Origin of the sequence: Neorhizobium vignae (genome assembly GCF_000732195.1) — a bacterium.
GTDB classification, from domain to species: domain Bacteria; phylum Pseudomonadota; class Alphaproteobacteria; order Rhizobiales; family Rhizobiaceae; genus Neorhizobium; species Neorhizobium vignae.
Genome location: NZ_JNNU01000012.1, coordinates 1 through 54,784 on the forward strand (window position 1 = coordinate 1; position 54,784 = coordinate 54,784).

The window sequence follows — 54,784 nt, forward strand, 5'->3', positions numbered from 1 at the left end:
CCGGAAATGGTCAAGGAAGTGCTGGATACGATGGTGAGCCTTGCGGAAGAAGGCATGACCATGCTGTGCGTCACCCACGAAATGGGCTTTGCCCGCCAGGTCGCCCACCGGGTGATCTTCATGGACCAGGGCCAGATCGTCGAACAGAACTCGCCGGCGGAGTTCTTCGACAACCCGCAGCACGAGCGCACAAGGCTCTTCCTGAGCCAGATCCTGCACTGACAACTTTACGGGCACGCAATAACGGGGCGCTTCGGCGCCCCGTTTTCGTTTCACCAGCGGAAGGAATAACGAGCATTGACGCTCGTGACCGGTTCGGGCGCATCCGAGCTGCGGTCAAGCGCACCGCTGACCGTCATGTACCGGCCGAGTCTCTTTTCCACGGCGACGCCTGCCCCAACTGTGCGAAACCCGTTGCTGCCGCTTGCCCGCCCGACCAGCGCCGTGCGGCTTGGGCTATGCGACAGGCGAACCGACTGGCTCGTATCGAGGCCGCGCCATTCTCCCGAGGTCCCGTCATACCGCAGGCCGTAGCTGCTGCGCCTCTCGATGTCGATCGTCGGCGTGGCGATTTCCTTTTCGTAATAATTCATGGTGATCCCGGCGCTGCCGGTATTGCCGTCGAGATCGACACCGACGCCGCGGTTCAGTTGATAGGCAGGCGTCTGAATCTTTTCCGCCGTGAAATTGCTCCAGAACGTGATGGGCGTATCCACGGGAGTTCCGCTCGTCGACGTATCGACACCCATCGACACGCCGGCCTCGGTTTCGAGCCGGGTCGGCAGCTTGAGGCCGAGCTTGACGGAGTAGCTGGTGTCGGAATTGCGGATCGGCTTCCAGATCAGTGGGACGTCTTCCGCAAACCCCAGGCTCGCCGTCAAAAAATACCCAAGCGCCAAAACCGCGCCAGCGGATGATATCCTTTTCATATAAATCCCCACTCGAAGCTCAAAACAAGCAAAGGATCCGGGCAGTTCGAACTGCCCGAATGAAAACCATTTCAATGGGTTGAAGGCGTTTCCGAGGGCCATGGCCGCTCAAACGCCGATCTGTCTTCCGCTCGCATGACGCTACGGAACCGACGACATCCATCATACGAAACAATGCGACAATTCCGAATCCTCAATACGGCAAGAATGGGGTTTCGGGGCCTCGCCACTTCGGGCGGCAACGGCAGCCATGTTCAGCCGTTACTCAAAACGCTCGTCTGTGTGTTGCACCGACGCCGATATGACATTGTCGATAACGACGTGGGACAGAAGTATCGGCCCCACGGCCCAAAGCGCTCGCATATGATCGGTATCCTCATGTCGGCGATGCGCTTCCTCGCTGGTGAAGGCCTCCGCGAGCAGGATCTTGTCGGGATGATCCGGCATCGGGACCAGTTCGATATAAAGACAATCGGGATCGAGCCTGCTCTTCTCCAGATGCTCACGCGCCGCCTCGAGATATTGCTCGCGTTTGCCGGGCTTGGTCGTGAAAAATCCGATGATGCATTTCATCTTCCCCTCCCACGGTCCCCCCGACCGGCGATGGATCGGAGATACGACGGCTTGGAGTATAGGCCCATACGCAGCTGAGGAACAAATCGCCTGACATCGCGTTCAACGCGGCATCCTATCAAGCGGAGAGCGGACATATGAACCTCAAGCTCGCATTGGGCGTGGCACTTGGCCTGGCCTGCACATCGATCGCAGCTGAAGCCCGGTCAGATTTGCGGCTCTACGGAGCGGTGCCCGTGGAAAGCAGCCCTCACCTCATGCAGGCGTACAACAGGGCGCTGACGCGATGCCTTCCCGAAGCTGGTCTGGCAGAGGCCTAAGCGATCGCCGAGGCCAGCCTGCCGGCGGTGCGGCTGCGGGGTTGCTTGTATCGAAATGGGTTCTTCTACCGGGGCGTCTATGCATATCCGGTCGCCATGTCTGTCTACCGCATCAGGTAGTCTCGCGGATCAGTCGGAACGGGGCGATCTGATCAAGCGTGGCGACCCCTGCGAGCCTGCGCCGAAATCAATCACCTAAGGCGCGGTGGGACCAAATACCGGCCCAATGATATCATTATCGAAATAGAAACGGCTGGTCGTACCGGTTGATGGGCCCACACGGGCAGCTGTCATCCCTTCCAGCGATCCCTGCTAATGCGGGTGCCAAAGCTATCGCCCCGCCTCATCGGTATCTCCCCGCAGATGCTTAGACGCGATGATCGCGTTTCGCATCAGCGCGACCAGCCACACGACGAACAGGATTGCTCCAGTTAAAATCGTCGCCGGCAAGTAGAGTGAAAACTGGTGGAGGCTCGCAAGGAGAGCGGCCTCAAAAGGGTATACGAGCGACACTTCGGGCGGGCAGATCGCTCCAGAGCGAAATTCTGGCCTGCATCCGCTCGCATAAGCAATCCCCTCCGCAAAGAAGGCAATCAGCAAGGGCGACAGCGAATACAACGCAATGAGCAACAGTGAGATGACGAACTTTCTCATAGATGGATTCCAATAACCTACCCAGGGCGCGTAGGCGGCTGGAGGTCACTATAGTCCAGCTCCGGCCGCACCTCCCAGCAGATTTAGTCGTTCCTGGCGGAAGCTCTTCCGCTTGCCCAGGTTGCTTAGGCTTCTATCTCCCCTCGATGACCAACGTTCCTGCCCCTACTGTCGCCGCCGGCGACGAGAGCCGTCACCTGTTCTGCCAGATGGCGATCGAGATCCCCTTGCAGGATCTGATACAGGCTGCCGTGAAAGCTGGGTGGGAAGAGACCGAGGGGCTGACGGCGATCATCGAGGTGGCTGATACCTTGTGCTGGCTCACGGGTCGAACGCGGAGCTCGACGCGCTGCTGAAAGCGCTGAAGCGGAACCTGGACTGATCCGTCGTTTTGTCACGCCGCGCAGAGGGACCAAAGCAGAGCCCCTCCCGGGAATGGTTCAATATCCCATCTTACTGCGGCCCAGGAACCGAAGCGCGAGCGCGCGGCCGGATCTCAGCAAGGGATAAGCCGCCCGGGACACGGTCGGGTGGCGGAAGATAAAGCTGTTGAAGCGGTTGAACCTATCGCTCCCTGTGGAGAGAAGAGCGAGTCGCGTTAGACACTCAGCTCCGAAGTAGATCTTTCCGCCCTGTATCATCGCCATGGTGTGGTCAAGGACAACACCTGCCGAGCGGACGCTCTCGACGGAAGGGTGATTGTCTCGGGCGTTGACAAGCTCGACCTTCCCCACCGCGTCCCGCAACTTCAGCAGCTTGACATATTCCGAGCAGAACGGGCATTCGCCGTCATAGATGATTGTCAGGGCCGGGCGGTCGGACATCGATATTTTCTTCACTTCCCGAAACGGATTCGACGAGGTTCTAGCCCTTTACATGGGGAGGATCGAGACCGTTGATCTCCTCGAACATGAAGGGGTCGCTCGGCAGATGGTGAGGTCGTAAGCAAACCGCAAGATTGCCGAGCGTTTTTCGCGATCCGGAAGCAAGGCTGGTCCGGAATCCGGTAGATCTCCGAGGTGTCCTCTGCATCCCCCAATCCCTTGAGGGAGTCCATCAAGGCGACTCCGACCGGCGATCTGGCGTTCCTCACAACGGAGCGCGGGAAGCCCTTCAGTTCTGGAGCATCCTTCGGGAATTGGTTCGCCAAACAGTGTAGTGCCGCCAAGCTGCCGGATGAGTGACGGGCACATGGACTGCGAAAAGCCGGCGCTGCGATCGCCGCCGTTGAGGGGCGACAGCTCACGAACTGATGGCAATGTTCAGCTGGTCACGCATGTTTATGGCAGAGGTCTACACGCGGGGCGCATCGGAACGCCTGTCGAATAGGATATAGGTCGCACCTCAATCCCGGACCGGTCGCACCCTTAGCAATTTCAGTGACTTAAGCAGAGATTTGGCGACCCCTGCAGGACTCGAACCTGCGACCTGCTGCTTAGAAGGCAGCTGCTCTATCCAGTTGAGCTAAGGGGCCGATCTCGTTTGCAGCGCCGGGTAAGAGCCCGAGCGGCTGAAAAATCAATGCGTCCAGGGCTGGGTGCGGCTGAAGCGGAAATTGTCGGTGTAGGAAACGATCTGGCGATTCGGATCCTTCGGCTGGATGACGCGGTATTCGATGCCTTCGCGCTTGGCATAGGCTTCCGCCTGTTCCTGGCTTTCGAATGTCAGCCGAACCTGCTGCTTCATGTCGCCTGAGGATGTGTAGCCAAGGATCGGATCGATGCGGCGAGGCTGTTCCTGGTCGAATTCCAGCACCCAGAGATGGGTCTTGGCCTTGCCGGACTGCATGGCGGTCTTTGCGGGACGATAAATCTTGGCGGCCATTCCTGTAACGCTCCATGGACTGGAACGGATGAGGAGCCTCACCTGAAAGCGTTGGTCGGAGTGGAGAGATTCGAACTCCCGACCCTCTGGTCCCAAACCAGATGCGCTACCAGACTGCGCTACACTCCGTTCCTACGTTGGTTGCGAGATACACGGTTCCCCCTTGTGCCGCAACAGCAAAATGGAACCGCAGTGACGCTAAAGCAAACAAGCCGAGGATAACCACAGGGGATCACCACTGATTGCCGATGCGTTTGCTGATCACCTTGTCGCCCACCTTGAGCCCAAGCGACTTCGAGCGGCCGGCATTGAGCTCCAGCACAAATTTCACAGGCCCTCGCGAATCGATGATGTCGCGCGAATAGGGCACCGCGTTCTCTCGGATATGCGAGATCGTGCCGTCGCCCTGGATGAACAGCATGTCGAGGGAAAGGATGGTGTTCTCCATCCACATCGAGACCGGCCGCGGCGTGCCGAAATCGAAGAGCATGCCGGCATCCGGAGCCATCACCTTGCGGTACATCAGCCCCCGCTCGCGCTGGGCATCGGTGAATGCGAGTTCGACGGAAAACTTGTAGGTCTGCCCGGCAGCAGTCCTGATCGAAAGCTCCTCGCGCGGAAAGGTCACGTCCTGCGCGACCGCGCTGTCCGCCAAGATGAAAAAAAGCGCCGCAAGGGCGCTTTTCAGAAACGATGAGAACGAGACATGCATCAGTGCGACCGGCTCACGGGATTGGGATTATCTGGGTGGATTTCCGCCGCCATCAGGCCCTTGTCACCCGGTCCGAAGCGCACCAGCACGACCTGGCCCGGACGCAGCTCGGTGAGGCCGAAGCGGCGCAATGTTTCCATGTGCACAAAGATATCTTCCGTCCCCTCGCCGCGCGTCAGGAAGCCGAAGCCCTTGGTGCGGTTGAACCACTTCACCAAGGCCCGTTCCAGGCCGCTGGTCGCAGTCACCTGCACGTGGGTGCGCACTGGAGGAAGATCCGAGGGATGGACGGCAGTGGACTGATCCATGGACAGGATGCGGAACGCCTGGTAGCCGCGATCACGCTTCTGGATCATCGCGACGATGCGCGTGCCTTCCAGAATGGTCTGGTAACCGTCTCGACGAAGGCAGGTCACGTGCAGAAGCACATCCTGCATGCCGTTGTCTGGAACGATGAAGCCGAACCCCTTCGCCACATCGAACCACTTGACGACGCCAGTGATTTCGATCAGCTCGACCGGCTCGCCCGGGAGCTCTTCGAAACTGCCAACGTCCTTCGATGACATTCTGTCTGCCATATCCTGTCGGCCCCTCGATTACGCGTTACGACGTGACGATCAACTGATTCTTAGAGGATAGATTAACATCCTGCTAACCATCTAGCGCAAGTCCCTGCCTTGGCTTTATCCACCTTCATCTCTATATAGAGTGGCTTGCTCCAGGCTGGCGTCTGCGCCATATCCAGCAAGGACCCGAACGCGGTCTATTGGCGACTGGATTTATCGGAGGAAGACACCATAATGCGTTATCTTCATACCATGGTCCGGGTGAAAGACCTGGACGCCTCACTTCATTTCTACACCACCGTTTTCGGCCTGAAAGAGGTCCGGCGCATCGAGAACGAGAAAGGCCGCTTCACGCTGGTCTTCCTCGCTGCCCCCGACGATTTCAGCGAAGCCAAGGACGTTCTCGCCCCCTGCGTCGAGCTGACCTACAATTGGGACACCGAGGATTATACCGGCGGTCGCAACTTCGGTCACCTCGCTTATGAGGTCGATAACATCTACGATTTCTGTCAGCACCTTTCGGACAACGGCATCACCATCAACCGTCCGCCGCGCGAAGGCCGGATGGCCTTCGTCCGCTCGCCGGACGGCATTTCGATCGAACTCCTCCAGAAGGGCGACAACCTGCCGGTCGCCGAACCCTGGGCTTCAGCTCCGAATATCGGCAGCTGGTAAAACTTTTCAACGCGGCGGCTTCCTTTTTACTCAACCGCCGCGTTCTTTCCCCAACCTTGCCCCAGGCTAACGTCGCCTGCCCCGGCCGGCTTGTCCATGGCGCTCTTCCGCGAGATGCTCGGGCACGATGATTCGCGGCATGAAGCCCGCGACAGGAGCCGACGGGGCATGCCTTTGCCAAAAACACCTTTCCTCTGTTCGAACGCCCGCATGACGCTGGCAATCGTCTGCCTTTCCGCGCTGACGATCAGCGGCTGCACCACCACGAAAAAGACCGCTGACGCCACGACGCCGGCGCCGCGCACCACGGTGGCGGCGAGCGCCAAGGGCATCCCTGCCAAGGGCGGCACCACGGCTTCGAACCGCCGTGCCGATTCGGCCATCCCCAAGGCAGAGGCGCAGGCAGCCCAGGCACCGGTCGCAACCGCGCAGGCCGCCGTTCCCACCGCGGAAAATACGTTCCCGCCGGCACCGGCACAGCCACATCAGGCCTCGATCGCGGGCCTTGCGACGCAATCGACCGGCGTGCGCGCCGACAGCGGTACGATCTTTTCGGCAAACCCGCCGATGGCTGCAGCCGCCCCATCCGGCAACGGACCGGTTCCGGCCAATCTGCCGCGGCGGAATTTCAACGCCACCACCGCCAGCGTCTACAGCATGCCGCAGGCCACGCCCGCCGCAACCTGCGGGACCGACGCTCAAGGCACTCCTTTAAGCTGCTGATTTGACGCCATTTTCATTCAAACAGCCGGCGCCGGAGAAGCCGTCATTTTTTTGTAAAAAAGATGGCTTTGGCGCTTGCAGGAAAGAAATCCCCTCTCTATAAGAGCGCCACGAAGCGCAGGCGCCCTTCGTCTATCGGTTAGGACACCAGATTTTCATTCTGGGAAGAGGGGTTCGACTCCCCTAGGGCGTGCCACTTCCACCTCCCCCAAGCTTTTGTTTTCGTTTCCGTATCCAGCTTCCGCGCGCCGTTTTTCAGCCGCGTGATTTTTTGCGTATGCAAGCGCTGGAAAATGCAATTTTGCGCTTGCGGGATAGAAACACCCTGACTATAAGGGCGCCACCACGAAGCGCACGCGCCCTTCGTCTATCGGTTAGGACACCAGATTTTCATTCTGGGAAGAGGGGTTCGACTCCCCTAGGGCGTGCCACTTCCTCTCCCTTTAAGAGCAGATTTTCCCTTAAAAACCTGAACGTTCCCTACGGCGCCTTCACCGCGTCGAGCAGGCGAAGCTGCATCCGGCGCGTGCCCTGCCACTGGTCGGCGCTGAGGCAGCCGGCGGCGTGGATCTGCGCGCCCCTGGAGTTCAGCAGCATATTGCCGAGCGGTGTTTCGGCGGCCCGGAAGGCGATCCCTTCAAGACGCGAGCCGTCGGCCGCCTCCAGCGTCACCTTGATATGAGCGGTCCCAACCAGGCGGGCATCCTTCAGCCTGTGAGCGGGGATCGCGAAAACGGGTTGCGAATGACCGGAACCATAGGGACCGGCCTGTTCGAGCTGGTCGAAAAGTTCGAGCGTCGCGCCGGAAGCGGAAAGCGCGCCGTCGATCTTCAGCACGTGGTTGGCGACCAGCGCCGGAACGCCCTCGCCCGCCATCTCCTCGAAGAAGGCGCGCAGGCGGCCGAGATTGCTGCGCTCGACCGTCAACCCCGCCGCCATGGCGTGGCCGCCGCCCTTGACGAGCAGGCCGGCATCGACGGCCGCGCGGACCATCCGACCCATGTCGAAGCCGTTGATCGAGCGGCCGGAGCCCGTGCCCTTGCCGGAGGGATCGAAGGCGATCGCGAAAGCTGGCCGCTTGAATTTTTCCTTCAGCCGCGCCGCGATCAGCCCGACGATGCCGGGATGCCACTTGTCGCGCGCCGTGACGATGACGTTTGCCCCCTCGCCGTTGCCGTATTCGGCCAGCACTTCGGCTTCCGCCTCAGCGAGCATGGCGGCCTCCATGGCCTGCCGTTCGCGGTTGAGGTCGTCCAGCCGGCCGGCGATCTCCTCCGCCTCGATCGGATCTTCGAGCGTCAACAGGCGGCTGCCGAGCGCCGCGTCGCCGATCCGGCCGCCGGCATTGATGCGCGGGCCGATCAGGAAGCCGAAATGATAGGGCGTCACCGGACCCCCGAGCCCCGCCTTGCGGAACAGCGCCGAAAGCCCGGCATTGCCCATATGGCGGGCCGCAAGCAGGCCCTTGACCACGTAGGCGCGATTGAGGCCCTTCAGCGGCACCACGTCGCAGACGGTCGCCAACGCGACGATATCGAGCCAGGCGAGCAGGTCGAGCGATCCGACGCGCGGATCGCCAATCTGGCGCATGTGGCGCGCGGCGGCGACCAGAACCAGGAAGACGACGCCGGCGGCGCAGAGATGGCCCTGGCCCGAGAGATCGTCCTCGCGATTCGGATTGACGAGCGCCAGGCACGGCGGCAGCTCATGGCCGAGCTGGTGGTGGTCGATGACCACGACGTCACAGCCCTCGTCACGCGCCGCGGCAAGCGCATCATGGCTGGTGGAGCCGCAGTCGACCGTGACGATGAGGCCCGCGCCATTAGCGATCAGCTGGCGGATTGCCGCCGGATTGGGGCCGTAACCCTCGAAGATGCGGTCGGGAATATAGATTTCCGCTTCGACGCCGAAATGGCGGAGGAACCGGTAGAGCAATGCAGAAGAGGACGCGCCGTCGACGTCGTAATCGCCGAAGATCGCGACCTTCTCCCGCCTCGCGATCGCGTCGGCAAGCCGCAGCACCGCCTTTTCGCAATCGGTCAGGGTGTAGGGATCAGGCATCAGCGAGCGGATGGTCGGATCGAGGAAAGCGGGGGCATCGTCGAGCGTAACGCCGCGACCGGCAAGTACGCGGGCGACGAGATCGGGGATGCCGTGGATCTGGGCGATCGCCAGCGCCCGGTTCTGGGCTGCCTGATCGAGACGCGACACCCAGCGCTGGTCGCCCGCGGAGCGTTCGACGCCGAGGAATGCGCGCGGGACGGGATCAACCGTTTCAGCCGTGGACGAAAGCGCAGAGAAAATTCTGGTCATGGAGCGCTTTTAGCGTATCGCGGGTGCGAGAGGAATCGATTTGACGAGATCGTCGGTTGGATCTCGCGATCTCTCGATAACCGGCCGATCACAGCATCGACCAGACGAACGCCGAGCCGCTGATGCCGGCAGCGACGGCGAAGAAGACGATCAGGAAAACAAAACTCCGCCGACCTTCAAGACCGTCGCCATGCGCCTGATCATTGGCATGGACTAAGCGCATGGGCCGAGAGCCATGCGGCTCGGGGAGGATGCCGCCGAGTTGCAGACGGTATCCCTTGTTCCGCGTGGTCATTTTCCGCGTATTCATGGCCCGCATCTTCATGGCGATCGCGCAAGCCTCCTCGGAAGTGATTGCCAGCGACAATCTACGTCCGGAGCCCTTTAGCGGCCAGTCAGTGAGCCTTTGCGGCCTTGCTTTTCACAGACGTTCTGGAAAGGTTCCGGCGTTACCCACAGGAAACGGCAGCGCCGGCTTCTCGAAGCGACCTGTTTCTAAAAAGCCTTCGGGCGTTCGATGCGAATCACCTGGGGTTCGCCAACGAGATAGTTCTCGGCCTTGATCGCATCGACAGCCTTGCGGATCGAATCCTCCATCGTCGCATGGGTGACGAGAATGATCGTCTTCGGCGTGTCCGCCGCGGCGTCCGGTTTGGCCCGCTGCATGATCGATTCCAGCGAGATGCCGTTCTCGGCCATACGGGCAGCGATACTGGCAAAGACCCCGGTGCGGTCGGCGACCGTCAGGCGGATGAAATAACCGCCCTCATGGCTCTGCATGCGGGCGCGCCTATAGGGCGCCAGCGACGCCGCCGGTGTGCCGAGGACCGGAACGCGCTGTGCGCCCGGGCTGCTCTTAGCGATATCGGCGATATCGCCGAGAACGGCGGACGCGGTTGCATTGCCGCCGGCGCCGGGGCCGACCATCAGCAGTTCACCAAGGATATCGGATTCGATCGCCACCGCATTGGTGACGCCATCGACCTGGGCGATGACGGAGTCATGCGGCACCATGGTCGGATGGACGCGCTGCTCGATGCCGCTGTCAGTCAGCTGGGCGACGCCGAGCAGCTTGATGCGGTAGCCGAGATCGGCCGCGGCATGAATGTCCTCGATCGAGATATTGCTGATGCCTTCGAGATAGATCTCGTCGGCGGCGATCTGCGTGCCGAAGGCAAGCGTCGTCAGGATGGCGAGCTTGTGGGCCGTGTCGTTGCCCTCGATATCGAAGGCCGGATCAGCCTCGGCATAACCGAGGCGCTGCGCTTCCTTGAGGCAATCGGCAAAAGACAGGCCTTCCTTCTCCATCCGGGTCAGGATGTAATTGCAGGTGCCGTTCATGATGCCATAGACGCGCGACACGGTATTGCCGGTCAAGGACTCGCGAAGCGCCTTGATGACCGGGATGCCGCCGGCGACGGCCGCTTCGAAATTGAGAAGAACGCTTTTCTCTTCGGCGATCTTGGCAAGCTCGACACCGGACGCTGCAAGCAGCGCCTTGTTGGCCGTCACCACGTGGAGACCACGGGTGAGCGCCGCCCGGACGGAATCGGCGGCCGCGCCCGAAGCACCGCCCATCAATTCCACGAAGACGTCGATATCGGCCTCGTTGGCCATCTTTTCCGGCGTGTCGAACCATGTGATGCCGGAAATATCGATGCCGCGGTCGCGCGACCTGTCGCGTGCGGTTACCGCCGTAATCTCGATCGCCCGGCCGCATGTCGTTGCCAATTCATTCGCGCGGGTCTGGATGATCCGGACGAGCGAGGCACCCACAGTGCCGAGACCCGCAATGCCGACTTTGAGGGCGTCTGCCATGCTATTCTTCCTGATTGCCTGGGAGGCGGCCCGTCGGGGCCGCCGGAAATGCTGGTCCGATCAGCGGCGCGTGTTGAGCGAGATGACGTTGTGCATCGTCTCGTCGGCCGTCGACAGGAACTTCTTGATGTTGCGGGCCGCCTGGCGGATGCGGTGTTCGTTCTCGACGAGTGCCAGACGAACATAGTCATCGCCCATCTCGCCGAAACCGATGCCCGGCGCAACCGCGACGTCCGCCTTCTCGACGAGGAGTTTCGAGAATTCGAGGCTGCCGAGGTGGCGGAACTTTTCCGGGATCTTGGCCCAAGCGAACATGGTGGCTGCCGGCGGCGGCACTTCGAAACCGGCCTTGCCGAAAGAGTCGACCATCACGTCGCGGCGGCGCTTGTAGACGTTGCGGACTTCCGCGATATCGGAACCGTCGCCGTTGAGGGCATGGGTCGCGGCAACCTGGATCGGCGTGAAGGCACCGTAGTCGAGATAGGACTTGACGCGGGTCAGCGCCGAGATCAGCCGCTCGTTGCCGACCGCAAAGCCGATGCGCCAGCCGGGCATGGAGAAGGTCTTCGACATCGAGGTAAACTCGACGGCGATATCCATCGCGCCGGGTACCTGCAATACGGACGGTGGCGGTTCGCCTTCGAAGTAGATTTCCGAATAGGCTAGGTCCGACAGTACGATGATGTCGTGCTTCTTGGCGAAGCTCACGACTTCCTTGTAAAAATCCAGCGAGGCGACATGCGCCGTCGGGTTGGATGGATAGTTGAGGATCAGCGCCAAGGGTTTTGGGATCGAATGCTTCACTGCGCGCTCGAGCGGGGGAAAGAAGCTGTCGTCCGGCTCGACCGACATGGAGCGGATCACGCCGCCGGCCATCAGGAAGCCGAAGGCATGGATCGGATAGGTCGGGTTGGGGCAGAGGATAACGTCGCCGGGCGCGGTGATCGCCTGCGCCATGTTGGCGAAGCCTTCCTTGGAGCCGAGCGTCGCAACGACCTGGGTGTCCGGGTTGAGCTTCACGCCGAAACGGCGGGCGTAATAGGCGGCCTGGGCGCGGCGCAGGCCGGGAATGCCCTTGGACGACGAATAACGATGGGTGCGCGGGTCCTGGACCACTTCGCACAGCTTGTCGACGATCGCCTTCGGCGTCGGAAGGTCGGGATTGCCCATGCCGAGATCGATAATGTCCGCGCCACCCGCTCGCGCGCTGGCCTTCAAACGGTTGACCTGTTCGAAGACGTATGGCGGCAGGCGTCGGACTTTATGAAACTCTTCCATCTTTCTCCCCGTGGAGGGCGCGCAGCGTCAGACGCGACGCGCCGGTGTCGCATGATTGGCGATTTTTTGCTTTGCGACCAAAAGCGCCGAAAGGCAAGTGCTATTTGCCGATATGAGGTTGGGCCGGACTACTTGGCGATGTTGGCCAACGCGTCCTTGCCGTGCTCGGCGGCGAGCTTGCGGTATTCGGCAACCCGGCGCTGATATTCGGCTTCCGAGATCGAGCCGGACCGGCGCAGGCGGGCGAGCGACGCAAGGCGCGGCTCGGACTTGTTGTAATCCTCGTCCTCGATCTGCTCGGCCGCAGCGCGCAGCGTCGGATCGAAGCTCGGATAGACGCCGGTGTTCTGCCTGGTGACAGGGCCCGGCGGCGGCGCGGTCTTGGTCTGGACGACCACGGCCGGCGGTGCGGTGTTCGGAATACCGTCATCCAGAGCAAAGATGTTGCTGTTGCAGCCAGCCAGCAGAGAGAGCGCGCCAAGACCGATGAAAAGCGGTAAGCTGCCGATCCGATGCCTCAGTTTTTCCATTTCCGTAACCCAGTTTCCGTCATCGGCCAAATGCACCTGAAGGCGCCGATCGCTGGCACTTGTATTCGCTTTCAGGCACAATGTACAAACGAAAACAACTAACAAACTGTGGGGAGGCCGCACGTGGCGGAAAAGACCGACGACAAAGGGCAGACCGGACAGGAATTTCCGGGATTCGACCCCAAATCGGTCGAGGCCTACGTGGTCAAGGACCCGCAGGCACTCGCCATGAACTTCGCCCGGGCGCTCGAAAATCTCGGCAAGGCGGCATCGGAATGGCTCGGCCCGCGCGAACGCGGCGAGATCGGCGATTCGGTCGACCCGATGACCGACCTCGTGAAAACCCTTTCCAAGGTCACCGAATACTGGATTTCGGATCCGAAGCGGACGCTCGAAGCCCAGACCCTGCTGTTTTCCAGCTATATCGGCATCTGGACCCGCACGCTCAATCAGTTTTCGGGGCAATACTCCGGCCAGCCGGTCGCCTCCGAGGCCGACAACCTGCCGAAGGACAAGCGGTTCGCTGATCAGGACTGGGCAAAGAACCCGTTCTTCGCCCTCCTCCGGCAGCTCTATCTCGTCACCGCCTCCTGGGCCGACAAGCTGGTCAACGAAGCTGAAGGGCTCGACGAGCATACGCGGCACAAGGCCGCCTTCTACGTGAAACAGGTGACGGCGGCCCTTTCGCCGGCCAATTTCGCGCTCACCAATCCGGAAGTGTATCGCGAGACGGTGGCCAGCAACGGCGCCAACCTGGTGGCCGGCATGAAGATGTTCGCCGAGGATATCGCCGCCGGGCGTGGTGACCTGAGGCTGCGCCACACGGACGCGACCAAGTTCGCAGTCGGCCGCAACATGGCGCTGACGCCGGGCAAGGTGATCGCACAGAGCGAGGTCTGCGAGGTCATCCAGTACGAGCCCTCGACGGAAACGGTGCTGAAGCGCCCTCTCCTCATCTGCCCGCCGTGGATCAACAAGTTCTACATCCTCGACCTCAACCCGCAGAAGAGCTTCATCAAGTGGTGCGTCGACCAGGGCCACACTGTGTTCGTGATCTCCTGGGTCAATCCGGACGAACGGCATGCAAGCAAGGACTGGGAAGCCTACATGCGCGAAGGGATCGACTTCGCGCTGACCACGGTCGAGAAGGCTACTGGCGAAAAACAGGTCAACGCGATCGGTTATTGCGTCGGCGGAACGCTGCTTGCCGCGACGCTTGCCTATCACGCCCAGAAGAAGAACAGCCGCATCGCATCGGCGACCTTCCTCACCACCCAGGTGGATTTCACCCATGCGGGCGATCTCAAGGTCTTTGTCGACGAAGAACAGATTTCGGCGATGGAAAAACAGATGAATGCGATCGGCTATCTCGACGGTTCGAAGATGGCGACCGCCTTCAACATGTTGCGCGCTTCGGAACTGATCTGGCCCTATGTGGTCAGCAACTACCTGAAGGGCCAGGAGCCGATGCCCTTCGACCTGCTCTACTGGAATTCCGACAGCACGCGCATGGCGGCTGCCAACCACGCCTATTACCTGCGCAACTGCTATCTCGACAACAACCTGAGCAAGGGCCAAATGAAGCTCGCGGGAAAGACGATCTCGCTGAAGGACATCAAGATCCCGATCTACAATCTCGCCACCCGGGAGGACCATATCGCCCCGCCGAAATCGGTCTTCCTCGGCTCCTCGCTGTTCGGCGGTCCTGTGGATTTCGTGCTGACCGGTTCGGGCCACATCGCCGGCGTCGTCAACCCGCCCGACAAGCAGAAGTACCAGTACTGGACCGGCGGGAAGGCCGAAGGCCAGTACGAGGACTGGCTGACGGATGCAGAGGAAAACAAGGGATCCTGGTGGCCGCACTGGCAAGCCTGGGTCGAGGCCAAGGACGACGAGCGCGTGCCGGCCCGCAAGCCCGGCGGCAAGGCGCTGAATGCGATTGCCGATGCGCCTGGCACCTATGTGCTGGAACGCATCTGACCCTATTCGCAGATGCGCTTCGATCCCCCACTGGTGCCTGCCACCCTCCTGCAGCGCTATAAGCGTTTCCTGTTCGACGCCGTGCTGGCGGATGGCACGCCGTTTACCGGCTCGTGCCCGAATACCGGTTCGATGCGCGGGCTGACGACGCCAGGCTCGAAGATCTGGGTGTCGCTGCATGACAGCCCCACCCGCAAATACCGGCACATGTTCGAGATGGTCGAGTTGGACGGCGAGCGCGTCGGCATCAATACCGGCCTGCCGAACCGGCTCGCGGAAGAGGCGATCCGCGCCGGGCTGATCCCGAGCCTTCGCGGCTATGAGACGATCCTGCGCGAACAGCGCTACGGCAGAAATTCCCGCATCGACTTCCTGCTTCTGGGCGGCGACATGCCGAATGCCTATGTGGAGGTGAAAAACGTCCACTTCTGCCGCGAGCCGGGGTTGGCGGAATTTCCCGACACCGTGACCAAGCGCGGCGCCAAACATCTGGAAGAACTGGGCGACATGGCGCAGGCCGGTCACCGGGCGGTGATGATCTACCTCATCCAGCGGCACGACTGCTCGCGTTTCCGCATCTGCGCCGACCTCGACCCGTTCTACGCACTCGCCTTCGAGCGTGCCAAATCCCGCGGGGTGGAGGCCTATGCCGTGCATTGCCACGTTTCACCGGAGGAAATCGTGCCCGCGGGGCTGATCACCATGGACGAACGGGGCTCGGCTGTTTTATGAACGGAGAGATTGCGAGAGAAGAACCATGGTCAACTATATCGAGGCGGTCTCCGCCCCCCTGAAGAATACGGGTGCGATCCGGCTCTACACTGCGGAAGACTTTGCCGGGATGCGCAAGGCCTGCCTGCTGACGGCGCGCTGCCTCGACGAGCTGGCGGCGATCGTGCAGCCCGGCGTCACCACCAATGCCATCGACCGCTTCGTCTTCGAGTTCGGCATGGATCACGGCGCGCTGCCGGCGACGCTGAACTATCGCGGTTACACGAAATCATCCTGCACCTCGATCAATCACGTCGTCTGCCACGGCATTCCGGACGACAAGCCTTTGCGGGAAGGCGATATCGTCAACATCGACGTCACCTATATCCTCGACGGCTGGCACGGGGATTCGAGCCGCATGTATCCGGTCGGGCAGATCAAGCGCGCTTCCGAGCGCCTGCTCGAAGTCACCTATGAATGCCTGATGCGCGGCATCGAGGCGGTCCGTCCCGGCGCGCGCACGGGTGCTATCGGCGAGGCGATCCAGACCTATGCGGAAGCGGAGCGCTGCTCGGTAGTGCGCGATTTCTGCGGCCACGGCGTCGGCCGGCTGTTCCACGACTCGCCCAACATCCTCCATTACGGCCGTGCCGACGAAGGCCCGGAAATGAAGGAAGGGATGATCTTCACCATCGAGCCGATGATCAATCTCGGCAAACCGCATGTGAAGGTGCTTTCCGACGGCTGGACGGCGGTCACCCGCGACCGGTCGCTGTCGGCGCAATACGAACATGCGATCGGCGTCACCGCCACCGGCTGCGAGATCTTCACCTTGTCGCCCGGAGGCTTCGACCGGCCCGGCCTGCCGCCGCTTTCGAGGTAACGGATGGCCAACCGGTCCGCTCCTCCCCCGGACGAACAGACGTCCTTCATCGAGGACGAGCGCGGTTTTTTCTCCGAACAGCTGACCAAGCCGAAAGCCATCAAGAAACCGGCCTCGATGGACGACGAAGAGTCGGGCGCGCATTACCACGGCCATCGCGAACGACTCAAAACCAAGTATCGCGAACATGGCGATACCGGACTGGCCGACTACGAGATTCTTGAACTCCTGCTGTTCCGGTCGATCCCGCGCCGCGATACGAAACCGCTTGCCAAGGCGCTGATCGCCCGGTTCGGAACGCTTGCCGGCGTTCTGGGGGCACCGCTCGGATTGCTGCAGGAGGTCAAGGGCGTCGGCGAGGCGGTGGCGCTCGACCTGAAGCTCGTCGCGACCGTCGGTCATCGGATGCTGAAAAGCGAGCTGCGCGGCAAGCAGGTCCTGTCTTCCTGGTCCTCGGTCATCGATTACTGCCATGCGATCATGGCCTATGAACCACGCGAACAGTTCCGCATCCTCTTCCTCGACAAGCGGAATGCGCTGATCGCCGACGAGGTGCAGGGCCATGGTACCGTCGACCATACGCCGGTCTATCCGCGCGAAGTGGTTCGTCGGGCCCTGGAGCTCTCGGCGACCGCTCTTATTCTGGTCCACAATCACCCCAGTGGTGACCCGACCCCTTCCCGCGCCGATATCGACATGACGAAGACGATCGTCGACACCGCAAAACCTCTCGGCATCACGGTGCACGACCACATCATCATCGGCAAGGACGGGCATGTCAGCCTGAAGGGTCTCAGGCTGATCTGAATTCTCGCCTCAAGCCACCTGCACCATGTGGCCTGCAGACACTTCACGGTACTCGCGCACCGGCGGCTGGAAACCCATCGGACGGACCGGGCTCTTCAGCTCGTCGTTGGAGATGCCCCGACGGATGCCGCGACGGGCCGGATCCGGCACCGGGACGGCGGCCATCAGCTTTTTTGTATAGGGATGCTGCGGATTGTCGAAGACCGCGGCGCGCGGGCCGATCTCGACGATCTCGCCGAGATACATCACCGCCACCCGATGGCTGACCCGTTCGACCACCGCCATGTCATGGCTGATGAACAGGAAGGCGAGGTTGAGGTTCTGCTGCAGGTCGAGGAGCAGGTTGCAGACCTGTGCCTTGATCGACACGTCGAGCGCCGAGACGCTTTCGTCCGCGACGATCACCTTCGGATCGAGCGACAAGGCACGGGCAATAGCGATGCGCTGGCGCTGGCCTCCTGAAAATTCGTGCGGATAACGGCCTGCCATGTCGGGCGACAGGCCGACCTTGCGGAGCAGGTCGGCGGTCTTTTCCTTGGCGTCCTTCGCGTTCCCGAGCTTGTGTTTGACGAAGGGTTCGGAGATCGCCGCGCCGACCGTCATGCGCGGATTGAGCGACGAGAACGGATCCTGGAAGATCATCTGGATGGTCTTGCGCATATCGCGCAGGCCCGTCTGGTCGAGGCGCAGGACATCGTAACCGTCGAGCGCCACGTCGCCGCTGGTCGGCTCGATCAGCCGCATGATCGAACGGCCGGTCGTCGACTTGCCGCAGCCGGATTCACCGACCAGTGACAAGGTCTCACCCTGGAAGAGGTCGAAGGAAATGTTCTCGACCGCATGGACGGAACCCGTCTGCGTTGCGAAAAGTCCGGAACGGACGGCGAAGCGGGTGACGAGGTTCTTCACCGCCAGAACCGGGGTCTTGCGGGTATCAACGGTGCCTGCGACTTCCTTGGGTTCGGCGGTCTCGCCGGTATTGATGTCGACGACCGGGAAACGGGTCGGCCATTTGCGGTCCTGCATCGAGCCTAGCCGCGGCACGGCTGAGAGAAGCGCACGCGTATAGGGATGTTTGCCGCGATGGAATATTTCTTCGGTGGGACCGCTCTCGACCGCCTCGCCGCGATACATGACGATGGTGCGGTCGGCGATCTCGGCGACGACGCCCATATCATGGGTGATGAAGAGCACCGACATGCCCTCCTCTTCCTGGAGGATCTTGATGAGGTCGAGGATCTGCCCCTGAATGGTGACATCGAGCGCGGTGGTCGGTTCATCGGCGATCAGCAGCCTGGGTTTCGAGGCCAGGGCCATGGCGATCATCACACGCTGGCGCATGCCGCCGGAGAACTGGTGCGGATAGTCGTCGAAGCGCGCGCCGGCATTCGGGATGCGGACCTTTTCGAGCAGCCGCACGGTTTCGGCGCGTGCCTCGGATTTCGACATGCCCTTGTGGCGGGTCAGCACTTCCGAGATCTGCCGTCCGATCGTGAAGATCGGGTTGAGCGATGTCATCGGCTCCTGGAAGATCATCGAGGCATCGTTGCCGCGCACGCCGCGCATCTCCTTTTCGGAGATCGACAGGAGATCCCGGCCGGAGAGCAGGAGGCTGCCCTCGATCCTGCTGGTGTTTGCGGCCAGCAGACGCATGATCGACAGCGAGGTAACGCTCTTACCGGAGCCGCTCTCGCCGACGATCGCCACCGTCTCGCCCGGGTGCACGTCGAAGGAGACGTCGCGGACGACGCTTTTCCATTCACCGTCGACCAGGAAGGATGTCGTCAGGTTCCTGACGGAAAGAACAGGTGTCTCGGTCATCGGTGCTTCCGTCATTGGGGCTTCCAGGGGGTGGCGAAGGAGGCCGATGCGCGGCCCTCCGCCTCGCGGGCGGCTTCCAGCTCGGCGATCTTCTGGTCGATGATCCGGCGGTCGGTCATGCCGTGCGGGTTTTCGCGGGTGGGCATGGTTTCGGCGACATGCAGGAAACGCTCCTGCGCCACTGCATAGAGACGGCGCAGTTCGCCGAGCGGATCGGTGTGGTCGTCGGCATTGATGCGCAGCCAGGGGTAATCCTGATCGCGATAGAGAACCATCGCGGCGGACTGCTTGCCACGCTTGTCGCCGCCGGCTGCCTCGCCGGCATCCATGGCGGCGAGCAGGCGCTCGGCGAGCGGCGCGCCCTCGGCCGCCTTTTCCTTGTAGACCCGCAGCGTCTCGGCGATCACCTGCGGTCCGGCCAGCATGTTGCCGGCAACGGAGACGTTGTCGTCGACCAGATGGCCGGCCCAGTCGACGCAGATCTCGCCGGTATAGGCGGCATTGCGGCCGTGGGCGTCGATCAGATGAAACTGGCGCTGGCGCCGGCCGTCATCACGCGCCGTCAGTGTCTCGATGATCTCCTGCGGGCTCCTGCCCTCTTCCAGCAGTTTCAGTCCGTCGGTGCCGTAGAGCGGGCTGACAAAGGCCTGGGTGGCGACAGCCCCCACCCTGCCCTTGATATGCGGGACTGCGGCGCCGACCGCGAAGAAGCGGCTGGCGACGGAAATCCCGAAATGACCCGTTTGCGGATCGCGTGCGACGATCGACCATGTCATGGCTTATCTCCCGACCGCATAGGCCTGCATCAGGCGCGGTGTTGCCGCCGCCCGCAGCAATCCGTCCGCGTCGCGGCGCGCCGCGGTCAGCCGGCCGACGCTCCAGGGATCGGCAACGGTGATCTGATGGCCGCGGCGACGCAGCTCGTCGAGCACGTCGGCGCCGATATTGCTTTCCACCATGATGTTTCCCGGCTGGCTGGTGCGGGGATAGAAGGAGCCGGGGAAATGGGTGGTGTGGAATAGGGGCATGTCGATCGCCGCCTGCAGGTTCGGCTTGTGGTGGACGTAACGCAGGAAAAACGGCAGCTGCCACTGGTCCTGCTGGTCGCCGCCGGGCGTGCCGAACACCAGCGTCGGGCGACCCTGATGCAGCGCCAGCGACGGGGTGAGCGTCGTGCGCGGGCGTTTTCCCGGTTCCAGCGAAGTCGGCAGGCCGGGCTTCAGCCAGAACATCTGGGCGCGGGAATTCAGCGCGAAACCGAGGCCGGGCACGATCGGCGAGGACTGCAGCCAGCCGCCGGACGGCGTGGTGGAGACCATGTTGCCCCAGCGGTCGATGACGTCGATATGCACGGTGTCGCCGCGCTTTTCGGTCAGGTGCGACATGGTCGGCTCGTAGACGGCGCCCTTACCGCTGACTTCGGCGAGCATGCCCATGGTGAGGTCGAACTGGTGGTCGTAACCGGGGACGCGGCCCGGCCGCAGCTCCAGCGAGGCCTGGCTGCCGATCAGCTTGCGGCGCTCGGCATTGTAGCCTTCCGACAGCAGGTATTCGGTCGGGATCTGCGCGAAATCCGGATCGCCGTAATAGACTTCGCGGTCGGCGAAGGCGAGTTTCATGGCCTCGACGACGACATGCACGAAATCCGGTCCGGCCGGATCCATCGCCGAGAGGTCAAAGCCCTTCAGCAGCGCCAGCGATTGCAAAAGCACCGGCCCCTGCCCCCAGGCCGGCGTCTTGGCGACGGTCCAGTCGTGATAGTCATAGGTCTGCGGCGCCTCGACCGTCGCCCTCCAGTTGGCCATGTCGTCGGCGGTCAGCACGCCCTTGTGGCGGGCACCGCTCGCATCCATCACCTCAGCCATCGAGACATAACGGTCGATCGCCTCCGCCACAAAGCCGCGGTAGAAGGCATCGCGGGCTGCTTCGATCTGGTTTTCGCGGCCGGTCTTGGCCTCGGCCTCGGCGATGACGCGCTTCCAGGTCTCGGCGAGCACCGGGTTTTTGAAATTGCTCTGCGCTTCGGGCGCCACGCCGCCCGGAAGCCAGGTCGCGTAGGAGGTCGGCCACTCGGTCTCGAAGAAGTTCGCCAACCCCTTGATGGTGGCGGAAACGCGGGCGAGCATCGGGTGGCCGTGCTCGGCGTAATAGATCGCCGGCTCCAGCACGTCGCGGACGCTCATCGTGCCGTAGTCGCGCAACATCAGCATCCAGCCGTCGAAGGCGCCGGGAATGACGGTCGCGAGCAGGCCGTCGCCGGGGATCAGCTTCAGGCCTTCCGACGTGTAGTGCTCGATGGTGGCGCCGGCCGGCGCAGGTCCCTGGGCGCAGATGACTTCGACCTTGTCCTTCTTCTTCGAGTAGAAGACGGCCGGCATGTCGCCGCCCGGGCCGCAGAGATGCGGCTCGACGATCTGCAGCACGAAGCCGGTCGCAACCGCCGCATCGAAGGCGTTGCCGCCCTTTTCGAGGATCGCCATGCCGACGGCCGAAGCGATCCAGTGGGTCGAGGTGACGACGCCGAACGTGCCGAGGATTTCCGGCCGTGTGGTGAATTCAGTCATGGATATTGGTCCTTTCAAATCATGCTTGGCGCGGCCGTCATGCCTCGCGAGGATCCAGCGCATCGCGCAGGCCGTCGCCGAGAAGATTGAAGCCGATGACGACGAGGAAGATCGCCGCGCCCGGCCACATCGCCATCCAGGGCGCCTGGCTCAGGAAGTTCTTGGCGACGTTCAGCATCGAGCCCCAGGAGGGGGCTGGCGGCTGCTGACCGAGGCCGAGGAAGGAAAGGCTCGCTTCGGCGATGATCGCCGTTGCGATCGTCAGCGTCGCCTGGACGATGATGGGTGCGAAAACGTTGGGCAGGATGTAGCGGGTCATGATTTCGAAGTGGTTGAGGCCAACGGCGCGTGCGCCTTCGACATAGTCCTCCGTCTTGACCGCCAGGACCTGACCGCGGGTCAGCCGCACGAAGATCGGCATCGCGGACAGGCCGATGGCGATCATCGCGTTCATCAGGCTCGGGCCGAGGAATGCGGCGAGCGCGATCGCCATGATCAGGAAAGGCATGGCGAGCAGAGCCTCGGTAATGCGCGAGATCACCATATCCACCCAGCCGCCGAAATAACCCGAGATGAGGCCGAACGGCACGCCGATGCCGACCGCGATGGCGACGGAGAACACACCGGCCATCAGCGAGGCCCGGGCGCCCCAGATCATGCGGGACAGGATGTCGCGACCGAGGTCGTCGGTGCCGAGCCAGTACATGGCCGAGGGCGCCTTGCGGATCGCCGTCCAGCTCGTGGCGACGGGATCGATGATCGGCAGGATCGGCGCGCCGGCTGCCAGGATCGTGAAGAACAGCACGATGACGGCGCCGACGAGCGCGCTCCGGTTCTTCTTCATCTTGCGCCAGGCGCGGCTCTTGTCGCGCTTGGCGGCCGCCACGGGCGGTGCTTGGTCGATCGTGGTCATAGGGTGGCCCTCAGACGCGGATTGAGCAGGACATAAAGGACGTCGGCAATCAGGTTCATCACGATGAAGCCGACTGCCGTGCACAGCACGACGCCCTGCACGACCGCATAGTCGCGGTTGAAGACGGCATCGACGATCAGCTTGCCGAAGCCCGGGATGGTGAAGATCTGCTCGGTCAGGACGGCGCCGGCCAGTAGTTCGCCGAACAGCAGCGCCGACAGGGTCACCACCGGCAGCAGCGCATTGCGGAAACTGTGGCTGAGAATGACTTCCCGCGGAGATAGGCCCTTGGCGCGGGCGGTGCGGATATAGTCGGCGCTGAGCACGCCGATCATCGCCGAGCGGGTATGGCGCATCAGGGTCGCGGCAAGCGCATTGCCGAGCACGAAGGCCGGCATGACCATGGTCTGCAGCGACCGGACGGGATCGACGAAGATCGACTCGAAGCCCGAGGCCGGAAGCCAGCCGAGCTGCACCGAGATCAGCAGGATCAGCATGATGCCGAGCCAGAAATTCGGGATCGACAGGCCGGTCAGCGCCAGCACGTTGGCGATGTAGTCGATGAACGTGTTCTTCTTGACCGCCGCCAGGATGCCGATCGGGATACCGATCAGCATGGCGAAGAACATCGCCATGACGGCGAGCTGGATCGTTACCGGCAGCTTCTGGAGGATCAGTTCGAGGACCGGCTGGTTGGTGCGCAGCGAGATGCCGAAGTCACCAGTCAACACGCCGCCGAGCCAGTAGAAATATTGCACCACGACCGGATCGTTCAGCCGGTATTTGTCGCGCAGGAATTCGATGACCGCAGGGTCACGCTCCTCGCCGGCCATCGCCAGAATGGGATCGCCGGGCAGCAGCTTCTGCAGTGAAAAGACAAAAATGGAGATGATCAGCAAGGTCGGGATGGCGACCAGCAGACGCTTTCCGATGTAGACAGGCATGACGCCGTCCCCCGTTGAGCAACGTTGTTACAAAGTGATGCAGGAAAAGTGCCGCATGGGTCCACTCCCATGCGGCACCCGAGACTTAGCCCTTCTTGACGCCTTGCAGGCGGATCATGCCGTCCGGACTGGCCACGAAACCGGTAATGCTCTTCTTGTAAGCCCAGATCCAAGACTGATGGCCGAGATAGATGACCGGCATGTCTTCGTTGAGGATCACCGAAGCTGCATCGTATTTCTGCTTGCGGACCGCGTCGTCGGTCGAGGCGCGTGCTTCGTTGAGCAGCTTGTCGACGTCCGGGTTGCAGTATTTCACGTCGTTGATGCCACCCTTGCAGGTGATGAACTGATGGATATTGCCATCCGGATCGACGCGGCCGGACCAGTCGGAACGGCTGAGCTGGAAGTTGCCGCGGGTCTGCTCTTCGAGCAGGGTGGCGAACTCGGTCGACTTCAGGCTGACATCGAAGCCGGCTTCGGCGACCATCGACTGCAGGATCTGCATCATCTGCTGGGCGACCGGGTTGTTCGGGATCTGCAGCTCGACCGGGACACGGTCGAAACCGGCAGCCTTGATCAGGGCCTTCGCCTTGGCGACGTCGCGGGCCGGAACCGGGATCGCCTTGTTGAACCACGGGCTGTTCGGCGGGAACGGCTGGTTGCCGCCGACGGCCGTGCCTTCATAAACGATCTGGTTCATGGCGTCGCGGTCGATCGCCAGCGAGAAGGCCTGGCGCAGGCGCTTGTCCTTGCCGAACGGATTGTCGGCGCGCGCACCGTTGGCGACATTGGCGTAAAGCGCCATATAGCCGATATTGACGGTCGCATCGTATTTCAGGCCCGAGTTGCCCTTGACGGCGGCAACGTCGGTCGGAGCCAGGCGTTCGATGAAGTCGAGGTCGCCCGACTGCAGGTTGGCGAGGCGGACGGTCGTATCCGGGATCGGCAGGTAGGTGACCTTGTCGACGAAGATCTTGTCCTTGGCCCAGTAATCCTTGAACTTTTCGAGCACGATGCGGTCCTGCTGGACACGCTCGACGAACTTGAACGGGCCGGCGCAGACCGGCTTGGAGCCGAAATTGGCGCCGAGCGCCTTGGCGGCGGTCGGCGAAACGATCATGCCGGCGCGGTCGGAGAGCTGGGCGAGCAGCGTCACGTCCGGGGACTTCAGGGTGAACTTGACTTCCAGCGGGCCTGTCGCTTCGACCTTGGCGACGGAGGTCAGCTCGCTCTTGCGGCGGGATTCGGGCAGAGTCATGTTGCGTTCGATGGTAGCAACGACCGCTGCGGCATCGAGCGGGGTGTCGTCGTGGAACTTGACGCCCTCGCGGATCTTCATCGTCAGTTCCTTGCCGTCGGCGGACCATTTCCACTCGGTGGCGAGCTGCGGAACGATCTTCAGGTCGGGCGAAACGTCGACCAGCTTGTCGCACAGGGCGGTATAGACGATACGGCCGACGAAGGTGCGGGACTGGGCCGGATCGAGAACGTCGGCATCGTCCTGCAGGCCGATGCGCAGATCGACCGCAAGCGCCGGAAAGGCGAAAAGCGCCCCGGCCAGCAGCGCGGTCGTAAGCTTGGTAAGTCGCATCATGATGAACATTCCTCTCTTGTTTTTAGGTTCCTGTTTTTAGTCTTGGCCGGTTTCCGGCTTCTGGTGGTGGGCCGCGTGGCGGCCATTCAGCTTGCTTCGCTGAGCGATCCCTGCTCCACGGAGCCAAGGGAGGTCGCGCGGATGAGCCGCTCCTGAAGCATCAGCAGGTGTTCGCGCATCGCCTCTCCCGCCTGCACCGGATCACGCGCGGCGATCGCCTCGATGATGGTCTTGTGCTGGGCAAACGAGATGTTGACCGCATTGCCGCTCGAGCGGGCACGCTCGCGGATCGCCCGCCATGCCTCGTCCTGGCGGACACGGTTGATGACGTCGAAGATCGACAGGAAAAGCTGGTTGCCGGCGCTCTGGGCAATCAGCCGGTGCAGCGTCCCGTCCCAGAGTTCGCGGGCATCGGCATCGCTGCTCTCGATGATCTTCGAGGCGATCTCGTGCATCTTGACGATATCCGCCGGCTTGGCGCGCATGGCTGCAAGCTGGGCGAGCTGTGGTTCGATCCTCAGACGGACTTCCATGATCTCCATGAAGTCCGTGCCGGCGACGATCGCGCCCACATGGTTGCTCCACTCGCTCGGCCTTTCGCCGATAAAGGTGCCCGAGCCCTGGCGGCGCCAGATGAGGCCTTCGGATTCAAGCACTTCGAGTGCGCGTCGCACCGCGCGGCGGCTGATGCCGAGCAGGTCGGTCAAAGCGCGTTCGGTCGGCAGGCGGCCTTCAGAACCGAATTCTCCCGCCCTTAAAAGCTCCCTCAGGCGATCCAGCGCATAGCTCGAGTTGTCATGAGCCTCGCCGGCTCTATCCTGTACCATTTAGCGCACCAATTTTTAATTGGTTCGAATGGACGAGATTTCCAGACGTCCGTCAAGTTAATTTTTCGGCAATTTTCGCAGTGCACAAAATTGATGCAGACTGGTTCAAATCAAGGCTTGGACGAGCCGCAATCAAAACTTTAGAATAGGCGGCTACAAAGGGATTCGTGAGCGCTGCCGCATTGCGGCAGCCGTCAGATTCGGAGCGGAGCATCCCATGAACCAATACGACCTCATCGTCGTCGGCAGCGGACCGGCCGGTCGCCGCGCAGCCATCCAGGCAGCAAAACTCGACAAGAAGGTTCTGGTCGTCGAACAGGGCAAGAGGGTCGGGGGCGTTTCGGTCCACACGGGCACGATCCCGTCGAAGACGCTGCGCGAAACCGCGCTCAACCTGTCGGGCTGGCGCGAACGCGGCTTCTACGGCAAGGCCTACCGCGTCAAGCAGGAAATCAGCGCCGAAGATCTGCGCCGCCGCCTGCTGATCACCCTCGACCACGAAGTCGAAGTGCTGGAACATCAGTTCGCCCGCAACCGCGTCCAGAGCATCCGCGGCAAGGCGACTTTCGTCACGCCCGACACGATGGCAATCGCCAAGGACGACGGCGACGTCATGCACGTCATGGGCAAGTCGATCCTGCTCGCGGTCGGCACCAAGCCCTTCCGCCCAGACTATATGCCCTTCGATGGCAAGACGGTTCTCGACAGCGACGAATTGCTCGAAATCGAGCAGCTCCCCCGTTCCATGGTCGTGATCGGCGCCGGCGTCATCGGCATCGAATACGCGACGATCTTCAGCGCGCTGGATGCGGCCGTGACCGTCATCGACCCGAAGCCGACCATGCTCGATTTCATCGACAAGGAGATCGTCGAGGACTTCACCTATCAGCTGCGCGACCGCAACATGAAGCTGCTGCTCGGGCAGAAGGCGGACAAGGTGGAACGACTGCCGGACGGCAAGGTCATGGTGCACGTGGACAGCGGCCGCCAGATCGTTACCGACATGGTGCTGTTCGCCGCCGGCCGCATGGGCGCCACCGATACGCTGAACCTCGCCGCAGCCGGCCTCGAGGCCGACAGCCGCGGCCGCCTCAAGGTCAATCCGGAAACCTTCGAAACCTCCGTTCCCAACATCTATGCCGCTGGCGATGTCGTCGGGTTTCCGAGCCTTGCCTCAACCTCGATGGAGCAGGGTCGCGTCGCGGCGCGCGTCGCCGTCGGCGCGATTGCCAAGGAACCGCAGAAATATTTCCCCTATGGCATCTATGCCGTGCCGGAAATTTCCACCTGCGGCCTCACCGAGGAGGAAATGAAGGAGCGCGGCATTCCCTATGAATGCGGCATCGCCCGCTTCCGCGAGACCTCGCGCGGCCACATCATGGGCCTCGATACCGGCCTTCTGAAGCTGATCTTCTCGCTGAAGACCCGCCGCCTGCTCGGCGTCCACATCGTCGGCGAAGGTGCGACAGAACTTGTCCACATCGGCCAGGCGGTGCTGAACCTCAAGGGCACGGTCGAATATTTCGTCGAGAACACCTTCAACTACCCGACGCTCGCCGAAGCCTACAAGATCGCCGGCCTCGACGCCTGGAACCGCATGGGCGAAGCCCCGAAGGAAGCGGTGACTCCACAATTGGAGACCGTGGCGACGGTCAAGGCCGAGACCGCGACAGCAGAGAAGAAAAAAGCCGCCTCCAAGTGAGGCGGCTCCTCTCGTGACCAGATGCCTCAGATAGGCGACCAGCCGAAAACAAAAAAGCCGCCTCGAAAGGCGGCTTTTCTTTTGTGTCGCAGAACCGCCCCGAAGGGCAATTCATCAACGCGAGTAGAATTCGACGACCAGCTGCGGTTCCATGATGACGGCGTAAGGAACGTCGCTCAGGCCCGGAACGCGGGCGAAGGTGGCAACCATCTTGTTATGGTCAACTTCGATATAGTCCGGAACGTCGCGTTCAGCGAGCGAAACGGCTTCGAGAACCGTGACGAGCTGCTTCGACTTCTGACGGACTTCGATGACGTCGCCGGCCTTGCAACGGTAGGAACCGATGTTGACGCGAACGCCGTTGACGGTGACGTGGCCATGGTTGACGAACTGGCGGGCAGCAAAGACCGTCGGAACGAACTTGGCGCGGTAGACGATCGCGTCGAGGCGCGATTCGAGCAGGCCGATCAGGTTCTCCGAAGTGTCGCCCTTGCGGCGGTTGGCTTCGTCATAGATGGAGCGGAACTGCTTTTCGCGCAGGTCGCCGTAATAGCCCTTGAGCTTCTGCTTGGCGCGCAGCTGCACGCCGAAGTCGGAAAGCTTGCCCTTGCGGCGCTGGCCGTGCTGGCCGGGGCCGTATTCGCGGCGGTTCACCGGGGACTTCGGACGACCCCAGATGTTTTCGCCCATGCGGCGGTCGATCTTGTATTTGGACGATTCGCGCTTGCTCATCGTATTTCCTTTCAACAGGTTACACCGGCCTGTTGCCAAGCCGGATCAAGGAAACACGCCCTCCTCTGAGCCCTGATTTAAGGGCTCTGACAGGTCTCTCACGAAAGCGTCCGGAGAAAACCACGGGACATGTCAGTGAAACACCGGGTCTTTCGGCCCGGCGTTGGCGCGGTGTTTAGGCGGATGTCACAGGAATGTCAACTGCACCGGTCTCTTAACCTTTCGGCAAGGCTGTCCGCAGGCTTTTTTGACGCGGCAAGGCGTTGGCACCATCTTAAGGAAAGGAGGTGTTGTGTCATGAACTCGAAACTCTGGAGCAGCCCGATCAGGATCGAAAATCCGGAAACCGGCATGGTCCGCACCGTCAAGACGGTACGCGACGCGAAAACCGTCCTCGACCGCTTCTGGCCGGCTTATCACGGCAGCCAGCATCATCTCGCGGAACAGGTCTGCGACGAGGCGTTGAAGGGGAAATCGAAGCCTTCGGAGGCGCGGCGCGCCTTTATCGCCGCAGCGGTGGAAGCGCACTTTCACATCCACTGACGGCTATTCGGCAGCGAGCCTCTCCTCGCCCACATCCGGTGCGTCGGCACTACCCGGCGCGGTTTCTGCCTGCAGGTCAGGGAAGGCAACGATGCGCTTGCCCGAAAAGTCCGCATGCACGACGATCAGGCCCTGTTCCTCGAAATAACCGAGCAGGCGGCGGGCGCGGCGCGCCGAGTGGGTGCCGTAGGCCCGGGCGATCCGGGCGTCCGAGGGACATGGTTCCCCTGATATCGCCGCCTTCGCCATCAGCAGGAAAACGCCCTGCAGGTCATCCGAAACGCCAGATGACAGCGACAGCGCCGTCGCCCAGGCCTCGCTTGAAGCGGTTTCCATATCGACGCCCGAGCGGGCGATCGCCGTGCGGCGGCGGAATTCACCGAGCGACAGCGGCGGTCCGGGCAGGCGCCGCATCCGGGCGCGCACCAGAAAATCCTGATACAGGACAGAATCCGTCCGATAGGCGGATTGCACGTCATCGAGAATCTCCGACAGCACCGCGGACAGCCGTTCTTCGCGCTCTTCGGCGGACAATTCCGGCTGGGCGACACGCGGCTCCTGCGGCGCCGGCACGGCGGCGGGTGTCGAGCGCGACAGTTCGGCCAGAATATCGGTCGTCGGCCGCGGCGCCGGCGGGGCGCGGCGGACCATCGGCCGGGTGAATTCTTCCGGATCAGGGGTGAAGATCAGGTCCTCGACATCCTGCGGCGCATCCGGCAGCGGCATCAGCTTCGGGCTCGAAGAGCGCGCCGACGTCTCGACCGTTCCGATGACGATCGGCAGCGGGCGGCGGGACAGAGCCGGACCGAGGGCGACGAAATTGCCGCGCTTCAGGTCACGGAACATTTCCGCCTGGCGGCGATCCATGCCGAGCAGGTCGGCGGCACGTGCCATGTCGATATCGAGGAAGGTGCGGCCCATCAGGAAGTTCGAGGCTTCCGCGGCGACGTTCTTGGCGAGCTTTGCCAGCCGCTGGGTGGCGATGACGCCGGCGAGCCCGCGCTTTCGACCGCGACACATCAGGTTGGTCATCGCGCCGAGCGAGAGCTTCCTGGCATCTTCCGATACATCGCCGCCGACCGACGGCGCGAACATCTGCGCCTCGTCGACGACAACAAGGACCGGATACCAGTATTCGCGGTCGGCATCGAACATGCCGTTCAGGAAGGCCGCCGCCGCCCGCATCTGTTCTTCGAGATCGAGGCCTTCCAGCGTCAGGACGCAGGAGACGCGATTCTTTCGGATACGGTTGGCGATGCCGGCAAGCTCGGCCTCGCTGCGCTCACCATCGACCACCACATGGCCGAACTTTTCAGACAAAGTGACGAAATCGCCTTCCGGATCAATCACCACCTGCTGCACCCAGGGCGCGGACTGTTCCAGCAGGCGGCGCAGGAGATGCGACTTGCCGGAGCCGGAATTTCCCTGGACGAGCAGACGGGTCGCCAGAAGCTCCTCGATATCGAGCTTGGCCGGAGCGCCCCCGGACACAATTCCCATATCGATGCCGACCTGCAATGCACTTACCTCGTATGCTGTCTCTTCGCGGTGACCGTTGAGGCCGCGACTCCAGAACTCTAACAGAGATCGGGATTCGTTTCGCCGGGCAAGATCGAAAATGCACAGGCCTTTGCGAAACCGCTCAGGACGCCGCGCGACGATAGAATGCCAGCGAGCCGGCCAGCGCCAGAAGCGCCCCGCCGCAGAGCCTGTCGAGCCAGAGCGCACCCTTCTTCTTGAGCAGATGCACGGCCCGCGAGCCGAGCAGCGCATAGGCGAACATGACGACGAAATCGATCAGCGCGAAGACGAGCGTCAGGACCGCATATTGCGGAAACTGCGGCGCGTCCGGCGCGATGAACTGCGGCAGGAAAGCCGAGAAGAACAGGTATCCCTTGGGATTGGTCACCGCGACGAGGAAGCTCTTCAGGAAGATTGACGTAGCGGAACCCGAACCGGCCGCAGCATCGCCTGCCGTTACGTCAAGCGAGCCTTTCGAACGCAGAAGCATGAACCCGAGACACGCGAGATAACCGGCACCCAGCCATTTGACGACCGAGAACCAGAATTCGGAGGCCGCCAGCAGCGCGCCGAGGCCGAGCGCCACCGCGCCGATCAGCACGAAGTCGGAGATCATCGCGCCGGCCATGCCCGGCAGCGCGCGACGCAGGCCGTAACGCGAGCCGTTGGTAAGCGCCAGGAGAACGGTCGGCCCGGGTGTGGCGATGCCGATCAACGCGACGATCGCAAAGGCAAGCAGGGTAACGTCACTCATCGCTCTTCTCCTACCAGAGGTGCCGGCCGTCGATGACCGTATGCGGCCAGTCCTCGGCATCGAAATCGTCGAACAGCCGGGCATTCACGGCGATACGCCGGGTCTTGCCATCCCAGGTGCCATCCTGCTGGAAATCCGGGCTGTCGCTATAGGTGGTGCAGCCGCATGTGCCGCAGAAATGATGCGCCACCGTCTTGGTGTTCCAGCGATAAACTCTGTCGCTCGCGGCATCGGCGGTGACCCTTACCTGCTTCGGCTCGTAGTAGGCATGCAGTGCCCCGCGCCTGGAGCAGAAGGTGCAGGTGCAGCGGGTGAGTGCCTGCGGCAGTTCCCCCTTGATCTCGAAAACGGTCTCGCCGCAATGGCAACGCCCGGTGATCATCAGCTCTTCCTCCCCGATGACGCTCAGGCCGCCGCGCGCTTGAAGCCCACAGACAGCAGCCCGGCGCCGATCATCAGCGAACCGCCCGTGCGGTTGACGATCCGCTGCACCTTCGGCTTGCGGATCGTGTTGCGCGCCATCGAGGCAAGCACACCATAGAGTGTGGCGTTCAGGGTTGCGAGCACCAGGAAAGTGACTTCGAAGACGGCCATCTGGAAGAACAGCGGCTGGCTGAGGTCGAGGAACTGCGGCAGGAAGGCCACGAAGAAGACGATGCTCTTCGGGTTCAGCGCCGTCACGACATAGGTGTGCAGAAAAATCTTGAGCGGTTTCACCGAAGCCACCTCCGCCTCGCTCACCTCGGCCGCCCGTTCCGAAACAGGCGCGCGCCACAGCTTGATGCCGAGATAGATCAGGTAGGCGGCACCCACCCATTTCAGCACGGTAAAGAGCGCTGCGGAGGTCGCAAGTAGCGCGCCGAGACCGAGCATGGAGGCGGTCATCGCGGTAAAATCGCCGAGCGCCACACCGGCGACCGTGGCGGATGCCACCTTGCGGCCGTGGCTCAGCGCATAGGAAATAACGAGCAGGATCGTCGGCCCCGGAATGGCCAGGAGAACCGACGAGGCGGCAACGAAAGCGAGCCAGTGTTCAAGCGACATGCGAATGTTCCTCCAGAGAATGAGGGGAGCAAGCCATCGAATTTTTCAGTTTGCAAGCGGTGTTTTATTCAGTCCCCGCGCACCCACCGATAGAGAACGTCCGGCTCCTTCTCTTCATTGCCAGTGCCATCGGTCTCCTCGACCGCGATGAAACCACGCGTCTCGTAGAAACGGCGGGCGGCGGCATTGCGCTGGAAGGTCCAGAGAAAAAGCTGAGGATGGGCACCTTTGGCGATGTCCAGCAGCCGGGAACCGATCCCCTGCCCTTGCACGCCCGGCAGGATATAGAACTGGTCGATCCAGTCCTCGCGGAACGCGATAACGCCGAGCAAGTCGCCGTCCCTTTCGGCGCCCCAGATATCGCAAGTCGTAAAGAGATGCCCTCTCCAGTATGCGCCATCCTCTTCCGGTGTGTGGAACTGAGCCAGCCAGGGCAGCCGCTCGTCGAAGGATACACGGTGGACGCTCGCGGCGGCCGCCATATCGTCACGGCGAAGTTTGCGGATGACGGCCGTCATTCTTTCAGCTCCAGCCATAGAGACCTCCACGTGAGGCCCCGGCGGCAAGCCCGCCGGAGACCCATCCTACTCCTTTCACAGCCGGACATCCCAAGGGCTGAACCGGACATTTCGGCGGTCGTCCTCAAGTTCGGGGAAACCGATATCGCGGCGCATCCGATTGGAGAGATCAGAGACTTGGTTCCGTTCTTGACGACCTCTCCAGGCTGTCAGGAGCAGTGCACCGGCAGTCTTCCAGACGCCATGTTCGCGGCAGAGTTCATGAACCGCAGCCGAAAGGGTATCAGCAACTATAAATTGTGATTCACGCATGATTTTCCGTCCCGGCGCATGTCGCGACCAGGTCCTCTGAGATGAAGAAAGACGTGCGGATGCGGACGAGGAAACGCGGTAAATCGCTTCGTCAGCCGGTCACGTCAGATCAATGGGAAAAGTGCCAAAACGGCGGAAATCCGGACTTACACAGTCTGGAAGCACATGCCGGCCGGCATCGATGTACGAGACACCGAGGCCACAACAGCCGTTCCGCCAGAAAGGCGCATAAACATGGTAATCGACTTCATTTCACGCCTCCTGTGTTCGATTTGCGGAATAGATAAATGATACACGAGATCGCCCGATGAGCAAGCACACAATCGCGAATTGCATTCATCACAGAAAAAACGTGGCAAATAAGCCACACTGCTCGATGGCGCTCACGCCCTCAGACCGAAACCCTGCATCAGACGGCGGGTGGCGAAGTCGGGATTGCCGGAGGTGAAGACGGCAAAGTCGTAATCGTCGGGGTGCTCGGCGCCCTCGACCAGCGGCACTTTTCGACGCGCCTGCCGTGCGATCGCCTCGGCGGGGTCGAGCCAGTCGACCGGCCAGGGGGCAAGCCTGCGGAAGACGTTTGCCATGAACGGATAATGGGTGCAGGCGAGCACAACGATATCGGTTTTCCTGTCGTCCTTATCGACGAAACAGGGGGCGATCTCGGCCAGAACAGCCTCGTCGGAAATCGTCTCGCCGCGGATATAGGCTTCCGCCATGCGGGCCAGGTTCTGCGAACCAACGAGGCGCACATGACACTGGGTGGCGAAGGATTGGATGAGGTCGCGGGTATAAGCGCGCTTGACGGTGCCCGGCGTCGCGAGAACGGAGACAAGACCGGAACGGGTGCGTTCCGCCGCCGGTTTGATCGCCGGTACGGTGCCGACAAAGGTCGTCCTGGGGAAAGTCTCGCGCAGGTCGGCGCCGACCAGCGTGAAGGCGGTATTGCAGGAGATGACGCAGATTTCCGGATCGTATTCGTCGAGAAGTTTTGCAAAGAGGGTGATGATCCTCTCCCGCAGGGCCGGTTCCTCCCAGTCGCCATAGGGAAAACCGGCATCGTCGGCCACATAGATGAAGCCGCGTTCCGGGATCAGCACGCGCGCCTCGCGCAGCACCGTCAGCCCGCCAATGCCCGAATCGAACATCAGCACGGGTTTCGATTCATTCGTCTGCGCCATTCCCCGTAGTCTCCCCAGATTCCCCTTTGGGCAGATCCGCCTTTTCAGGCTTCGGCCCGTCCTTTTTCGACCATCCGCGGGGAAAACGGTCGAGCGAGTTGATGACGCCCCGGAACACGCTGATCTCCTGTTCCGTAAAACCCCGCCGCGAGATGACGGCTCGGAGGTTGTCGATCATTCTTGGCTTTTTCGCGGGCGGATGGAAATAATTGCGGGCGTCCAACGCCTCTTCCAGATGCTCGAACAGGCCAATGACCTGTTCCTTGGTGGAAGGACGCTGCTCGATCGGCAGAAAGACCGTCTCGGCAAGATCGTCCATGCCGGATTTCATCCATTCATAGGACATCAGCAGCACGGCCTGGGCGATGTTGAGCGAGGCGAAGGCGGGGTTGACCGGAAAGGTGACGATCTCATCGGCGAGCGCCACTTCCTCGTTGGTGAGGCCCCAGCGTTCGCGGCCGAAGAGAATACCGGTCTTTTCGCCCGACTTGAACTTGGTGCGGAGCGTCTCGGCAGCGGTCACCGGCGAGCGCACCGGCTTGAAGCCGTAACGTTCGCGCGCGGTCGTCGCATAAACGAAGTTGAGGTCGGCGATCGCCTCTTCGAGCGTTTCGAACACCTTGGTGCCATCGATGACGTGATCGGCCTTGGAGGCGGCGGAGCGGGCCTTTTCGCTTGGCCAGCCGTCGCGCGGGTTGACGAGGCGCAGTTCGGCGAGGCCGAAATTGGCCATGGCGCGCGCCACCATGCCGATATTCTCGCCGAGCTGCGGCTCGACCAGGATGACCGCCGGTCCTTCGGCTATGAGTTCGCGCTCGCTGTTGGTGCCTGACATGTCCGTTTCCGTATTCAATCCGGGCCGGAATAGCGGTCCCCAAGATAATCGGCAAGCCTTATGCGGCTGCGGGATAAAGCCTGCCCAGCATGGAGCCGATCATTTCGACCCCGACACGGCTGCCGTGCTTGAAGATCGGCAGGTGCCGGCCGGCACCGCGGCTCGTCTTGCGCTTCACCAAGAAACACTCCGAACCGCGGGCCGAAAATGCATCTATATTGCGCAATGCATCCTCCAGCGCCGCCAGCACCTCGCCTTCCGGCTTGTGCCCCGCCTGGACCGCGTTGCGGGCGAAGATCCGCGCCCAATAGGTGGCGCCGAGGAAGATGGCGAGCGTCTGGCGGACCTGACCCGGCCGGGTGACCACCGACCAGGATGTGCCGAGCGGGCGCGCGGCGAGCGTGACTTCGCGATAGGCGGCATCGAGTTTGCGGGAGAGCGCGATGATCTCGAAGCCGCTCCTGCCCTCCTTCACGGCGGAAAGAAGATCGCGCAGCCCATCGAACCAGCGCCCGAGCGCCAGATCCAGGGTCGAGCGGGTCGATGCCGGGAATACCAGGAAGGCGACGACGGTGCCTGCAAGCGCGCCGATCAACGTCTCCTCGATCCGCAGCTGCAGCAGGTCGAGGGTCAGCACGCCAGTCATCCCATAGATCAGACAGAGCACGATCGAGATGAAGAAGGTCATCCCCGCATAGGAAATCTGCAGGCAATAGAAGCCGAGGAAGATGCAGAGCACAGCGATCGGTGCAGCGAGAAGCGGATAACCGCCGATCAGGGTCGCAAGTACGAGCCCGGTCGCAATGCCGAGCAGCGTGCCGACCGAGCGCTGCAGGGCCCTGATCGCCGTATCGCCGCGTGACTTGGTGTTGGTGAAGATCAGGAAGGCGGTCAAAACAGCCCAGAACCAGCGGTCGCGCGACAGCATCAGGCCGAAGACCATCGCAAGGCTCGATGCGACAGTAATCTGTACCGCGGCGCGCATCACCGGGTTCTTGAGCGAGAAATCGATCTTCGCCGGAGCCGGCGCGGCCGCGGCATCCTCGATCGAGCGGAAGCGGTCGCGCCGCCCTTCCTCGATGGATTCAGCCAGCGCCGCCCTCGCCTTCTGCAGCCAGATCAGGGCTCGGGTGCTTTCCTCCACCCGGTCGTCATCGGTCACCGCCGGGCTTGCGGAAATCTTCTCGGCCAGATCCTGGTCGTCCTCGATCAATGCATGGACCAGCAGGAAGGGCGGCAACGCTTCAAAAGACAGCACGATCGCGCTTTCAGCGGCGAGATGCACATCGAAGATCTTCATGGCCAGGGCGGTGACCGCCTCGTCTTCCGGGTCGATCGTGCCGTCCGCGGTGCGCGGCAGAAAACCTTCCGCCATCAGCACCACGTCCTTCAACCGCTCCTCGAGCTGCCGCAATTCGCGCCGGTCGCCATCCGAGATGGTCCCGCCGCTCGACAGAACCGCGAGCTTCATCAGGATATCGCCCACCCTGCCCTGGATCGCCACCAGCGACTGCAGAAGATCGCGCCGCCATTCGTCCGGCAGGAGATAGGTGCGGACCAGATGGCCTGTGACGACCGCGATCACCGGACCGATGGCCCCCAGAGGAAGGTCGGAAAGGTTCGGCTTGAGATAGGCGCCCATGAAATAGGACGTAAACGCAAACATGCCGACTGCAAATCCGCGCGGTCCGTAGACGCGCCCGACAGTCGCGCCGGCGATGACGACCAGAAACATCGGATCGGAGATATAACGGTAGTCTTCCAGTGCCGCGGCGAGCCCGACGCAGACGAGGCTGACGACGCCGCCGATCAGCCGCGTCTTCAACTGGTCGGACGGCAGCCGGTCGCGCACCGCGACGCCGCCCTCGATCGACAGGATGATGGCAAGCCCATAGGCGATCGTCGGCAGCGCCAGGCCGGTGGAGTGGATGAGTGCAAGGCAGGCCACCGAGGCGATGACGGTCAGCGTCACGCGTCCTGCCATGCGCAGGCGCGACAGCGCCGGGTCGTTGGCGAGCAGCCAGTCTCGGATCTTTGCGGCAAACGTCATCAACTACCCCAGGCGTATGCCGGCACCCGCTCCTGGCTAACGAATATATCGCTTTGATAAAGTTTGGCGATACCATCCATAGGGCTGAGGGCCACGATCGACAGATCGGCGGGCCGCCCGATCACCGCCGGGTTACTCGCCCTTGGCGATCGACTGCATCTCTTCGATCACCGAATCCCGCTCGCCGTCTGCAACGCGGTGGATGTCGTCGATGACTGGCTTGCCGGCTTCCTGGATGATGTCGAAATGCAGTTCGTTGACACTGTCCTTCACTGCTGCCTCATCGACGCAGGTCCACATCTTGAAGGTAACGGTCACATCGGTCATGCCGTTGGCGCCCTGTGCCGAGGTCGTCTTGATGTCCTTCAGCGGACAGCCGTCCTGCGACGAGGTGATCACGTCGTAGCCGAAGGGATCGCCCGGCTGGTTGTTCTCCGTGTCGTATGCCGGGTGCTTGGCGGCTTCCGCATAGGCGCCCTGGAATTTCTTGCTGAACAGGCGCGACAACGGATCGGCATCGAAGATGTATTTCCATTCGCTGTCGACGGTATTCCAGTTGTCCTCGGTGATCTTCATCACCTCTTTCACGGGATCGGTCACATCAGCCGCCGCAACGAAGGTCGAGATCAAAGAAAAGGCAAGGGCAAGCGGCAAGGTCCGCATGAGATCAAATCCGGCAGTTGGAGAGCGATTTGGCCGGACATTAATCAGGCATTATGGTTTGGCAAGGGCAATCGTCCGCAGGTCCGGACGCACCGCGATTTCTCGCATGAAAAGCCGCATATGATAGCCTCAATACCTTTGCGTTCCGGCCCGGCGATGTTATAGCGCACCCACTGGTGTCCACCCGACGGGACCTTGAGGTCCCTTCTACGTCCAAGAGGAATTCCATGCAAAAGATCAAGGTAGCCAACCCGGTCGTCGATCTCGACGGCGACGAGATGACCCGCATCATCTGGCAGCTCATCAAGGACAAGCTGGTCCTTCCCTATCTCGATCTCGACATCGAATATTACGACCTCTCGGTCGAGAACCGCGACGCCACCAACGACCAGGTGACGATCGACGCCGCCAACGCCATCAAGAAGCACGGCGTCGGCATCAAATGCGCGACGATCACGCCGGACGAAGCCCGCGTCAAGGAATTCAACCTCAAGGAAATGTGGAAGAGCCCGAACGGCACGATCCGCAACATTCTGGGCGGCGTCATCTTCCGCGAGCCGATCATCTGCAAGAACGTGCCGCGCCTGGTTCCGGGCTGGACCAAGCCGATCGTCGTCGGCCGTCACGCCTTCGGCGACCAGTACAAGGCAACCGACTTCAAGTTCCCGGGCAAGGGCACGCTGTCGATCAAGTTCGTCGGCGAAGACGGCCAGGTGATCGAGAAGGAAGTGTTCAAGGCACCAGACGCAGGCGTGGCCATGGCCATGTACAACCTCGACGAATCGATCCGCGATTTCGCCCGCGCTTCGCTGAACTACGGCCTGATGCGCAAGTGGCCGGTCTACCTGTCGACCAAGAACACCATCCTCAAGGCTTACGACGGCCGCTTCAAGGATATCTTCGAGGAAATCTTCAACGCCGAGTTCAAGGAACAGTTCGACGCACTGAAGATCACCTACGAACACCGCCTGATCGACGACATGGTCGCGGCAGCCCTGAAGTGGTCCGGCGGCTACGTCTGGGCCTGCAAGAACTATGACGGCGACGTCCAGTCCGACATCGTCGCCCAGGGCTTCGGCTCGCTCGGCCTGATGACCTCGGTTCTGCTTTCCCCGGACGGCCGCACGGTCGAAGCCGAAGCCGCCCACGGCACCGTCACCCGCCATTACCGCCAGCACCAGAAGGGACAGGAGACCTCGACGAACTCGATCGCCTCGATCTTCGCCTGGACCCGTGGCCTCGCTCATCGCGCCAAGCTCGACGACAATGCAGCCCTTGCAAAGTTCGCCGCCACGCTCGAAACCGTCTGCGTCGACACGGTCGAAGCCGGCTACATGACCAAGGACCTTGCACTGCTCATCGGTCCGGATCAGCCGTGGCTCTCCACCACCGCTTTCCTCGACAAGGTGGACGAAAATCTCAAGGTGGCCATGGCTGCCTAAGTCCGAAAAATCGGCTAATCATTCGACGGCGGGGAGCAATCCCCGCCGTTTTCTTTTGTGAGGGAGTTTCGCCATGACCGCCACGACGACACCTGCGATCATCCGTCCGCTCGAACCAGCCGACCGCACCGCCTGGGAGCCGCTCTGGGAGGCCTATCTGCGCTTCTACGAGACCGTGCTGCCGAAGGAAATGTACGACGTCACCTGGAGCCGGTTTCACGATCCCGCCGAGCCGATGCATGCCCTCGGTGCATTCGACGAGACCGGCAAGATGATCGCCATCGCGCATGTGATCTTCCACCGATCCTGCTGGCTGCCCGGATCGACCTGCTATCTGCAGGACCTCTATGTCAAGAATACCCTGCGCGGCCGAGGAACCGGCGCAGCCCTGATCGAAGCGGTGGCGGACCTCGCGCGGGCAAACGGCGCCGGGCGGCTCTATTGGCTGACCCAGGAGAGCAATGCAGCCGCGCGGCGGCTCTACGACCGCATCGCCCAAAATTCCGGCTTCATCCAGTATCGGAAAGCGCTCTAATTCGCCCTGGCGCCTTGATTGAAAAGCAAGCTGCACCAAAACATAGACATCACTGCCGGGAGGGCCAGATGTCAGATGAACTTGTGCTTTATACGAACCCGATGTCACGCGGCCGGATTGCCCGCTGGATGCTGGAGGAGGTCGGTGTCCCTTATCGTACCGAAATCCTGCATTTCGGCACGACGATGAAGGGCGACACCTACAAAAGCGTCAACCCGATGGGCAAGGTGCCGAGCATCGTGCACGGCAAGACCATTGTTACCGAATGCGCGGCGATCTGCGCCTATCTGGCGGATGCCTTTCCGCAGGCGGGTCTTGCCCCCGCCCCCGCCCAGCGAGCCGATTATTATCGCTGGATGTTCTTTGCGGCCGGCCCGTTGGAAGCTGCCGTCAGCAACCGCGTGCTCGGCTTCGAGGTGCCGAAGGAACGCGAGCGGATGGTCGGTTACGGCACCTATAAGGACGTCATGGATACGCTGGAAGCGGCTGTCCGGGCAAACGCCTATATCGCCGGCGACACGTTCAGCGCCGCCGACGTTTATGTCGGCTCGCAGCTCGGTTATGGACTGCAGTTCGGCACGATCGAAAAACGCGCAGCATTCGAACAATATTTCGGACGGCTTGCGCTACGCGAGGCTTACCGGCGGGCCAACGACAAGGACAATGCCGCGGCTGCCGAGATGCAGAAGGCAGGGTAAGCTTCAGGGATCAGCGGTCGACACCGGCCGGCGATCGTTTGGGCGACGGGGTCGGTATCGGCTTCGCGTTGCCGGTGTCGAAACGCAGCATCCACTCGTTACTCATGGAGCTGGCTAGGATCACCGGCCCGGCAGCAGGCTTTACAGGTTGAGTGCCGGCCGGCTGGATGCTCACAGAACGGACCGCCAAGGGATCCGGCCGCTCGATCGGAACCGGGACATTCATCGCCACCATCGGATCCGTGCCCGTCGTCGGGATGGTCGCGACGTCGAATTCCTTCGCCTGGATCAGGCTCAACGGATCGGGGTTGCTCTGGACCAGTGCGAGCACGTATTCATCAACGGGCTTCGGCGGCGGCGTCTGCAGATCCCCGTCCCTGCCGCGCTTCTCGTAGAACGCATTGCCGCCGGCAACCGTGACATAATGCATGTTCTGGTAGGGGAAACGTAAGCCGGCGGTATGGAAGAACATCGCGTCCTTCACTTCCGGGTTCCGCTCGCCGCGAATGATCGCATCGACGGCGGCATCGAGTTCCGGAACCGTCGCCTCATTCATCGCGCGGGTCATCACGCCCGGTGCGAATTGCCGCTCCTGGGCGACGATGCCGCAAATAGTGGACGGATAGGCGTCCGAGGTCAGCCTGTTCATGATCACGGTGCCGACTGCCATCAACCCTTCGCGGCTCGAGCGCTGGGACTCGAAATACATTGCCCGCTTCATGCAATCGCGATCGGCCGGCGTGTAGTGGTAGACCTGTTTCTTCGAGACCGGCGCCGGTTTCACCGTCGTGGTTGCAGGAGAGATCGACGCCGTCGTCTGCGCCGACGTGCATGCCGACAGGAACATCATTCCAACCAGACCGATTGCCGGTCGGAGAAGGGCCTTATCGCTCGCCGTCATGAATATCCCCCCTGCGGTATAATTCCAGAAATCGCTACGGCGTGAAAAGGGATACCTCAAAAACTGATTCAGATCAAACGGCATATGAGACAATCAAAACTGTGCAGAAAATCGTTCCGGTTGCAGGCCGGCCTGGCGGCAAGCCCCCTCGAACCGAGGTCTTTCCGCGCGTGTCGGAACGACGTCTTACGACGGTCTTCCTAACGGAAAGTTGACTTCCCGCCCTGCAGTTCACGGAGATCCGGCGGACAGGCGTCGAAGACGTCACAGCGTCTGCCGGCCGGAACTGGTGGAGGCCGACGCCACTCCACCTCTGCCCTGCATTGATCCTTAGCTCCGCAGGCCCGGCGCCTCGTAGCCGGTGCGTTCCACATATTCCGTATAACCGCCGTCATAACGGTGGATGCCGTCAGGCGTCAGTTCGAGCACGCGATTCGACAGTTCGGCGAGGAAATGTCGGTCGTGGCTGACGAACAGCATGGTGCCTTCGTATTCCGACAGCGCCTTGATCAGCATTTCCTTGGTGTCGAGATCCAGGTGGTTGGTCGGCTCGTCGAGGACGAGGAAATTCGGCGGGTCGAACAGCATGGCCGCCATCACCAGACGCGCCTTCTCGCCGCCGGAAAGCACCCGGCATTTCTTCTCGACGTCGTCGCCTGAAAAGCCGAAGCAGCCGGAGAGTGCTCGCAGTGCCCCCTGCCCGGCGCGCGGAAACTGTTCCTCCAGCCATTCGAAGACGGTCAGGTCACCGTCCAGCAGATCCATGGCGTGCTGGGCGAAATAGCCCATCTTGACGCTGGCGCCGATCGAAACGCTGCCTTCGTCCGGCTCGGTCGAGCCCGTCACCAGTTTCAGCAGCGTCGACTTGCCAGCCCCGTTGATGCCCATGATGCACCAGCGCTCACGCCGCTTCACCATGAAGTCGAGACCTTCGTAGATCGAGCGGCTGCCGTATCGCTTGGCGACATTCCTGATGTTGACCACGTCTTCGCCGGAACGCGGCGCCGGCTGGAATTCGAAGGCGACCGCCTGTCGGCGCTTCGGCGGCTCGACGCGCTCGATCTTGTCGAGCTTCTTCACCCGGCTCTGCACCTGGGCCGCATGGGACGCGCGGGCCTTGAAGCGCTCGATGAACTTGATCTCCTTGGCCAGCATCGCCTGCTGGCGCTCGAACTGCGCCTGCTGCTGCTTTTCGTTCTGGGCCCGCTGCTGCTCGTAGAAACCGTAGTCGCCGGAATAGGTGGTGAGCGACCCGCCATCGATCTCGATGATCTTGGTGACGATGCGGTTCATGAACTCGCGGTCGTGCGAGGTCATCAGCAGGGCGCCGTCATACCCTTTGAGAAACTGTTCCAGCCAGATCAGGCTTTCGAGGTCCAGATGGTTGCTCGGTTCGTCGAGCAGCATGACGTCCGGGCGCATCAGCAGGATGCGTGCGAGCGCCACGCGCATCTTCCAGCCGCCGGACAGCTTGCCGACATCGCCGTCCATCATCTCCTGGGTGAAGCTCAGGCCGGCGAGAACCTCGCGGGCTCGGCCTTCGAGACCGTAGCCGTCGAGCTCCTCGTAACGCGCCTGTACCTCGCCGTAGCGTTCGATGATCTGGTCCATCTCATCGAGGCGGTCCGGATCGACCATCGCCGATTCAAGCTCGTGCAGTTCGGCGGCGACGGTGCTTACCGGACCTGCACCGTCCATCACCTCGGTAACGGCGCTGCGGCCGGCCATCTCGCCGACATCCTGGTTGAAATAACCGATCGTCACGTTCTTTTCGACGCTGACCTGCCCCTCGTCCGGCATTTCAGAGCCGGTGATCATCCGGAAGAGCGTCGTCTTGCCGGCGCCGTTCGGGCCGACGAGGCCGATCTTCTCGCCACGGTTCAGCGCCGCGGCCGCCTCGATGAAGAGGATGCGGTGGCTGTTCGACTTGCTGATGTTTTCAATACGGATCATGGGCGGGCGAGCTCGAAAGGTTTCATCACAACAAAAAGCCGGGTCGTCGCCGACCCGGCTTTTCTACACAATCAATGCGAAGCTTATTCGGCGCCGTCTTCAGCGGCCTTCTTCTTCGGAGCAGCCTTCTTCTTCGGAGCGGCAGCCTCTTCGCCTTCGGCGGCTTCGTCAGCAGCCTCGGCCTTTGCAGCCTTCTTCGGAGCAGCCTTCTTCTTGGCCGGCTTTTCAGCCTTCTCCGAGCCTTCCTCGTCCTCAGCCATCAGCTCTTCCTTAGTCACGACCTTGTCGGTGACCTTGATCTCGGAGAGCAGCTTGTCGACGACCTTCTCTTCGAAGATCGGCGCGCGCAGCGAGGCGGAAGCGCCGGGGGTGTTGCGGAAGAAATCGAGGATTTCCTTCTGCTGGCCCGGGAACTGCTGCAGCTGCGCATAAAGCGCGCGCTGCATTTCTTCCTCGGTCACTTCGACGCCGGCCTGTTCGCCGATCTCGGAGAGAACCAGGCCGAGACGAACGCGACGTTCGGCAAGCTTGCGGTATTCGACGCGTGCATCTTCCTCGGTCGTCTCTTCGTCTTCGAAGGTCTTGCCGGACTGCTGCAGGTCGGTGTTGATCTGACGCCAGATGTTGTCGAACTCGGCGTCGACGAGACCCTGCGGGGTGTCGAACTGGTACATGCCGTCGAGCTGGTCGAGGATCTGACGCTTGACCTTCTGGCGGGTGACGTTGCCGTACTGGCTTTCGATCTGGCCGCGGACGATCTCCTTCAGGCGATCGACCGATTCGATGCCGAGCTTGGAGGCGAGTTCGTCGTTGATCTCGAGAGCGGCGGGAGCAGCGACTTCCTTGACGGTGACGTCGAAGGTGGCTTCCTTGCCGGCAAGGTTGGCGGCCGGATATTCGGTCGGGAAGGTTACGTTGATGGTCTTCTCATCACCGGCCTTGACGCCGACCAGCTGGTCTTCGAAGCCCGGAATGAAGCGGCCGGAGCCGAGAACCAGTTCGGCATCTTCGGCGGTGCCGCCATCGAAGGCAACGCCGTCGACCTTGCCGAGATAGTTCATCGTGACGCGGTCGCCATTGGCGGCCTTGCCGGTCTTGGTCTCGAAGGTACGGGCGCTTTCGGCAATCTTTTCGATCTGCTCGTTGACTTCGTCTTCGGTGACTTCGACGACTTCACGAATGACGGAAAGGCCGTCGGTCGGCTGCAGTTCGATGTCCGGGATGACTTCGTAGGAGAGCGTGAATTCGAAATCGACCTCGGCGTTGAGGATCTTTTCCGCTTCCTTCTCGTCCTCGGTCATGGCGACCGACGGCTGGGTCGCCGACTTCTCGCCGCGGTCGGAGAGGATTTCGGTCGGGCGCTCACGGACGATCTCGTTGACGAGATCCGCCATGATCGACTTGCCGTACATCTTCTTCAGATGAGCGATCGGCACCTTGCCCGGACGGAAACCGTTGATGCGGACCTTGTCCTTGGCGTCGGCGAGGCGCACGTTCAGCTGCGCTTCCATATCCCGCTTGGGAATAACGACCTTGATTTCGCGCTTCAGCCCTTCAGCGAGCGTTTCGGTAACCTGCATTTTCATACCTTCATATCGTGGCGGCGGTGCTCAGACAGCCGTTGGTTTCAATGAGCACATCGCCGGAACTTTGAGAGACCGGCCGCGGCTTCAAGGAGCGCCGATCCTTTAGCCAGAACCGGCTCGGACCGCACTCCTGGCGGTTTTGATGCGGGGCGGTTCTGGTGCGGGTAGAGAGACTTGAACTCCCACGCCTTGCGGCACCAGAACCTAAATCTGGCGTGTCTACCAATTTCACCATACCCGCGCCCCAGCCGCGTCGAAAATCCTCGTCGCACAAGGCCTTCCGGAGCGCGCGTCTCTATATCACCCGTTTCGGCGCACGCAAAGGGAAAATGACGCTTTTTTGGCAGCTCCGAGAAACCGCGGTGGATAGGCGAATTTGCTCCTGCCGCAACCGGTTGAAGCGACGATTCTCGGGTTATTTAACTTTTTATTAAATTCTAATGTGTACATTGGAATCAATGGCGATGTGAGCCATGCAATAACCGCATGCCATCCATACGGATATTGCACTGCACAATTTTGCTGCCTTCTCATAATATGCAGATACAGAGATTGATTGAAGGTTTCGATCTCTCTGGTTTGGACGGTTTGGCGCCCGCCCTGAACGATGCAGATGCCCTCGGGGAGTTCCCCGTGACAGGAATTCGAGCCGCGCACTCCTCCTCCCAGCGCGGGCTTGATGGGACTGGCGATCCTCCTCCTCCCAAATCGCCAGTCGTTACAAATGGCGCCCACCGGACCTCCTCCCCCGGTGGGCGTTATTTTTTTGTCCTGCAGCATGGCGCCTGCCTAAAACCAGCGCAAAATTTCAGCACTCCTGCATGGTAAACGATCTCGTAATGCGCCGGATGCATAGGTGGCATTCCGAATAGGCGCTGTTACTTTTTGCAGCGCAACATATATTAGCGGTCATGAGATTGAAGTCAGCGCCAAACGGGCTGCTGGCAAGGGCCTAGAAAGGGACAAGATCATGAACATCGCACAGAAGCTCACCACCTGGCGCAAGTACCGCGAAACCGTCAACGAGCTCGGCCGCATGAGCGACCGCGAACTCAATGACCTCGGCATCGGCCGCGCCGACATCCGCCGCGTCGCCCGGACTGCCGTCGGCTTCTAAGCCTCGCACAGACATTGATGCACCATCCAAAAGCGCCTCCTTCGGGAGGCGCTTTTCTTTTTGTTCATGGAAATTCAAGGCCTAAAATTGCTGCCTGATTTTCGATCGGCGCCGCAAATTTCAGCGATCTCCTGCACATTTGCATGGCAGTCGCACATTTTTTGCACTGCACATTCTTATTATGCGGATGTATAAGACCCTCATCGCTGATGACGACAGAGCATCAGGAAAAATATTGAGGAAACAACCATGAACCCGATCCGTATCGCCAAGAATTGGATCAGCTACCGCCGCACGATGAACGAGCTTGGAAATCTTTCGAGCCAGGCCCTCAGCGACATCGGTCTGACCCGCTACGACATCCGCCACATCGCGGCCCGCTCTTTCCGCTAATCCGCTTCTCGCAGGCGGGCCCGCGCGGTGTTTAGCCGTCGCGGCGAGAATATGCGGTCCGAGAGGACACCCAAGGACGTATCAAAGGCACCTTCTCGGGTGCCTTTTTGATTCCGGTCCGGCAAATGGCGTGATAATGAGCCGGCCATGAGCAATATTTCGACCTCCCCCACCTCTCCCGCTGCCATCCATGTCGTCGGCGGCGGCCTTGCAGGTTCCGAAGCAGCCTGGCAGATCGCCTCGGCGGGCGTGCCGGTGATTCTCCATGAAATGCGCGGCGTGCGCGGCACTGATGCCCACAAGACGGACGGACTTGCCGAGCTCGTCTGCTCGAACTCCTTCCGCTCCGACGATGCGACCGCGAATGCCGTCGGCGTCATCCATGCGGAGATGCGGCTTGCCGGTTCGCTGATCATGGCATGTGCCGACAGACACCAGGTACCGGCCGGCGGCGCGCTCGCCGTCGACCGCGACGGATTTTCCCACGCGGTCACCGAAGCGATCGAAAAGCATCCGCTCATTACCATCGTGCGCGAGGAGGTCCAGGGCCTGCCGCCGAAGGAATGGGATCTGGCGATCATCGCCACCGGCCCCCTCACCTCGCCGGCGCTTGCAGCCGCGATCCAGGCGGAGACGGGCGAGGACCAGCTCGCCTTCTTTGACGCCATCGCGCCGATCCTGCACCGTGATTCGATCGACATGGACATCTGCTGGTACCAGTCGCGCTACGACAAGGTCGGGCCCGGCGGCACCGGCAAGGACTATATCAACTGCCCGATGGACGAAGCGCAATACAATGCCTTCGTCGATGCGCTGATCGCCGGCGACACGGTCGGGTTCAAGGAATGGGAAGGCACGCCCTATTTCGACGGCTGCCTGCCGATCGAAGTGATGGCCGAACGCGGCCGCGAGACACTGCGCCACGGGCCGATGAAACCGATGGGGCTCACCAATACCCACAATCCGACGGTCAAGGCCTATGCGGTCGTGCAGCTCCGGCAGGACAATGCGCTCGGCACGCTCTACAACATGGTGGGTTTCCAGACGAAGCTAAAATACGGCGCCCAGGCGGACATTTTCCGGATGATTCCCGGCCTGCAGAATGCCGAATTCGCAAGGCTCGGCGGCCTGCACCGCAACACCTACATCCACTCGCCCGTCCTTCTCGACAAGAGCTTGACGCTGAAAAGCCGACCGGGCCTGCGATTTGCCGGCCAGATCACCGGCTGCGAAGGGTATGTAGAAAGTGCGGCGATCGGACTTCTCGCCGGCCGTTTCGCGGCTGCCGAACGCAAGGGCGAAACGCTCTCCGCACCGCCTGCAACGACCGCGCTAGGCTCGCTGCTCGGCCATATCACGGGCGGGCATCTGGTTTCGGAGGACGAGCCAGGCAAGCGCTCATTCCAGCCGATGAACGTCAACTTCGGGCTGTTTCCTGAGCTGGAGCCGGGGTCGATCGTCAAGCCGGAGGGCGTCAAGCGTTTCCGCGGCAAGGACAAGACGGTGATGAAGCGGCAACTGCTCTCCGCCCGCGCGCTTCAGGATTGCGCTAGTTGGCTCGGTCGGGGGTGACATCCCCGGAAGACGTCGCCGGCTTTTCCTCCAGATCGCGATCGGCAACGCTGACATAGTTGTCGAGCAGCCAGAGGGCCACTTCGGCCGCCTCCTTTTCCGTCGCGAAGAGATAGGTGCCGTTCTGCGTCGATGCGTCCAGAAACTCGACGGTGAAACCCCTGGCGTTCGGCAATGGGGTCACGCGCACCCGGCCAGGCTCGATCAGAAAGCAGGCGTAATGGTTGCGGTGGCTGCGCATGAAGCCGGCCTTGTTGTCGTGCAGGCGCACGAAGATGGCGTCGCCATTGGCCGTCACATGCAGGCTGCGGATCGCCTCATTGGGAAAGGCCCGGCCGAACTCGAGGATAGCCATCCCCGTGTCATGCAAGTTGCCGTCCTTGTCCCTGTCCTTGCCGGACATTCGCGTGACGTAATAGGCAAGCGCCATGAGGAGTACGAAGATGATCGACCAGACGACAACGGGGCTCACACCGCTTCTCCTTATGATGGCGCCGGATTTCTGCTTTTCGTCCCTTAGCGGGCGAGCCTTGCGCGAATTTGACGCCCGTCAAAAGCGCCTGGTGACGGAGGCCTTCATGAGCCGCAATTGGCGCCGCCACTGCGGCAGTTGCAGGGTGGTGTCGAGCACCGAAGCACCTGCACGCGCCGCACGGCGCAGGACCGGTTCGGCAAGCGCCACAGGCAGATAGGCCGGAAAGACCGCTGCCGGGATAGTTCCCGACTTCCTCGCCTTGGCCAGATGCTCCAATCCAAGCCCGGCAAAGGCCTCGATCGCGGCGGAAACGCGCGGTCTGTCCTCGCCGCGCAGAAATGTATCACGGTCGAGCCCGGTCGCCGAGAGAATATCGAGCGGCAGATAGAGCTGATGACGACGGCGATGGATCGGCATCAGGAGCAGGAAACCGGCGATCGCCTGCGCGACGCCGGCGTGGCCTGCCGCCTCCGCAGATTTTGCCGCATCGGCGGGAGAGAGAATCAGGCTCGCGAGCTGGATGAGCGCCGAAGCGGTCTCGCCGGCATAACCTTCGAGCGCGTTGCGATCGGTCAGCGGATCGTCATAGAGGTCGAAAATGCGCGCCTCGATCATGTCGACGAGCGTCTGGCGCGGCAGGTGGTAGGTCTCGACTGCCTCAAGCAACCCGGCGGCGATCGGGTTGCCGGTGCTGTCGCCCGCAGCATTGCCTTCGAGGAGGTCGCGCCACCATTGCAGGCGGATTTCGCCCGGAAGCGGCTCACGCACCACGTCGCGGACGCGGGCGATCTCGGCATTGAAGGCATAAAGGGCCGCCAGTGCCCCGCGCTTGTCCTCCGGCGACAGAAGACAGGCGAGATAGCGGTCGCGGTCCGTATCCCGAAGCGTTGCGAGGCAGATGTCGCCGTTCTGTCTGGCTGGATCGGCCATGTGTCAGACGGCAATCAAAGCTGCGGCGACGGCGCGCGATTCGGCGAGCATGATGTTGAACGTGCGCACGGCGGCACCGGTGCTCATCGGATCGGAGGCGATGCCCTTGGCTTTCAACGCCGCTTTCACATCCGCCGGTATGGGCTTGAGGTTGGCGCCCATGCCAACAAGCAAAACTTCGATCTCGCTTGATTCGGCGAGCACCTTCATCAGGGAAGCGACAGTCAGCGGTTCACCTTCGTGCAACTCCCAGCCGTGGATGCCGGAGGGAAGGCAGAGCAGCGAACCTCGATGCGACATGTCGGCAAAACGGAAACCGCCATTGCCATAAGCATCGATGGGAGCGCGACCGGGGAAATGGGCGTCGCGGATTTCGATGCCTTTCGCCATGGGTCACATGCCTTCTCGAAGAGGTTGCGAGCCGGAGATGATCCGGCTCTTTTTAAGTTCAGGGCGCTGTATCAAACAGGGCCGCCGTATCGGCGAAGCTTTAGGAAGCCGTTCCGGTCTTTGCAGGTTCGGTCTTGACCGGCTCGCCCTTGACGCGGACTTCGGCGATATAGGCGCGCATGGCGCGGATCTTTACGCCTTCGGCGATTTCGACTTCCACTTCAGCGTCGTCGATAACCTTGGTCACCTTGCCGGATATGCCGCCGCCAAGAACGACCTGGTCGCCGCGGCGGATGTTGGACAGCGTCTCCTGGCGCTTCTTGGCATTGGCGCGCTGCGGACGGATCAGGAAGAAGTACCAGACCACCATCAGCGGCGCGAACAGGAAGAGCATCTCAAGGCCGGAGCCGAACGCGGAGGCTCCCGGTGCTGCGGCTGGGGCCTGGGCGAATGCTTCGGTAATGAACATCGAAAACTCCTAAGATTACCGGAGACGCCGGGCCCCCGTTTCAAGCCGCCGGAATATAGTTGCGATAGGCCGGAATGCAACAGAAACACGCCGGCCGGCGTACCGAATCCACGGCTCTCAGGCTTTTGATGCACAAACGAGCGTGTTACCGCAGCGAAAAGGCTCAAAAACTCGCCGATGCGGCCGGAGAAACACCATGAGCAACGATATCAACACCCTGATCCTGACCGAGATCCGCAGGCTTGCGGATGCGCTGGAGCGGCTCGCCGGCCCTCCACCCGCCATCAACGACTGGAACGCTGCAAACTGTTTCGTCTGGGTACCGGCAAACCAGCGCCTGCAGCCGGTGCCGCGTCCGAACCGTGTCGCCCTGACATTGATCCGGGGCGTCGACCATGTGCGCGATATCCTGCACGAAAACACCCTGCGGTTTGCGGAAGGCTTTGCAGCCAACAACGTGCTGCTGTGGGGCGCCCGCGGCATGGGCAAATCGTCGCTGGTGAAGGCTGTCCATGAGGACGTGCGCGCCGCGACGGGGATCTCGCTGAAACTCGTCGAAGTGCATCGCGAGGACATCGCCTCGCTCCCTGCCCTGCTCGATATCCTGAAAGCTTCCGGCCAGCGCGTCATCGTGTTCTGCGACGACCTTTCCTTCGATCACGACGATACCGCCTACAAGTCGCTGAAGGCGGCGCTCGATGGCGGCATCGAGGGCCGGCCGGACAATGTTCTGTTCTACGCGACCTCCAACCGTCGTCACCTCCTGCCACGCCACATGATGGAGAATGAGCAATCGACGGCGATCAATCCGTCCGAAGCGGTCGAGGAAAAGGTCTCGCTGTCGGATCGCTTCGGCCTGTGGCTCGGCTTCCACAAATGCAGCCAGGACGACTACCTGAAGATGATCGACGGATATGCCGAGTACTTCGAACTCGGCCTCGATCAGCAGAGCCTGCATCACGAGGCGCTGGAATGGGCGACCACCCGCGGCGGGCGTTCGGGCCGCGTCGCCTGGCAATATATCCAGGATCTCGCCGGACGGCTGAGGAAGCCGCTCTCCAGGGACTGAAAACGCAAAAAGCCCGGCACTGCCGGGCTTTTCTCCGTCCCTTGAAACGCACTACTTATTCAAGGAAGGTAATCGGGTTGACCGGGGTCGCGTCCTTTCGGACCTCGAAGTGGACCTGCGGGCGCTTCGCGTCGCCGCTCATGCCGGAGGCGGCGACCGTCTGGCCGCGGGTGATCTTCTGCCCGCGCGTGACGTTGATGCTGCCGGCATGGCCGTAGACGGTGACCTTGCCGTCGTCGTGACGGACGAGAACCGTGTTGCCGAGCTGCTTCAGGCCGTTGCCCGCATAGATGACGACGCCGTTTTCGGCAGCCTTGATCGGCGTGCCTTCCGGAACCGAGATGTCGATGCCGTCATTGCGGTTGCCGTCGACGTTCTGGCCGTAACCGGCGATGACGGCGCCGTTGACCGGCCAGCGATACTTGCCGATGCCGGTAGACTGGGGCGCCACGGAAGCGACGTCCGACTTCTTCTCGACGTCGGCGACGGATGCGCTGTCGACGGCGGCCTTGGCCGCGGCCGGCGCCGGGGCCACCTGAGCAACCTGAACAGGTGCCGCGGGAGCGGCCGGCTTCGGAGCCACGGCCGCCACCTTTTCGACCGGCTTCTGCGGAATGGATGCGGTCTTGACCGGATCGGCCGCGCCGTTTGCCACCTTCAGCGTCTGACCGATGCGGACGCCGCCCGATGTCAGGTTGTTGGCAGCCTTCAGCTGGTCGATCGGCGTGCCGGTCTCGCGGGCGATCTTGGTGATCGTGTCGCCCGGCTTGACCACATAGGTGCCGCCGACCGGCTTGCCGCCCGGAGGCGTCAGCTTGGCGGGTTCGGCAATCGCCTTGTCACGCGCCGAGGTCGGCAGGACGGCGAGTTTCTGCTCGGGCTCCCGGGCAGGCGCCGGAGCCTTGTTCTGAAGGTCGATCGTGCCGGCGGCGTTCTTCGCCGAGTTCTGCGCCGTACCGAAGGTAGGGATCAGGACGGACTGGCCGGGGGCAACGGCGCCGCCGTTTGCCTTCAGGATTTCCTTTTCCGGAACGCCGTAACGCTTGGACAGCGTCGAGACCGTTTCGCCGGGCTTCAGGGTCACCTTGGGAGCGTTGACCGCTGACCAGCCGGACATCGGCTTCGGGGTCGTTCCGGTGACGACATTGTCAGCCTTCAGCGTCGAGGCGGACGGAGCGACAAGCGTGTTGGCGGCCGGCTGACGTCCCGGGAATGGCTGGGCGAGCGCCTCCTGGCGAGCCGTATCGCGACCCATCGGGGCAGCGCTACGCTGCGCCGTGGCGCCGGTCGGAGCTGCGAGTTCGGATCGCTGCACAGCAACGGGAGCGGATGCGGTGCGCGCCGGAGAGGTGTAGCCGCCGGAATTGCCCGGATAGGGCTGGGCCATGGCGGTGTTGCGCGAGCCGTAGTCGTTCCGCGGGATCGGCGGCAGCGCCTGAGCCTGGCCGGAGCCGAGATCGGCCTGGGGGGTCGGTGCGCGGCCATAGGCCCCACCGCCCTGTCGCTGCGGAATGGACGCGGTCGTTATGTTGTCGGATTTCGAAAAGAGCCCCGAGAAACGCGTCGCGTCCGAACTGCACCCTGTCGCAGCACTGGCGAGCAGCGCCGCGACGGCAAATTTGATTACAGATTTTCCGAATTTCGGAGAACTCTTCATACGCATGACTCGACCTACAGATACGCAACCATCGTGAGAGTCATTAAAACGCGTTAGTCTTACTGCACCGTTAAAGGGCAGACATTCTCCTAAAAATTTAGGGAAATTGATAACCATGACGGCTGAAATGCCGTCGCGGCATGGAACAAACGGCCTAGAGCGCCGCCGCGATATGCGGAACGATCGGCAAAAAAGGCACCGGGAACAGATCCTCCCGCTCGAATCGGCTGCCTGTCTTGGTGAGGCGCACCATCATGCAGGACTCCCCGTCCGTGAGCGGCGCGACCATCGAACCGCCATGCGTGAGCTGCTCGGCGTAGAATCGCGGCAGCGAAGAAAAGGCGGCCGTGACGAAAATGCGGTCGAAAGTGCCCTCGCCCGGCATGCCGTTGCCGCCATCCGCCTGGCGCACGACGACATTGCGCAGCCCCAGTGCATCCATGCGGGTGTTGGCGGCGGTGACCAGGGTGCGGTATCGCTCTACGGTCAGCACCCGCTCGGCGATGCGGGCTATGACGGCGGCCGTGAAGCCGCTGCCCGTGCCGATTTCGAGCACCCTGTGACCGGGCTTGACTTGGAGGCGGTGGAGCAAGCGCACGGCGAGATCTGCGCCTTCCATGAAGGACCCGCAGTCGATCGGCACGGTACGGCTGGAATAGGCGTCCTCCGCAAGCGACGGCGGCACGAACTGCGAACGCGGCGTCTGTTCAACGGCGGTCAGCAGATCGAGGTCGGAAATGCCTTCCGACCTGAGGCGCAGCACGAGCGCCGCAAAACCCTCTTTTTCGACCATGCCCGATTTCAATCGGCAGCTCCGAATCCCAGTGCTTTGGCGACACGATCCTGAACCGAATAATCGGTCAGGTCCAGCTTGAGCGGCGTCACGGAGATCTTGTTCTCCTTCAACGCCTGGATATCGGTGCCCTCACGGAAATTGCCCTTCCGCTCGCCGAATCGCAGCCAGTAATAGGGCTTGCCGCGGCCGTCCTCGCGGGCATCGATCGTCAGGCCGAAATCGAGCTTGCCCTGCGAGGTCACTTCTACGCCCTGCACATCGCCCGGTTCACAATTCGGGAAGTTCAGATTGAGGAAGGTGCCGTCCGGCAGATCAACGTCGATGAGCTTGCCAATGAGATCCGCCGCGTACGATTCAACGACTTCCCAAGGCACCACCCGACCGTCTTCGCGCCGCACGGCCTGGCTGAGCGCAAAGGAGCGCACGCCCTGCAGCGTGCCTTCGATCGCGCCTGCGATCGTGCCCGAATAGGTGACGTCATCGGCCATGTTGGCGCCATCGTTGACGCCCGAGAGCACCAGATCCGGTTTTCCCGGCAGGACTTCGCGAATGCCCATGATGACGCAATCGGTCGGCGTGCCGCGCAGCGCGAAATGCTTGTCGCCGACTTTGCGAAGACGGAGCGGCTCGGAGAGCGTCAGCGAGTGGGCAAGCCCGCTCTGGTCGGTTTCCGGCGCGACGATCCAGACGTCATCCGAAAGTTTCCGGGCAATCCGTTCGAGAACGGCGAGGCCTTCGGCGTGAATGCCGTCGTCGTTGGTCAGAAGTATCCGCATCAGGCCGCCCGCTCGATCTTGCTCAGGCCACCCATATACGGCAGAAGCGCGTCCGGAATTGTGACCGAACCGTCCTCGTTCAGATAATTTTCCATGACCGCGATCAGGCAGCGGCCGACCGCCACGCCCGAGCCGTTCAGCGTGTGAACGAACTTCAGCGCCTTGTCGTCCTTGGCGCGATAACGCGCATTCATGCGACGCCCCTGGAAAT

58 protein-coding genes, 5 tRNA genes and 1 pseudogene (1 of these 64 cut by a window edge) are annotated in these 54,784 nt (G+C 62.0%); 20 read left to right on the top strand and 44 right to left on the bottom strand.

The annotated features are described in order from the left end of the window. Positions 1-222 (top strand): annotated as a pseudogene (locus GQ59_RS20115) (amino acid ABC transporter ATP-binding protein); the annotation flags it as partial. 50 nt (positions 223-272) lie between these two features. On the opposite strand, the gene GQ59_RS20120 reads toward GQ59_RS20115, so the two are convergent. Together GQ59_RS20120 and GQ59_RS20125 are read right to left on the bottom strand one after the other, a co-directional pair. After that, positions 273-929 (bottom strand): hypothetical protein, encoded by a 657-nt coding sequence (locus tag GQ59_RS20120; RefSeq protein WP_037084735.1) that lies wholly within the window; start codon positions 927-929, stop codon positions 273-275. Positions 930-1,190: 261 nt separating this feature from the next. Further along, positions 1,191-1,502 carry a putative quinol monooxygenase gene (locus GQ59_RS20125; RefSeq protein WP_037084460.1) on the bottom strand — a complete coding sequence of 104 codons (312 nt, stop codon included), beginning with the start codon at positions 1,500-1,502 and terminating at the stop codon, positions 1,191-1,193. Between the two features lie 137 nt (positions 1,503-1,639). Here GQ59_RS20125 and GQ59_RS30685 point away from each other — a divergent pair, with 137 nt between their 5' ends. After that, complete coding sequence (locus tag GQ59_RS30685) at positions 1,640-1,822, top strand: hypothetical protein (RefSeq protein WP_051904093.1); 183 nt, start codon at positions 1,640-1,642, stop codon at positions 1,820-1,822. A 330-nt stretch (positions 1,823-2,152) separates the two neighbouring features. Here GQ59_RS30685 and GQ59_RS20135 read toward each other — a convergent pair whose 3' ends face one another. Continuing rightward, positions 2,153-2,476: a hypothetical protein gene (locus tag GQ59_RS20135; protein WP_037084462.1), complete on the bottom strand. Its 324-nt coding sequence runs from the start codon at positions 2,474-2,476 to the stop codon at positions 2,153-2,155. Positions 2,477-2,622: 146 nt separating this feature from the next. Between GQ59_RS20135 and GQ59_RS32015 the strand changes: the two genes are divergently transcribed. Continuing rightward, on the top strand, positions 2,623-2,832 hold the full coding sequence (locus GQ59_RS32015; RefSeq protein WP_152564404.1) for a hypothetical protein: 210 nt from the start codon (positions 2,623-2,625) through the stop codon (positions 2,830-2,832). Positions 2,833-2,916: 84 nt separating this feature from the next. On the opposite strand, the gene GQ59_RS20145 is transcribed toward GQ59_RS32015, so the two are convergent. The 6 genes from GQ59_RS20145 to GQ59_RS20170 form a co-directional block, all read right to left on the bottom strand. Continuing rightward, a complete protein-coding gene (locus tag GQ59_RS20145; RefSeq protein ID WP_037084466.1) occupies positions 2,917-3,300 on the bottom strand; it encodes a DCC1-like thiol-disulfide oxidoreductase family protein in 384 nt (127 codons plus the stop codon). A 573-nt stretch (positions 3,301-3,873) separates the two neighbouring features. After that, positions 3,874-3,950, bottom strand: a tRNA-Arg gene (locus GQ59_RS20150). Positions 3,951-3,994: 44 nt separating this feature from the next. After that, positions 3,995-4,300 carry an ETC complex I subunit gene (locus tag GQ59_RS20155; RefSeq protein WP_037084467.1) on the bottom strand — a complete coding sequence of 102 codons (306 nt, stop codon included), beginning with the start codon at positions 4,298-4,300 and terminating at the stop codon, positions 3,995-3,997. A gap of 52 nt (positions 4,301-4,352) precedes the next feature. Beyond that, positions 4,353-4,429: transfer RNA gene (locus GQ59_RS20160), tRNA-Pro, on the bottom strand. Between the two features lie 103 nt (positions 4,430-4,532). Next, a complete protein-coding gene (locus GQ59_RS20165; RefSeq protein WP_037084469.1) occupies positions 4,533-5,012 on the bottom strand; it encodes a DUF192 domain-containing protein in 480 nt (159 codons plus the stop codon). Then, the gene (locus tag GQ59_RS20170) at positions 5,012-5,590 is read right to left on the bottom strand and encodes a cold-shock protein (protein WP_037084473.1); all 579 of its coding nucleotides are present in this window, start codon (positions 5,588-5,590) and stop codon (positions 5,012-5,014) included. The genes GQ59_RS20165 and GQ59_RS20170 overlap by 1 nt, the downstream gene beginning before the upstream one ends. Before the next feature lie 222 nt (positions 5,591-5,812). Here GQ59_RS20170 and gloA point away from each other — a divergent pair, with 222 nt between their 5' ends. From gloA to GQ59_RS20190, 4 genes are all read left to right on the top strand, one after another. Continuing rightward, the gene (gene gloA / locus GQ59_RS20175; RefSeq protein ID WP_037084475.1) at positions 5,813-6,253 is read left to right on the top strand and encodes a lactoylglutathione lyase; all 441 of its coding nucleotides are present in this window, start codon (positions 5,813-5,815) and stop codon (positions 6,251-6,253) included. Between the two features lie 168 nt (positions 6,254-6,421). Beyond that, positions 6,422-6,976 (top strand): hypothetical protein, encoded by a 555-nt coding sequence (locus GQ59_RS20180; protein WP_152564405.1) that lies wholly within the window; start codon positions 6,422-6,424, stop codon positions 6,974-6,976. Positions 6,977-7,097: 121 nt separating this feature from the next. Then, a tRNA-Glu gene (locus GQ59_RS20185) sits at positions 7,098-7,172 on the top strand. A gap of 160 nt (positions 7,173-7,332) precedes the next feature. Then, positions 7,333-7,407, top strand: a tRNA-Glu gene (locus GQ59_RS20190). Between the two features lie 49 nt (positions 7,408-7,456). On the opposite strand, the gene recJ is transcribed toward GQ59_RS20190, so the two are convergent. The 5 genes from recJ to GQ59_RS20215 form a co-directional block, all read right to left on the bottom strand. Then, positions 7,457-9,289 (bottom strand): single-stranded-DNA-specific exonuclease RecJ, encoded by a 1,833-nt coding sequence (gene recJ / locus GQ59_RS20195; RefSeq protein WP_037084480.1) that lies wholly within the window; start codon positions 9,287-9,289, stop codon positions 7,457-7,459. A gap of 88 nt (positions 9,290-9,377) precedes the next feature. Continuing rightward, positions 9,378-9,656 (bottom strand): hypothetical protein, encoded by a 279-nt coding sequence (locus GQ59_RS20200; RefSeq protein WP_152564406.1) that lies wholly within the window; start codon positions 9,654-9,656, stop codon positions 9,378-9,380. A 128-nt stretch (positions 9,657-9,784) separates the two neighbouring features. Continuing rightward, positions 9,785-11,107, bottom strand: a complete 1,323-nt coding sequence (locus tag GQ59_RS20205) for a homoserine dehydrogenase (RefSeq protein ID WP_037084482.1) — start codon at positions 11,105-11,107, stop codon at positions 9,785-9,787. A 60-nt stretch (positions 11,108-11,167) separates the two neighbouring features. Beyond that, positions 11,168-12,385: an LL-diaminopimelate aminotransferase gene (locus tag GQ59_RS20210; RefSeq protein WP_037084484.1), complete on the bottom strand. Its 1,218-nt coding sequence runs from the start codon at positions 12,383-12,385 to the stop codon at positions 11,168-11,170. A 128-nt stretch (positions 12,386-12,513) separates the two neighbouring features. Beyond that, positions 12,514-12,915 carry a hypothetical protein gene (locus GQ59_RS20215; protein WP_037084486.1) on the bottom strand — a complete coding sequence of 134 codons (402 nt, stop codon included), beginning with the start codon at positions 12,913-12,915 and terminating at the stop codon, positions 12,514-12,516. Positions 12,916-13,038: 123 nt separating this feature from the next. On the opposite strand from GQ59_RS20215, the gene GQ59_RS20220 reads away from it, so the two are divergent. From GQ59_RS20220 to radC, 4 genes are read left to right on the top strand one after another with little or no spacing between them, the layout of a single operon-like run. Next, positions 13,039-14,895: a PHA/PHB synthase family protein gene (locus tag GQ59_RS20220; protein WP_037084487.1), complete on the top strand. Its 1,857-nt coding sequence runs from the start codon at positions 13,039-13,041 to the stop codon at positions 14,893-14,895. Positions 14,896-14,907: 12 nt separating this feature from the next. Then, a complete protein-coding gene (gene sfsA / locus GQ59_RS20225) occupies positions 14,908-15,627 on the top strand; it encodes a DNA/RNA nuclease SfsA (RefSeq protein WP_037084489.1) in 720 nt (239 codons plus the stop codon). 25 nt (positions 15,628-15,652) lie between these two features. Next, positions 15,653-16,489 carry a type I methionyl aminopeptidase gene (map, locus tag GQ59_RS20230; protein ID WP_037084490.1) on the top strand — a complete coding sequence of 279 codons (837 nt, stop codon included), beginning with the start codon at positions 15,653-15,655 and terminating at the stop codon, positions 16,487-16,489. A 3-nt stretch (positions 16,490-16,492) separates the two neighbouring features. Then, the gene (radC, locus tag GQ59_RS20235) at positions 16,493-17,296 is read left to right on the top strand and encodes a RadC family protein (protein WP_037084492.1); all 804 of its coding nucleotides are present in this window, start codon (positions 16,493-16,495) and stop codon (positions 17,294-17,296) included. A 9-nt stretch (positions 17,297-17,305) separates the two neighbouring features. Here the strand turns inward: radC and GQ59_RS20240 are convergent, their stop codons facing one another. The 7 genes from GQ59_RS20240 to GQ59_RS20270 form a co-directional block, all read right to left on the bottom strand. Beyond that, positions 17,306-19,117: an ABC transporter ATP-binding protein gene (locus GQ59_RS20240; protein ID WP_037084737.1), complete on the bottom strand. Its 1,812-nt coding sequence runs from the start codon at positions 19,115-19,117 to the stop codon at positions 17,306-17,308. A gap of 11 nt (positions 19,118-19,128) precedes the next feature. After that, on the bottom strand, positions 19,129-19,893 hold the full coding sequence (locus GQ59_RS20245; RefSeq protein ID WP_037084493.1) for a DUF1028 domain-containing protein: 765 nt from the start codon (positions 19,891-19,893) through the stop codon (positions 19,129-19,131). A 3-nt stretch (positions 19,894-19,896) separates the two neighbouring features. Continuing rightward, a complete protein-coding gene (locus GQ59_RS20250) occupies positions 19,897-21,681 on the bottom strand; it encodes a gamma-glutamyltransferase family protein (protein WP_037084496.1) in 1,785 nt (594 codons plus the stop codon). 37 nt (positions 21,682-21,718) lie between these two features. Next, the gene (locus tag GQ59_RS20255) at positions 21,719-22,594 is read right to left on the bottom strand and encodes an ABC transporter permease (protein WP_037084497.1); all 876 of its coding nucleotides are present in this window, start codon (positions 22,592-22,594) and stop codon (positions 21,719-21,721) included. Beyond that, positions 22,591-23,538: an ABC transporter permease gene (locus GQ59_RS20260; protein WP_037084498.1), complete on the bottom strand. Its 948-nt coding sequence runs from the start codon at positions 23,536-23,538 to the stop codon at positions 22,591-22,593. The genes GQ59_RS20255 and GQ59_RS20260 overlap by 4 nt, the downstream gene beginning before the upstream one ends. Before the next feature lie 85 nt (positions 23,539-23,623). After that, on the bottom strand, positions 23,624-25,129 hold the full coding sequence (locus GQ59_RS20265; protein ID WP_037084738.1) for an ABC transporter substrate-binding protein: 1,506 nt from the start codon (positions 25,127-25,129) through the stop codon (positions 23,624-23,626). A gap of 89 nt (positions 25,130-25,218) precedes the next feature. Continuing rightward, the gene (locus GQ59_RS20270; RefSeq protein WP_037084500.1) at positions 25,219-25,959 is read right to left on the bottom strand and encodes a FadR/GntR family transcriptional regulator; all 741 of its coding nucleotides are present in this window, start codon (positions 25,957-25,959) and stop codon (positions 25,219-25,221) included. Between the two features lie 217 nt (positions 25,960-26,176). Between GQ59_RS20270 and sthA the strand changes: the two genes are divergently transcribed. Continuing rightward, positions 26,177-27,661 (top strand): Si-specific NAD(P)(+) transhydrogenase, encoded by a 1,485-nt coding sequence (sthA, locus tag GQ59_RS20275; RefSeq protein ID WP_037084501.1) that lies wholly within the window; start codon positions 26,177-26,179, stop codon positions 27,659-27,661. A gap of 114 nt (positions 27,662-27,775) precedes the next feature. Here sthA and rpsD read toward each other — a convergent pair whose 3' ends face one another. Continuing rightward, entirely contained in the window at positions 27,776-28,393 is a 618-nt protein-coding gene (gene rpsD, locus GQ59_RS20280; protein ID WP_037084503.1) for a 30S ribosomal protein S4, read from the bottom strand. Positions 28,394-28,690: 297 nt separating this feature from the next. On the opposite strand from rpsD, the gene GQ59_RS32560 reads away from it, so the two are divergent. Continuing rightward, positions 28,691-28,936 carry a DUF982 domain-containing protein gene (locus GQ59_RS32560; protein ID WP_037084504.1) on the top strand — a complete coding sequence of 82 codons (246 nt, stop codon included), beginning with the start codon at positions 28,691-28,693 and terminating at the stop codon, positions 28,934-28,936. Positions 28,937-28,939: 3 nt separating this feature from the next. Here the strand turns inward: GQ59_RS32560 and GQ59_RS20290 are convergent, their stop codons facing one another. The 9 genes from GQ59_RS20290 to GQ59_RS20335 form a co-directional block, all read right to left on the bottom strand. Next, the gene (locus GQ59_RS20290; RefSeq protein ID WP_037084505.1) at positions 28,940-30,454 is read right to left on the bottom strand and encodes a helicase HerA domain-containing protein; all 1,515 of its coding nucleotides are present in this window, start codon (positions 30,452-30,454) and stop codon (positions 28,940-28,942) included. A gap of 124 nt (positions 30,455-30,578) precedes the next feature. Continuing rightward, a complete protein-coding gene (locus tag GQ59_RS20295) occupies positions 30,579-31,211 on the bottom strand; it encodes a LysE family translocator (RefSeq protein ID WP_037084507.1) in 633 nt (210 codons plus the stop codon). Positions 31,212-31,221: 10 nt separating this feature from the next. Beyond that, positions 31,222-31,593, bottom strand: a complete 372-nt coding sequence (locus tag GQ59_RS20300; protein WP_037084509.1) for a GFA family protein — start codon at positions 31,591-31,593, stop codon at positions 31,222-31,224. A 23-nt stretch (positions 31,594-31,616) separates the two neighbouring features. Next, positions 31,617-32,255: a LysE family translocator gene (locus tag GQ59_RS20305; RefSeq protein WP_037084512.1), complete on the bottom strand. Its 639-nt coding sequence runs from the start codon at positions 32,253-32,255 to the stop codon at positions 31,617-31,619. A gap of 68 nt (positions 32,256-32,323) precedes the next feature. Beyond that, positions 32,324-32,773, bottom strand: a complete 450-nt coding sequence (locus tag GQ59_RS20310; protein WP_174459626.1) for a GNAT family N-acetyltransferase — start codon at positions 32,771-32,773, stop codon at positions 32,324-32,326. A 695-nt stretch (positions 32,774-33,468) separates the two neighbouring features. Next, the gene (murI, locus tag GQ59_RS20320) at positions 33,469-34,266 is read right to left on the bottom strand and encodes a glutamate racemase (RefSeq protein WP_037084517.1); all 798 of its coding nucleotides are present in this window, start codon (positions 34,264-34,266) and stop codon (positions 33,469-33,471) included. Then, a complete protein-coding gene (locus GQ59_RS20325) occupies positions 34,250-35,101 on the bottom strand; it encodes an RNA methyltransferase (protein ID WP_037084518.1) in 852 nt (283 codons plus the stop codon). Before GQ59_RS20325 ends, murI begins: the two co-directional genes overlap by 17 nt. 58 nt (positions 35,102-35,159) lie before the next feature. Further along, positions 35,160-37,151 (bottom strand): FUSC family protein, encoded by a 1,992-nt coding sequence (locus GQ59_RS20330; protein ID WP_037084519.1) that lies wholly within the window; start codon positions 37,149-37,151, stop codon positions 35,160-35,162. A gap of 132 nt (positions 37,152-37,283) precedes the next feature. Then, a complete protein-coding gene (locus GQ59_RS20335) occupies positions 37,284-37,814 on the bottom strand; it encodes a hypothetical protein (protein WP_037084521.1) in 531 nt (176 codons plus the stop codon). Positions 37,815-38,041: 227 nt separating this feature from the next. Between GQ59_RS20335 and GQ59_RS20340 the strand changes: the two genes are divergently transcribed. From GQ59_RS20340 to GQ59_RS20350, 3 genes are all read left to right on the top strand, one after another. Next, a complete protein-coding gene (locus GQ59_RS20340) occupies positions 38,042-39,256 on the top strand; it encodes an NADP-dependent isocitrate dehydrogenase (RefSeq protein WP_037084522.1) in 1,215 nt (404 codons plus the stop codon). 73 nt (positions 39,257-39,329) lie between these two features. Beyond that, positions 39,330-39,791 (top strand): GNAT family N-acetyltransferase, encoded by a 462-nt coding sequence (locus tag GQ59_RS20345; protein WP_037084523.1) that lies wholly within the window; start codon positions 39,330-39,332, stop codon positions 39,789-39,791. Between the two features lie 68 nt (positions 39,792-39,859). Continuing rightward, entirely contained in the window at positions 39,860-40,489 is a 630-nt protein-coding gene (locus GQ59_RS20350) for a glutathione S-transferase family protein (RefSeq protein WP_037084525.1), read from the top strand. 10 nt (positions 40,490-40,499) lie between these two features. Here GQ59_RS20350 and GQ59_RS30690 read toward each other — a convergent pair whose 3' ends face one another. From GQ59_RS30690 to GQ59_RS32020, 5 genes are all read right to left on the bottom strand, one after another. Next, positions 40,500-41,390 carry a cell wall hydrolase gene (locus tag GQ59_RS30690; protein WP_051904094.1) on the bottom strand — a complete coding sequence of 297 codons (891 nt, stop codon included), beginning with the start codon at positions 41,388-41,390 and terminating at the stop codon, positions 40,500-40,502. Positions 41,391-41,720: 330 nt separating this feature from the next. Next, on the bottom strand, positions 41,721-43,343 hold the full coding sequence (locus GQ59_RS20360) for an ABC-F family ATP-binding cassette domain-containing protein (protein WP_037084527.1): 1,623 nt from the start codon (positions 43,341-43,343) through the stop codon (positions 41,721-41,723). Between the two features lie 83 nt (positions 43,344-43,426). Then, positions 43,427-44,923 (bottom strand): trigger factor, encoded by a 1,497-nt coding sequence (tig, locus tag GQ59_RS20365; protein ID WP_037084741.1) that lies wholly within the window; start codon positions 44,921-44,923, stop codon positions 43,427-43,429. A 162-nt stretch (positions 44,924-45,085) separates the two neighbouring features. Further along, a tRNA-Leu gene (locus GQ59_RS20370) sits at positions 45,086-45,170 on the bottom strand. A 59-nt stretch (positions 45,171-45,229) separates the two neighbouring features. Further along, complete coding sequence (locus GQ59_RS32020; RefSeq protein WP_152564407.1) at positions 45,230-45,709, bottom strand: hypothetical protein; 480 nt, start codon at positions 45,707-45,709, stop codon at positions 45,230-45,232. A gap of 190 nt (positions 45,710-45,899) precedes the next feature. On the opposite strand from GQ59_RS32020, the gene GQ59_RS31325 reads away from it, so the two are divergent. From GQ59_RS31325 to trmFO, 3 genes are all read left to right on the top strand, one after another. Beyond that, the gene (locus GQ59_RS31325) at positions 45,900-46,046 is read left to right on the top strand and encodes a DUF1127 domain-containing protein (protein ID WP_065814773.1); all 147 of its coding nucleotides are present in this window, start codon (positions 45,900-45,902) and stop codon (positions 46,044-46,046) included. 249 nt (positions 46,047-46,295) lie between these two features. Then, on the top strand, positions 46,296-46,439 hold the full coding sequence (locus tag GQ59_RS31330) for a DUF1127 domain-containing protein (protein ID WP_007762204.1): 144 nt from the start codon (positions 46,296-46,298) through the stop codon (positions 46,437-46,439). A 147-nt stretch (positions 46,440-46,586) separates the two neighbouring features. Further along, a complete protein-coding gene (gene trmFO, locus GQ59_RS20375) occupies positions 46,587-48,011 on the top strand; it encodes a methylenetetrahydrofolate--tRNA-(uracil(54)-C(5))-methyltransferase (FADH(2)-oxidizing) TrmFO (protein ID WP_037084529.1) in 1,425 nt (474 codons plus the stop codon). Here trmFO and GQ59_RS20380 read toward each other — a convergent pair. The 4 genes from GQ59_RS20380 to yajC form a co-directional block, all read right to left on the bottom strand. Next, positions 47,989-48,441 carry a hypothetical protein gene (locus GQ59_RS20380; protein ID WP_051904106.1) on the bottom strand — a complete coding sequence of 151 codons (453 nt, stop codon included), beginning with the start codon at positions 48,439-48,441 and terminating at the stop codon, positions 47,989-47,991. The two genes, trmFO and GQ59_RS20380, sit on opposite strands and share 23 nt — an antisense overlap. 120 nt (positions 48,442-48,561) lie before the next feature. Then, the gene (locus GQ59_RS20385; RefSeq protein WP_037084531.1) at positions 48,562-49,416 is read right to left on the bottom strand and encodes a phytoene/squalene synthase family protein; all 855 of its coding nucleotides are present in this window, start codon (positions 49,414-49,416) and stop codon (positions 48,562-48,564) included. A gap of 3 nt (positions 49,417-49,419) precedes the next feature. Beyond that, positions 49,420-49,806 (bottom strand): Mth938-like domain-containing protein, encoded by a 387-nt coding sequence (locus tag GQ59_RS20390; protein WP_037084532.1) that lies wholly within the window; start codon positions 49,804-49,806, stop codon positions 49,420-49,422. A gap of 100 nt (positions 49,807-49,906) precedes the next feature. After that, the gene (yajC, locus tag GQ59_RS20395; protein ID WP_037084534.1) at positions 49,907-50,275 is read right to left on the bottom strand and encodes a preprotein translocase subunit YajC; all 369 of its coding nucleotides are present in this window, start codon (positions 50,273-50,275) and stop codon (positions 49,907-49,909) included. 196 nt (positions 50,276-50,471) lie between these two features. Here yajC and GQ59_RS20400 point away from each other — a divergent pair, with 196 nt between their 5' ends. Next, positions 50,472-51,344: an ATP-binding protein gene (locus tag GQ59_RS20400; protein ID WP_037084536.1), complete on the top strand. Its 873-nt coding sequence runs from the start codon at positions 50,472-50,474 to the stop codon at positions 51,342-51,344. A 55-nt stretch (positions 51,345-51,399) separates the two neighbouring features. On the opposite strand, the gene GQ59_RS20405 is transcribed toward GQ59_RS20400, so the two are convergent. The 4 genes from GQ59_RS20405 to serS all read right to left on the bottom strand — a co-directional run. Continuing rightward, on the bottom strand, positions 51,400-53,007 hold the full coding sequence (locus GQ59_RS20405; protein WP_037084537.1) for a peptidoglycan DD-metalloendopeptidase family protein: 1,608 nt from the start codon (positions 53,005-53,007) through the stop codon (positions 51,400-51,402). 148 nt (positions 53,008-53,155) lie between these two features. Beyond that, on the bottom strand, positions 53,156-53,794 hold the full coding sequence (locus GQ59_RS20410; RefSeq protein WP_432762601.1) for a protein-L-isoaspartate(D-aspartate) O-methyltransferase: 639 nt from the start codon (positions 53,792-53,794) through the stop codon (positions 53,156-53,158). Between the two features lie 8 nt (positions 53,795-53,802). After that, a complete protein-coding gene (gene surE / locus GQ59_RS20415; protein ID WP_037084540.1) occupies positions 53,803-54,573 on the bottom strand; it encodes a 5'/3'-nucleotidase SurE in 771 nt (256 codons plus the stop codon). After that, on the bottom strand, positions 54,573-54,784 hold the final stretch of the coding sequence (serS, locus tag GQ59_RS20420) for a serine--tRNA ligase (RefSeq protein WP_037084542.1). Its footprint extends 1,072 nt past the window's final position; 212 of the gene's 1,284 nt are visible here — the last part of the coding sequence; the start codon falls outside the window, past its right edge — the gene reads right to left on this strand; it ends in the stop codon at positions 54,573-54,575. Before serS ends, surE begins: the two co-directional genes overlap by 1 nt.

Bases quoted from the DNA above. Each gene is read 5' to 3' on its own strand.
- GQ59_RS31325 (WP_065814773.1), top strand. From the start codon at position 45,900: ATGAACATCGCACAGAAGCTCACCACCTGGCGCAAGTACCGCGAAACC.
- radC (WP_037084492.1), top strand. From the start codon at position 16,493: ATGGCCAACCGGTCCGCTCCTCCCCCGGACGAACAGACGTCCTTCATC.
- GQ59_RS32020 (WP_152564407.1), bottom strand. From the start codon at position 45,709: ATGCTGCAGGACAAAAAAATAACGCCCACCGGGGGAGGAGGTCCGGTG.
- GQ59_RS20340 (WP_037084522.1), top strand. From the start codon at position 38,042: ATGCAAAAGATCAAGGTAGCCAACCCGGTCGTCGATCTCGACGGCGAC.
- GQ59_RS20305 (WP_037084512.1), bottom strand. From the start codon at position 32,255: ATGTCGCTTGAACACTGGCTCGCTTTCGTTGCCGCCTCGTCGGTTCTC.
- GQ59_RS20295 (WP_037084507.1), bottom strand. From the start codon at position 31,211: ATGAGTGACGTTACCCTGCTTGCCTTTGCGATCGTCGCGTTGATCGGC.
- GQ59_RS30685 (WP_051904093.1), top strand. From the start codon at position 1,640: ATGAACCTCAAGCTCGCATTGGGCGTGGCACTTGGCCTGGCCTGCACA.
- GQ59_RS20155 (WP_037084467.1), bottom strand. From the start codon at position 4,300: ATGGCCGCCAAGATTTATCGTCCCGCAAAGACCGCCATGCAGTCCGGC.
- GQ59_RS20145 (WP_037084466.1), bottom strand. From the start codon at position 3,300: ATGTCCGACCGCCCGGCCCTGACAATCATCTATGACGGCGAATGCCCG.
- GQ59_RS20410 (WP_432762601.1), bottom strand. From the start codon at position 53,794: ATGGTCGAAAAAGAGGGTTTTGCGGCGCTCGTGCTGCGCCTCAGGTCG.
- GQ59_RS20335 (WP_037084521.1), bottom strand. From the start codon at position 37,814: ATGCGGACCTTGCCGCTTGCCCTTGCCTTTTCTTTGATCTCGACCTTC.
- map (WP_037084490.1), top strand. From the start codon at position 15,653: ATGGTCAACTATATCGAGGCGGTCTCCGCCCCCCTGAAGAATACGGGT.
- GQ59_RS20255 (WP_037084497.1), bottom strand. From the start codon at position 22,594: ATGACCACGATCGACCAAGCACCGCCCGTGGCGGCCGCCAAGCGCGAC.
- sthA (WP_037084501.1), top strand. From the start codon at position 26,177: ATGAACCAATACGACCTCATCGTCGTCGGCAGCGGACCGGCCGGTCGC.
- GQ59_RS20120 (WP_037084735.1), bottom strand. From the start codon at position 929: ATGAAAAGGATATCATCCGCTGGCGCGGTTTTGGCGCTTGGGTATTTT.
- GQ59_RS20205 (WP_037084482.1), bottom strand. From the start codon at position 11,107: ATGGCAGACGCCCTCAAAGTCGGCATTGCGGGTCTCGGCACTGTGGGT.
- GQ59_RS20245 (WP_037084493.1), bottom strand. From the start codon at position 19,893: ATGACATGGTCGATCGTCGCACGCGATCCGCAAACGGGTCATTTCGGG.
- GQ59_RS20380 (WP_051904106.1), bottom strand. From the start codon at position 48,441: ATGGCGCTTGCCTATTACGTCACGCGAATGTCCGGCAAGGACAGGGAC.
- GQ59_RS32560 (WP_037084504.1), top strand. From the start codon at position 28,691: ATGAACTCGAAACTCTGGAGCAGCCCGATCAGGATCGAAAATCCGGAA.
- GQ59_RS20270 (WP_037084500.1), bottom strand. From the start codon at position 25,959: ATGGTACAGGATAGAGCCGGCGAGGCTCATGACAACTCGAGCTATGCG.
- sfsA (WP_037084489.1), top strand. From the start codon at position 14,908: ATGCGCTTCGATCCCCCACTGGTGCCTGCCACCCTCCTGCAGCGCTAT.
- GQ59_RS20330 (WP_037084519.1), bottom strand. From the start codon at position 37,151: ATGACGTTTGCCGCAAAGATCCGAGACTGGCTGCTCGCCAACGACCCG.
- GQ59_RS20325 (WP_037084518.1), bottom strand. From the start codon at position 35,101: ATGTCAGGCACCAACAGCGAGCGCGAACTCATAGCCGAAGGACCGGCG.
- GQ59_RS20405 (WP_037084537.1), bottom strand. From the start codon at position 53,007: ATGCGTATGAAGAGTTCTCCGAAATTCGGAAAATCTGTAATCAAATTT.
- recJ (WP_037084480.1), bottom strand. From the start codon at position 9,289: ATGACCAGAATTTTCTCTGCGCTTTCGTCCACGGCTGAAACGGTTGAT.
- tig (WP_037084741.1), bottom strand. From the start codon at position 44,923: ATGCAGGTTACCGAAACGCTCGCTGAAGGGCTGAAGCGCGAAATCAAG.
- GQ59_RS20240 (WP_037084737.1), bottom strand. From the start codon at position 19,117: ATGACCGAGACACCTGTTCTTTCCGTCAGGAACCTGACGACATCCTTC.
- murI (WP_037084517.1), bottom strand. From the start codon at position 34,266: ATGGCGCAGACGAATGAATCGAAACCCGTGCTGATGTTCGATTCGGGC.
- GQ59_RS20210 (WP_037084484.1), bottom strand. From the start codon at position 12,385: ATGGAAGAGTTTCATAAAGTCCGACGCCTGCCGCCATACGTCTTCGAA.
- rpsD (WP_037084503.1), bottom strand. From the start codon at position 28,393: ATGAGCAAGCGCGAATCGTCCAAATACAAGATCGACCGCCGCATGGGC.
- GQ59_RS20390 (WP_037084532.1), bottom strand. From the start codon at position 49,806: ATGGCGAAAGGCATCGAAATCCGCGACGCCCATTTCCCCGGTCGCGCT.
- yajC (WP_037084534.1), bottom strand. From the start codon at position 50,275: ATGTTCATTACCGAAGCATTCGCCCAGGCCCCAGCCGCAGCACCGGGA.
- GQ59_RS20310 (WP_174459626.1), bottom strand. From the start codon at position 32,773: ATGACGGCCGTCATCCGCAAACTTCGCCGTGACGATATGGCGGCCGCC.
- GQ59_RS20385 (WP_037084531.1), bottom strand. From the start codon at position 49,416: ATGGCCGATCCAGCCAGACAGAACGGCGACATCTGCCTCGCAACGCTT.
- GQ59_RS20345 (WP_037084523.1), top strand. From the start codon at position 39,330: ATGACCGCCACGACGACACCTGCGATCATCCGTCCGCTCGAACCAGCC.
- surE (WP_037084540.1), bottom strand. From the start codon at position 54,573: ATGCGGATACTTCTGACCAACGACGACGGCATTCACGCCGAAGGCCTC.
- GQ59_RS20260 (WP_037084498.1), bottom strand. From the start codon at position 23,538: ATGCCTGTCTACATCGGAAAGCGTCTGCTGGTCGCCATCCCGACCTTG.
- trmFO (WP_037084529.1), top strand. From the start codon at position 46,587: ATGAGCAATATTTCGACCTCCCCCACCTCTCCCGCTGCCATCCATGTC.
- GQ59_RS20215 (WP_037084486.1), bottom strand. From the start codon at position 12,915: ATGGAAAAACTGAGGCATCGGATCGGCAGCTTACCGCTTTTCATCGGT.
- GQ59_RS20265 (WP_037084738.1), bottom strand. From the start codon at position 25,129: ATGCGACTTACCAAGCTTACGACCGCGCTGCTGGCCGGGGCGCTTTTC.
- GQ59_RS20360 (WP_037084527.1), bottom strand. From the start codon at position 43,343: ATGATCCGTATTGAAAACATCAGCAAGTCGAACAGCCACCGCATCCTC.
- GQ59_RS31330 (WP_007762204.1), top strand. From the start codon at position 46,296: ATGAACCCGATCCGTATCGCCAAGAATTGGATCAGCTACCGCCGCACG.
- GQ59_RS20135 (WP_037084462.1), bottom strand. From the start codon at position 2,476: ATGAGAAAGTTCGTCATCTCACTGTTGCTCATTGCGTTGTATTCGCTG.
- GQ59_RS20165 (WP_037084469.1), bottom strand. From the start codon at position 5,012: ATGCATGTCTCGTTCTCATCGTTTCTGAAAAGCGCCCTTGCGGCGCTT.
- GQ59_RS20250 (WP_037084496.1), bottom strand. From the start codon at position 21,681: ATGACTGAATTCACCACACGGCCGGAAATCCTCGGCACGTTCGGCGTC.
- GQ59_RS20180 (WP_152564405.1), top strand. From the start codon at position 6,422: ATGCCTTTGCCAAAAACACCTTTCCTCTGTTCGAACGCCCGCATGACG.
- GQ59_RS20170 (WP_037084473.1), bottom strand. From the start codon at position 5,590: ATGGCAGACAGAATGTCATCGAAGGACGTTGGCAGTTTCGAAGAGCTC.
- GQ59_RS20400 (WP_037084536.1), top strand. From the start codon at position 50,472: ATGAGCAACGATATCAACACCCTGATCCTGACCGAGATCCGCAGGCTT.
- GQ59_RS32015 (WP_152564404.1), top strand. From the start codon at position 2,623: ATGACCAACGTTCCTGCCCCTACTGTCGCCGCCGGCGACGAGAGCCGT.
- GQ59_RS30690 (WP_051904094.1), bottom strand. From the start codon at position 41,390: ATGACGGCGAGCGATAAGGCCCTTCTCCGACCGGCAATCGGTCTGGTT.
- GQ59_RS20125 (WP_037084460.1), bottom strand. From the start codon at position 1,502: ATGAAATGCATCATCGGATTTTTCACGACCAAGCCCGGCAAACGCGAG.
- gloA (WP_037084475.1), top strand. From the start codon at position 5,813: ATGCGTTATCTTCATACCATGGTCCGGGTGAAAGACCTGGACGCCTCA.
- GQ59_RS20300 (WP_037084509.1), bottom strand. From the start codon at position 31,593: ATGATCACCGGGCGTTGCCATTGCGGCGAGACCGTTTTCGAGATCAAG.
- GQ59_RS20350 (WP_037084525.1), top strand. From the start codon at position 39,860: ATGTCAGATGAACTTGTGCTTTATACGAACCCGATGTCACGCGGCCGG.